This is a genomic window from Nonomuraea sp. PA05 (genome assembly GCF_008086045.1).
Classification (GTDB): domain Bacteria; phylum Actinomycetota; class Actinomycetes; order Streptosporangiales; family Streptosporangiaceae; genus Nonomuraea; species Nonomuraea monospora.
In genome coordinates, this window is record NZ_VSEY01000048.1 from 1 (window position 1) to 57671 (window position 57671).

A 57671-nucleotide genomic window follows, 5' to 3' on the forward strand; every position below is an offset into this window, starting at 1 on the left:
CCTGCGGGTGTGATCGCCCGAACGACGCGGCTCAGACACTAACTCCAGATCGACACGTGCACAGGCGGCCTGAACCGGCTGCGCGGTATCCCCTCGTCCGGGGTCCGCATGATCTGGGTGGCCGATGGCGCCGTGAGAAAGTCCATGAAGGTGCCCGCGGCGGCCGACCGCGTGGCCGGCTCCAGGGTGGTGGCGTACCAGTAGGCGGGCAGCGGGGTGGCGGCCGTCTCGATGGGGACGAGCTCCCCCCGCCGTACCTGCGACGCCACCAGGTGCGCGGTGGCGGGCGCGACGCCGGCGCCTTCGGCCGCGGCCTTCCAGGCGGCCGTCTGGTTGGCGAAGACGCGGACCTGGGCTTCGGGGACGCGCAGCAGGCGCAGGAGGCGGCTGGTGTCGCTGGCCGGGTCGGTGCCGGACGGGCCGACCAGCCAGTGGTCGCGGCGGCCCCGGGGGGAGCCGACGACGATGAGGCGGCAGCGCAGCACCGGGCGGCTCACCAGGCCCTCACCCTGGGGCTGGGCGCCGAGCGCGACGTCGGCCAGGCGGCTGGAGAGCAGCAGCGGGATCTCGGCGGTAGCGGCCACGCCGGTGGTGGCGTCCACGGGCTTGCGCTGGGTGAACAGGCAGAGCAGGGGGCCGGCGACGTACTCGGCCAGGCCCGCGTCCATGACCACGTGCAGCCGCGCGGGGCGGCCCGGCTGGACGGCGGCGACGGCCTCCGCGCCGAGCGCGACCATCTGGGACGCGATGCCCAGCAGGCGCCGGCCGCCCTCGGTGAGGACCATGCGGTCGCCCGAGCGGGTGACCAGGGGGTCGCCGAGGTGCCGGCGGAGCTGGGCCAGCGACTGGGAGACGGCGGGCTCGCTGACGCCGAGCGCCCGCGCGGCGGCCTTGACGGAGCCGAGGCGGGCGACGAAGACGAACGCGCCGAGCTGGCTGAGTGTCACTCCCCCTTCTTAGTTCTCGGGGCCGCATTAAGGAAAGCCTTATTTGCGGATTGTCGCGACAAATCGGGAACAGCACTGTGCTCTCATGCAGGTTCCCGCGACGTTCGAATACGAGAGAGCGGACAGTGTTCCGCACGCGCTCGAACTTCTGGAGCGCTACGGGCCCGAGGCGAGGGTCGTCGCAGGTGGGCACAGTCTCATCCCGATGATGAAGCTCCGCCTGGCCCAGCCGGAGGCGCTGATCGACATCAACGGCCTGGCCGACGAGCTGGGCGGCATCGCCGTGGAGGGTGACGAGCTGGCGATCGGGGCGATGGTGCGGCACACGGAGTTGCTGGAGAGCGCCACCGCCACCGACCTTTTCCCGATATTTCGGGATGCGGAGCGTGTTATTGCTGACCCAATAGTGCGAAATCGGGGGACCGTTGGTGGTTCCCTCTGCCAAGGGGATCCTTCGGAGGATTTATCGGCCGTGTTCGCGGCCCTGCGGGCGACCGCGGTCATCCAGGGGCCGGGCGGAATTCGCACGGTGGCTGTCAGGGAATTCCACGAGGGTCCTTACGAGACGGCCGTCCAGCCGAACGAGCTGCTGATCCAGCTCCGCGTGCCCGTCGCGCCCGGCACCGGCAGCGCGTACGAGAAGGTCGAGCGGCGGGTCGGCGACTGGCCCGTGGCGGCGGCCGGAGCGGTGCTGCGGATCGAGGGCGGCGTGATCGCGCAGGCCGGAATCGGCCTGACGGCGGTCGGCGCCGGGCACTTCTGCGCCCCGGAGGCCGAGGCCCACCTGGAGGGCCGGGCGCCGGACGAGGAGGCGTTCGCGCAGGCGGGCCGGATCGCCGCCGAGCACTGCGAGCCGCACGCCGACCAGCGCGGCCCCGCCGACTACAAGCGGCACCTGGCCGCCGAGCTGACCAGGCGCGCGCTCGCCAGGGCCGCAGGGAGGATCTGAAGATGCGGATCACGGTCTCCGTGAACGGGCAGTCGTACACCAGGGACGTCGAGCCGCGGCTGCTGCTCGTGCACTTCCTGCGCGACGAGCTGGACCTGACCGGCACCCACTGGGGCTGCGACACCTCCAACTGCGGGGTGTGCACGGTGCAGCTCGACGGCGTGCCCGTGAAGTCGTGCACGGTGCTGGCCGTCATGGCCGACGGGCGCGAGGTCACCACCGTGGAGGGGCTGGAGCGCGACGGCGAGCTGGACGCGGTGCAGAAGGGGTTCGTGGAGTGCCACGGGCTGCAGTGCGGGTTCTGCACGCCGGGCATGCTGCTGACCGCGCGGGCCCTGCTCGACCGCAACCCCGACCCGGACGAGGCGCAGATCCGCGAGGCGATCTCGGGGCAACTGTGCCGCTGCACGGGTTACGAGAACATCGTCCGTTCGATCCGATGGGCGGCGGAAGCCAAATGACCTTTGGACGCATGCACCGCAAAGAGGACGCCCGTTTCATCCGCGGGCGCGGCAACTACACCGACGACGTACGCCTGCCCGGCATGCTGTACGGCGCCATCCTGCGCAGCCCCCACGCCCACGCGCGCATCGTCTCCATCGACACCAGCGCGGCCGAGGCGCATCCGAAGGTCAAGGCGGTCATCACCGGCCAGACCCTCGCCGGGCTGAACCTGGCCTGGATGCCGACGCTGTCGAACGACATCCAGGCGGTGCTGGCCACCGACAAGGTGCGCTTCCAGGGCCAGGAGGTCGCGTTCGTGGTGGCCGAGGACGCGTACTCGGCGCGCGACGCGCTGGAGCTGATCGACGTCGAGTACGACCCCCTCGACGCGGTCATCGACGCCAGGAAGGCCCTCGACCCCGGCGCCCCGGTGATCCGCGACGATCTCGAAGGGCGTACCGGCAACCACATCTTCGACTGGGAGGCCGGCGACAAGGCGCGCACGGACGCCGTGTTCGAGCAGGCCGAGGTGACGGTCGCGCAGGACATGATCTACCCGCGGGTGCATCCGGCGCCGCTGGAGACGTGCGGCGCGCTGGCCGACTTCGACAAGGTCACGGGCAAGCTGACCGTCTGGTGCCCGACGCAGGCGCCGCACGCCCACCGCACGCTGTACGCGATGGTGGCCGGGCTGCCCGAGCACAAGATCCGGGTGATCTCGCCCGACATCGGCGGCGGCTTCGGCGGCAAGGTCGGGATTTATCCAGGATATGTGTGTGCGATCGTCGGCTCGATCGTCACCGGCAAGCCGGTCAAGTGGATGGAGGACCGCTCCGAGAACCTCATGAGCACGGCCTTCGCCCGCGACTACCACATGCACGGTGAGATCGCCGCGACCCGCGACGGCAAGATCCAGGGCATCCGGGTCAAGGTGCTGGCCGACCACGGGGCCTTCAACGGCACCGCGCAGCCGACCAAGTTCCCCGCCGGGTTCTTCCACGTCTTCTCCGGTTCGTACGACGTCGGGACCGCCCACTGCGAGGTCACCGGCGTCTACACGAACAAGGCCCCCGGCGGCGTCGCCTACGCCTGCTCCTTCCGCGTCACCGAGGCCGTCTACCTGGTCGAGCGCATGGTGGACGTGCTGGCCGCCGAGCTCGGCCTGGACCCGGCCGAGCTGCGCATGCGCAACCTGCTCAAGCCGGAGCAGTTCCCGTACACCTCCCCCACGGGCTGGGAGTACGACTCGGGCGACTACCCGAAGGCGCTGCGCCTGGCCATGGACATGGCCGGCTACGACAAGCTCCGCGCCGAGCAGGCCGACAAGCGCTCCAGGGGCGAGCTGATGGGCATCGGCGTCAGCTTCTTCACCGAGGCGGTCGGCGCGGGCCCGCGCAAGCACATGGACATCCTCGGCCTCGGCATGGCCGACGGCGCCGAGCTGCGCGTGCACCCGACGGGCAAGGCGGTGCTGCGGGTGTCGTGCCAGTCGCAGGGCCAGGGGCACGAGACGACGTTCGCCCAGATCGTCGGGCAGGAGCTGGGCATCCCGGCCGACGACGTGGAGGTGGTGCACGGCGACACGGACCAGACGCCGTTCGGGCTCGGCACGTACGGCTCGCGCTCCACGCCCGTCTCAGGGGCCGCCACGGCCATCGTGTCCAGGAAGGTGCGGGACCGGGCCAAGATCGTCGCAGCGGCCATGCTGGAGGCCTCCCCGGACGACCTGGAGTGGACCGACGGCAAGTGGTCGGTGGTGGGCGACCCGTCCACCGGCAAGTCGATGGCCGAGATCGCGCTGGCCGCGCACTCGAACCTGGAGCTGCCCGACGGCGTCGAGGGCCACCTGGACGCGGTCACCGTCTACAACCCGCCGAACCTCACCTACCCGTTCGGCGCCTACATCTGCGTCGTGGACGTGGACCCCGGCACCGGGCAGGTCAAGGTGCGCAGGTTCGTGGCGGTGGACGACTGCGGGGTGCGGATCAACCCGATGATCGTCGAGGGGCAGATCCACGGCGGGCTGGCCGACGGGGTCGGCATGGCGCTCATGCAGGTGATGGCGTTCGACGAGGACGGCAACCACCTCGGCGCCTCGTTCATGGACTACCTGCTGCCGACCTCGATGGAGTGCCCGTCGTGGGAGCTGGGCGAGACCGTCACGCCGTCGCCGACGCACCCGATCGGGGCCAAGGGCGTCGGCGAGTCGGCCACCGTCGGCTCCCCCGCCGCCGTGGTCAACGCCGTGGTGGACGCGCTCGCGCCGTACGGGGTGCGGCACGCGGACATGCCGCTCACGCCGGCGAACGTGTGGCGCGTCGTCAACGGCGACCCGTTCCGTACGGACCTGGCGATCCCGTGAACGAGTTCCTCGGCATGCCGGCGTCCCGGCCGCGGCCCGTCACCGATCTGGACTCCAGGGCGGCGGGGCTGCGGTCGGGGCGGGAGCCGTACGTGGTGGCGACCGTCGTGCGGGCGCAGCGGCCGACCAGCGCGAAGGCGGGCGACCGCGCGCTGGTGCTGGCCGACGGGACCATCGAGGGGTTCGTGGGCGGCGTGTGCGCGACGGACACCGTACGCGCGCAGGGTCTGCGGCTGATGGGCACCGGCGACGCCACACTGCTGCGGATCACCCCGCAGGAGGACGCGCCGCGCGAGGAGGAGGGCCTGGTCGCCGTGGGCCAGCCGTGCCTGTCGGGCGGCACGCTGGAGATCTTCCTGGAGTCCGTGGCGCCGCCCCGGCTGGTGCGCGTGCACGGCGACAGCCCCATCGCGCGCGCGTTCACCGCGGTGGGGCAGGCGATGGGCTGCACGGTCGAGCCGGGGCCCGGCCCCATCGCGGCCGACACCGCCGCCGTGCTGGTGGCCTCGCACGGTGTGGGCGAGGAGCCCGTGCTGCGCGAGGCGCTGGCGGCGGGCGTGCCGTACGTCGGGCTGATCGCCAGCCGCAAACGGGGCGCGGCCGTGCTGGCCAGGATGGAAGGCGGCGAACGCGTGCACGTTCCCGCAGGTCTGGACATCGGGGCCAGAACACCTGGTGAGGTGGCGGTCTCGGTGTACGCCGAGATCATCCGGCTCCGCTGAACAGGGGGTATCGACGCGCGGCCACCCGGGTACGCCAGAAAAGGTAAAGCCAATCCCCGGGAAGCCCCTTCCGCTATCCGGAGAGCGAAGGGATGTCGATGCCGACGGAAACGGTCAGTCAAGCGCAGGCGATGACGGGCGAGCGGCCCACGTCCCAGCGGGCCAGCCAGGCGGAGGCGGTGACGGGCGAGCGCCCGGCGCCCCAGCGGGCCGGCCGGGCGGAGGCGGTGACGGACGAGCGCCCCGCGTCCCAGCCGGGCAGTCTGGAGCGCGGGATCGACATCCTGCTCGCGCTCAGCGCCGCCTCCCGCCCGGTCACGCTGTCGCAGCTCTGCCGCAGCACGGGCCTGCCCAAGTCGACGGCGCACCGGATCCTGGGCGTGCTGTGCTCGCGCGAGCTGGCCCGCCGGGTGGGCAACGCGTACCTGCCCGGCGAGCTGCTGGAGTCGATGGCGGGCATCACCCGCGCGCGCGTGCCCGGCACGCGCGGGGTGGTGCTGCCGTACCTGCTGTACCTGTTCGAGACCACCAGGCACACGGTGAACCTGGCCGTGCCGTCCGGTCTGGAGGCCCGCTACGTCGAGCGCCTGTACGGCCACAACCGGGTCGGCTCGCGCTCCGACGGCCTGGACCGGGCGCCGCTGCACTGCACGGCGACCGGCAAGGCGCTGCTGGCCTTCGATCCGAAGCTGCGCCAGGAGCTGCTGGCGCGCGGCGCGTTCGAGCGGCTGACGCGCCGCACGATCACCAACCTGGCCGGTCTCGAACGGGAGCTGGCGCAGGTCCGCCGGCACGGCGTCGCCTACTCGCAGGAGGAGTTCACCGAAGGGGTGGCGTGCGTGGCGGCGCCGGTGTTCGGGCCGGGCGGGCGGGTCTGCATGTCGGTGGGCGTGGCCGCCCCCGCGCACCTGGCGCCGCTCGCGAAGCTGGGCATTTCGGTACGTGGTGCCGCCCAGGCGATCTCCGCCGCCCTCCTTCCCCTATGACCGTTCCGGTCACCGGAACACTCACGGATCTTGAGACCGAAAGTGTTCCACTGACCGAAACTCCTCATTGCGAACGCGTGCCCCCGAACGATCACATCGACGCATGGAAGCGCCGAAGGTCACACGTGCCTAGGGGACTGCCCAGGGCCACCCTGCTGGAGAGCCTGCGCCTGGCGGCCACGCTCGTCCCCCCGGGCACGCCGCACCTGACGCGCGGCCGCGACCCGCTGCGGGCGCGCACGCTGCTGGCCGCCCTGGAGACCCGGTACGGCGGCCGGCCTGTGCTCGTCCGCGGCCTGCGCGGCCGGGCCCTGCTGGTCATGTCCAAGCGCGACGCCCTGCGGGTGCTGGCCGAGGACGACGACGCCTACGCCCCCACCCTCGACCACCGCCCGTTCGGCCTGCCCACGGACGTGCTGCGCCCGCGCTTCATCGAGATCGCCAAGCAGGAGGCCGCCACGCTGACCGAAGGGGTGGTGGACCACGCGCGGCTCGACGCCTGCTGGCAGCGGGTGGCCAGGCGCTGCGTCTACGGCGACGGCGCGGCCCGCGACGAGGAGCTGACCCGGCTGCTGGAGGGCGTCACGCGGGCCGGGCGGTGGCGGGCCAGGCGGCGCCAGGAGATCCTCTCCGGCCGCTACGACACCCGCATCATCGACCACCTGCGCCGCGCCGAGCCCGGCAGCCTGGCCGGGCTGATCGCCGAGACACCCGAGGGCGAGTCGCCCGCGCTGATGCACGCCGCGTTCTGGCTGATGGGGCTGGGCTCGACCGCCGCGGGCCTGACACAGACGCTCGCGCTGCTCGCCGCGCACCCCGCCCACCGCAAGGCCGCCCGCAAGAACCCCGAACACCTGCGGGCCTGCCTGCGCGAAGGGCTGCGCCTGTGGCCGCCCGTGCCCGCCCTGTCGCGCGTCACGACCGCCGAGACCGACTGGTACGGCAGCGTCCTGCCCGCCGGCACCACCGTGCTCGTCCCGATGGCGGCCCACCAGCGCAGCCCGCGCCTGCCGTACGCGAACACGTTCACGCCCGAGATCTGGCTGGACGGCACCGCCGCGCGGGAGTGGTGGGCGCGGCCCGGCTGCGGCGGCGTGCACCTGACGCTCGCCGTCGGCACGGCCTTCCTCGGCGCCGTGCTCAGCGTGGCCCGCCCCAAGCCCGTCGGACGGCTCATCTCCCAGCACCGGCCGCTCCCCCACGCCATCGACCTGTCGCGGCTGCGGGTGTCCATGCGGCCACTCCGGCGGGACCCTCCTGGAGGCTAGTGTCCAACGGACAGGCCCTTCCTCCGTTAGAGTCTGGGGTACAAACGGGATGCCGGGCGGCGGAACGGTTCGGGTTGCCATTCGGGTTGCCAGCGGACGAACCGGCGGGAGGAACGGTTCGGGTTGAGACGGGATGACGACGGCGAGAGGACGGCGACGTTGGGGCGCTCCGCAGGCACTCCTCTTCAGCCGGAAGATCCGCCGGCGATCGGCCCCTACGAGCTGGTCAGCCGTCTCGGCTCCGGCGGCATGGGCGTGGTCTACCTCGCCAAGACCGCCGACGGCTCGCGGGTCGCGCTCAAGGCCATCCGGCGCGACTACACCGCCGACCCCGTCTACCGCGCACGCTTCAACGAAGAGGTGTCCAACGCCCGCAAGGTGGCCTCGTTCTGCACCGCGCGCGTGCTCGACCACGGCGAGGACCGTGGCGTGCTCTACCTCGTCACCGAGTACATCGACGGCATCTCGCTGGAGGACCACCTCATCGAGCACGGCGCGCTGTCGCCGTCCGTGCTGCACGCCGCCGCCGTGGGCGTGGCCGCCGCGCTGACCGCCATCCACGCCGCCGGGCTCGTGCACCGCGACCTCAAGCCCGCCAACGTGATGCTGACGCTCGCCGGGCCGCGCGTGATCGACTTCGGCCTGGCGCGCTCGACGCACGTGCACTCCCGGCACACCAACGCCGGCATGGTGATGGGCACACCCGGATGGATCGCTCCCGAGCAGGTCTTCGAAGGGGTCTCCAGCCCGGCGGGCGACGTGTTCGCGTGGGGGTCGCTGATCGCGTACGCGGGGCTGGGCGGGCATCCGTTCGGCGAGGGCGACGCGTACGTCATGGCGGCCAGGGCCCGCCAGGCCCCGCCCGACCTGCGGGGGCTGCCCGCGCCGCTCGACCGGCTGGTCGCGGCGGCCATCCACCCCGACCCGGCGCGGCGGCCGGCCGCCCGGCAACTGCTGCTGGAGCTGGTGGAGGCCTCCGACGAGCCGGCCGCGCAGCTCGCCGCCACCAAGCACCTGAACAGCGCCTGGAACCCGTCGGAGTTCGGGCCGCTGATGCCGCCGCCCGACCGCACGGGGCACGGGCCGCTGCCGCCCCGCCACCCCGAGCAGCACCGCGCGCCGCAACCGCCGCCCGCCGAACGCACCGGCCCCACGCCGGGAGCCCCCCGCGCACCGCAGCCGCCACCTCCGGCCGAGCGCACGGGGCCCACGCCGGGCTCTTCGCGCGGCGCGCACCTTCCGCCGCCCGCCGAGCGAACCGGACCGACGCCGGGCTCTTCGCACGGCGCGCACCTCCCGCCGCCCGCCGAACGGACCGGACCGACGCCGGGCTCTTCGCACGGCGCGCACCTCCCGCCGCCCGCCGAACGGACCGGGCCGACGCCGACGGCGGGGCGTGCGCCGTCCCCTGCGGAGCGCACCGGCCCCACCCCCGGCTCGTCCCGTGGTCCTCGGCCCGTGCCGCCCGGTGCGCCGCACGCGGCGCCCGGCGCTTCACATGCGGTGCCGCAGCCGCCGCCCGCCGAACGCACCGGCCCCACGCCGACGGCGGCCCGTGGCCGGGTGCCCTTACCGCACCAGACCGGGCAGCTCCCACCACCGCCGCAGACGGCGGGCCAGGCGCCGATGCCGCACCACTCGACCACCGGTCAGGGCCCGCTGCCCGACCCTTCGGCCACCGGCCAGGGCAGGCTGCCCGGTTACCGCCCGGCCAAGCCGAAGCGCGGCGTGTTCGCCGGCTGCCTGACCGCCCTGGTGATCGCCGTCGTCCTCATGGTGGTGCTCCTGGCGGTGCTGGCGTGGCTGTTCCGGTCCCCCGCCGTCGGCGCGGACGGCCCGGTGCAGGACGGCAAGCTGCGTTTCGCGGTGACGAGCGCCAAGTGCCCCAAGCCGGACAAGGCCGCGGCCGAGCGCACGTGCCAGATCGGCGTGCAGGTGCGCAACGTCGGCGAGGAGGCCAGGGTGCTCTACCCGGGCCAGCAGAAGCTGATCGACGAGGACGACGAGCTGCACGGCGGCAGCAAGCTGCTCGACAAGGGCGGCAAGGAGATCACGCCGATCCGCATCGAGGCGGGCGCGTCGTTCACCGGCGCGCTGGTGTTCGAGCTGCCGGCGGAGCTCTCCCCGGTCGGGCTCGAGGTGCACGACTCGGGGCTGAGCACGGGAGCGCGGGTCAGCCTCCCGTAGCGGGCGGCTAGAAGCCGCGCGCCGGCGACACCACCCCTTCCAGCGGCTCCCCCTTGGCGAAGCGGCGCACGTTGGCGGTGACCCGCTCGGCCAGCCCTCGCCAGTAGGCCGGACGCGGGTTCGCCGAGTGCGGCGTGATCAGCACGTTCTCCAGCGTCCAGAGCGGATGCCCGTCAGGCAGCGGCTCCGGGTCGGTGACGTCGAGCGCCGCCCCGCCGATGCGGCCCACGCGCAGCGCCTCGACCAGGTCGCCCGTGCCGACGAGCCCGCCTCTGGCCACGTTCACCAGCCACGCGTCCGTCCGCATGAGCTCGAACTCGTACGCGCCGAACATGCCCCTGGTGCCGGGCGTGGCGGGCGCGGCGACGACCACGTAGTCGGCTTCCGGCAGCGCCTCCTGGTAGCGGGCGCGCGGCAGCACCTCGGCGGCTCCCGGCACCGCGCCGCTGTCGCTGACCGCGATGATCCGGCAGCCGAACGGCTCCAGCATCCTGATCAGCGCACGCCCGATGCCGCCGCAGCCCACGATGGCGACGGTCGAGCCGGCCAGTTCCCTGGACGTGTTGGGCCCCCAGGTGGTGGCCCTGGCCAGCCGGTGCAGCCCGCGCGCGGCGGCCAGCATCAGGGCCAGCGCGTGCTCGGCGACGGGCTGCCCGTACGAGCCGGTGGCGGCGGTGAAGACGGGGTGCTCGGTGATGACGCCCGCGTCGGCCCACCGTTCGACGCCCGCGTGCGGGAGCTGCACCCAGCGGATGCCCTCGTGCAGCATGGATCGGATCTCGCCGGGGTCGTCGTTGCCGTAGTAGACGATCGCCTCGGCCTCGGCCAGGGGTACGACGCGGGCGCCCGCGTCGCGTACGGCGTCGATGAGGACGGGCACGGGCTCGGGTCCGACGTGGACGGCGACGGTCATCGGAGCAGCCTCCCGGTCACAGCACGGTGATCACGAGTGAGCATATATCGCCCCTGATGTCCGGATGACATCAGTCCGGCTGCAGGGGCAGGCGCAGCACCAGGCACGTCCCGCGGCCCGGGTCCTCGACGGCCAGCGAGCCCCTGTGCGTCTGCGCGATCTCGCGGCAGATGGCCAGGCCTAGGCCGGTGCCCTTGGGGTCGCGGGCACGCGATTCCGGCAGCCGGGCGAACCGCTCGAAGACGATCTCCCGGTGCTTGGGCGCGATGCCGCCGCCGTCGTCGCCGACCGCGAGGACGGCGGTGTCGTCCTCGGCCCTGACCACGACGGTGACGACGGTGGCGGCGTGCCGCTGGGCGTTGTCGAGCAGGTTGGTCAGCAGCCTGCCCATGAGCAGCCGGTCGCAGGCGACGAACACGCCGGGCTCCAGGTCGGTGCGGACGGGCACCCGGCCGGGCAGGCGGCGCCGCAGCTCGGCGCGGGTCAGCTCGGTCAGGTCGGTGCGCTCGTGCTGCGGCGAACGGTCGGCGTTGAGCCTGGCCAGGGTGAGGATGTCCTCGGCGATGGCCTGCTGGCGTTCCACGTCGCACAGCAGTTCCTTGGCCATGCACGGCCAGTCGACCCCGCCCGGGTCCATCAGCGCCTCCTCCAGGCGCAGGCGCGCGCCGGTGAGGGGGGCGCGCAGGTCGTGGGAGGCGTCGGAGGTGAAGCGCCGCTCCCGCCGCAGGGCCGCCTCCAGCAGCTCCAGGGTGTCGTTGACGACGGTGGCCAGGTAGCGGATCTCGTCGTGGTGCCCGGGGACGGGCACGCGGTGCCCGAGGTCGGTGGCGGTGATCTCGGCGAGCTCGGCGGTCATCGCCTCGACGGGCCGCAGGGTGCGGCCGACGAGCTGGTACGTCCCCAGCGCCACGAGGCCTAGCAGGATCAGCGAGCCGGTGACGAGTTGTGCCAGCAGCACCTCGCTCAGGTACCACGGCGGCTTCGGCAGGGCGCTGTAGGCGACCAGGTCCCCGTCTGGGGCGGGCACCCACATCGCCGCGACGATCATGCACTGGCGGGGGAAGGCGGGCACGTCGCACAGCGTCCTGTCCAGGCTGGCGGAGCGTGGCGCGGGCACGAACGCGGCCATCCTGGGCTGGCCGAGCATCCGGGCGGTCGCCGACACCACCTGCCCGTCCGGCTTGACGAGTTGGGCCCCTGACACGTCCCTGACCTCGATGACGGGCGGCACGGCGCGGTGCGCGAACCGGTGCACCAGTTCGAGGTTCGCCCCGTAGACGTGCCTGAAGCGGTGTTCCAGCTCGTCGTCGTGCCGGTGGTGCAGCACCAGCCAGGCCGTGACCACGCACAGCACCACGGCCGCCAGAGTGGCCAGAACGGTCATCCGCGCCCGGATCGACCAGGTGGCCCGCCCCAAGAGGTGGCTCACGAGCGGCCCCCTCCCGATCTGGACCTGACCCTCAGAAGCTTCCCCTGACCAGGGGTTACAAGCCTCCATCCGGCTGGGTCACGGGCGGGCATGGGGGTCGCAAGCGCCTGCCCTGCAACCCGTCCGGAGAGGACAAATATGTACATTTGCCTCCGCCTCGGCTGCTTACCGTTGACGTATGTCGCAACGGCTGACAACTGAAGGCCCGACGCCGGACAGTTGCGATCACCTGGACGTGCCCCGCCCCAGAATTCCGGGCGGGGACGTGCGCGCGGCCGTGGACGAGGCGCTGGTCGAGGCGTCAGCCGAGACGGGGGCGCACATCGTCGTGCTGTACCTGCTGCACGAGACGCGCCGGGTGCTGCTGCTGGAGGCGGACCTCGGCCTGCCGGCCTGGGGCGCCAAGCCGTGGACGCGCCTCAGGGCGAAGGCCGCCGCCCCGGTGGCCGCGGCCGCCCGCCGCGACGAGCTGGTCTGGGTGTCGGGGCCGGACGACCTGGCCCACCGGTTCCCCGCCGCGGCGCTGTCCGTCCCCTACCCCTTCGCCATCGCCGCGGCCCCCGTCCACAGCGGGGCGCGCGTGGCGGGGTCGCTGGGCCTGGTCTGGCCCGCCTGCCACCCGGCCCTCCTGTCCCCGGGCGAGCTGTCCGCCATCGAGCGCGCCGCCCTGCGCATCGGGGAGCTGCTGACGAGCGCCGAGGAGAGCGGACGCCCGATGCGGGCCATCGGGCAGCCGCACACCGTGCTCGCGCCGCGTCCGGGGGCGATGGACGCGCAGCACGTCCCGGCCGCGCTGGACTGCCTGGGCCGGTTCACCGACGGCATCGCCGCCATCGACATCGAGGGGCACATCACCTTCTGCAACCCCGTCGCGGCGGCGCTGTTCGGCCTCGACGGCTCGCCCGTGCGGGGATGCCTGCTGTGGGACCGGGTGCCCTGACTGCGGGACTCGGCGTTCGAGGAGCGCTGCCGCGCCGCGGTGATCGGCCGGCAGGCGGTCACCTGCCTGGCGGGGCATCCCGACGGCCGCCTGCTGGAGATCCGGCTGCACCCGGCGCCGTCCGGGGTCAGCCTGCACATCGCCCCCGCCGGCGACGGGAACGGCCGCGAGCCCACGCCCCTCGACCCGGACGCCGCCGTCGCGCCGCCGTCGAACGACTCACTGAACTTCCTGCACATGGCGTCCACGCTCACCCACGCCCTGGACGTCCGCGAGGTCGTCGACCTGGTCGCCGACCACGTCGCCCCCGTGTACGGCGTGCACGCCATGGCCCTGCTGGTGGCCGAGGGCAGCAGGCTGCGCATCGTCGGCTCGCACGGCTACCCCCGTGACGTGCTCGACCGGATCGACGGCCTGCCCGTCACCTCGCCCACCCCCGCCGAGCGGGTCATGCAGACCGGGCGGCCCGCGTTCTTCGACACCTGGGAGGAGCTTCTCGGCGCCTACCCGGACGCCGTGCGCACGGACGACGCCGCCGCCTGGGCGTTCCTGCCGCTCTCGGTCTCCGATCAGCGGATCGGCACCTGCGTGCTGGCCTTCACCGACGCCCACCGGTTCACCCCTGAGGAGCGGGTCGCGCTCAACGCGCTGGCCGGGCTGATCGCCCAGGCGCTGGACCGGGCGATGCTGTACGAGATCAAGGACCGGCTGGCGCACAGCCTGCAGACCGCCCTGCTCCCCGGCGCGCTGCCGCACATCCCTGGACTGCAGACCGCCGCCAGGTACGTGCCCGCCACCCGAGGGGTGGGCATCGGCGGCGACTTCTACGACCTGCTCAGCCTGGAGGACGGCTCGGTCGCCGCCGTCGTCGGCGACGTGCAGGGGCACAACATGACCGCCGCGGCCCTCATGGGCCAGGTGCGCACCGCCATCCGCGCGTTCACCGTCACCGGGGCCAACCCGGGCAAGGTGCTGCAGCACACCAACCGGCTGCTGGTCGAGCTGGGCACCGACCTGTTCACGAGCTGCCTGCTGGTGCACGTCGATCTGCGGCTGCGCACCTTCTGCGCGGCCAGCGCCGGGCACCCGCCGCCCCTGCTGTGCCTGCCTCGGCGGCACGCCGACGTCATCGACGTGCCCGCGGGCCCGCTGCTGGGCATCGACCCGGACGCGGAGTACCCGACGCTGAACGTGCCGTTCCCGCCTGAGGCCGTGCTCGCCCTCTACACCGACGGCCTGGTGGAGCTGCCCGGCGTCGATCTGGACCGGTGCATCGACGATCTCGGCCGGCACCTCGCCCGGGGCTGCGGCGAGCCGCTGTGGCAGCTCACGGACGCGCTGCTCGACCACGCCATGTCGGCCCGCCGGCCCGCCGACGACATCGCCGTGCTGCTGCTGAAGCACGACCCGTCCGCGCTGTGAGAGGAGTCAGGTGGCGAGGGGGCAGCCGGTGCCGTCGAGCAGGTCCTCCACCTCGTCCCGCGCGGCGGCCACGATCGACCCGGCCGCCCGCGCCGCGTCCTCGCTCCGCCCCTCGGCGACGGCCGCGGCGACGTCGAGGTGGCGGCGCACGCCGGGGTTGTCGAGCTGCTCGGGCATGAGCAGCAGGTCGCGCCGGGCCAGCAGCAGCTCCTCTGTCACCTGGGCGAGCTGGGCGAACATGCCGTTGCCTGACGCGCCGAGCAGCACCCGGTGGAAGGCGGCGTCGGCGGTCACGAAGCCCTCCCGGTCGCCGGACCGGGCGGCGGCGGTGAGGGCGCGCGCGTGGTCCATGAGCTCCCGCCGCACCTCGGGCGTGGCGTGCCCGGCGGCCAGCGCTGCGGCGGCGGGCTCGACGGCGGCGCGCAGCTCGGCCAGCTCGCGCAGTTGCGCCTGGCGTCCGGGCGAGGTGAGGCGCCAGCGGATCACCTGGGGGTCGTAGAGGTTCCACGCGCTCATCGGCCGGACGGTGACGCCGACGCGCGGGCGGCTGCTGACCAGCCGCTTCGACTCCAGCACGCGTACGGCTTCGCGGGCGACCGTACGGGAGACGCCGAACCGCTTCTGGACGTCCTCCAGCCGCAGCACCTCGCCCGCGCGCAGCTCACCCGCGGCCAGCGACCGGCCGAGACCGTCGACCACCTGCCCGTGCAGGCCCTGGAGCTTCACGCCCCTCAGCCCGCCTGCGCGAGCCGCTTGAGCAGGACCGCGACGCGCTCACCGGCCGCCTGGGCGCCGCCCGAGGTCAGCGCGGAGCCCATGCCGCAGGCCACCGCGCCGGCGGCGATCCAGTCGGGCGCGTTCTCCAGGGTCACGCCGCCGGTCGGGATGGCGGGGGTCTGCGGCAGCGCGGCCCGCACGTCGCGCAGCCAGGACGGGGTGACCGCCGAGGCGGGGAAGAGCTTGACGGCGTCCGCGCCCTCCTCCAGGGCCCGGACGATCTCCGTCGGCGTGGCCACGCCGGGGAAGACCGGCACGCCGTAGCGGTGCCCGGTGCGGATCACCGCGGGGTTCAGGCCGGGCGCGACCAGGAAGCGCGCCCCGGCCTCGACGGCGGCGCGGGCGGCGGCCTCGTCGAGCACGGTGCCGGCGCCGACGAGCGCCCGCGGCCGCCACTCGGTGACCGCCCGGACGATCTCCCAGCGGAACATGGGACTCCTTTTCTCGGATGTCAACAGCATCTGACTCCGCGGCGTCATGCGCGAGCCCCAAGCGTCCTATCTTGCGAATAATACTATCAAAGCACCTTATATACGACAGGCCAGCAGAAACGTGCTCTCTTGACCACAACCCGCCCATGAGAAACGCTGGCAGTCCGGAATCGTCGCCCGGGGGCATACCGCGTGAGGCGTCCATTCATCACCTTGCTCGCCGCCAACGCCCTTTCCGTCACCGGCACCATGCTGTCCATCCTCGCCGTCCCCTGGTTCGTGCTGGAGACCACCGGCAGCGCCATGCTCACGGGGCTGGCCTCGTTCGCCACGACGCTCCCCATCGTCATCTCCGCCGCCCTCGGCGGCACGCTGGCCGACCGGCTCGGGTTCCGCGCGGTGAGCGTGCTGTCGGACCTGGTCAGCGGCCTGATCGTGCTGACCGTGCCGGCGCTGTTCCTCACCGGCGGGCTGAGCTACCCGCTGCTGCTGGCGCTGTTGTTCCTGCGCTGGCTGGCGGCCACCCCCGGCGAGACGGCGCGCAAGGCCATGCTGCCGGAGCTGTCCACGGCGGCGGGCGTGCGCATCGAGCGGGCCACGGCCGCCTACGACGGCGTCTACCGCGCGGCAGCCATGGTGGGCGCGCCGCTGGCCGGGGTGCTGATCCTGTGGCTCGGGCCGAGCGTGCTGCTGCTCGTGGACGGGGTGACGTTCCTGCTGTCCGCGACGCTGATCGCCGCCGGGGTGCCGCGCGGGACGCGGAGACGGCGCGAGCCCGGCGGGTACCTGAGCGGGCTGCGGACCGGGCTGGCGTTCCTGTGGCGCGACCGGCTGCAACTCAGCGCCACCGCGATGATCGTGGTGGTCAACCTGCTGGACACGGGCGTGACGCAGGTGCTGCTCGCGCTCTACGCGCGCGAGGTCGCCACCGACCCCAGGGCGTTCGGGCTGCTCACAGGCGCGCTGGGCGCGGGCGCGGTGGCCGGGACCATCGTGTACGGGGCCGCGGGCAAGCGATTACCGATGCGGCTCACGTACGGGTTCTGCTTCCTGCTGGCCGGGGTGCCGCGCGTGCTGGTGCTGGCCATGGGCGTGCCGTTGCCGGCGGCGCTCGCCGTCACGGCGATGTCCGGGTTCGCCGCCGGCGCGATCAACCCCATCCTCGGCGTCCTGCAGTACAGCCGGATCCCCGCCCGGATGCGGGCCCGGGTGATCGGCACCATGACGGCCGCCGCGTACGCGGGGATGCCGATCGGGGGGCTGCTGGCGGGCTCGCTCACCGCGGTCATCGGCCTCGGCGCCACCCTGTTCGCCTTCACCGGCGTCTACCTGCTGATCTCCGTGCCGCCCTTCGTCTGCCGGGCCTGGCGGGAGCTCGACCGTTCCCAGTCCAGCGTCTGAGCCCAGGTTCTCGGACGGCGCTCAGCCGACCAGGGCCTGGGCCCTGGCGAGCAGCAGCGGCTCGGTGATCGGGGACTCGTGGGTGCCCGCGACGGTGCAGGCGTGCGCCCCGGCGATCGCGCCGAGCCGTACGCACTCCTCCAGCGACCGGCCGCGCAGCCGTCCGTACAGGAAGCCGGAGACGAACGCGTCGCCCGCGCCGTTGCTGTCGGCCACCGGCCCGGGCAGCGGGACGGCGGGAAAGGCGCGCACGTCGGCGTCGGCGTCGGCGCGCGTCAGGACGAGGCAGCCGTCGGCGCCGCGCATGCACACGACCGTGTGGGCGCGCCCGCGCGCGAGGATGTGACGCATCGCCGCCGCCGGGTCGCGCAGCGCGGTGGACGACAGGAACACCAGGTCCGAGCGGTAGGCGAAGTCCTTGTGGTAGTCGTTGGCGCCGTCCCAGTCGTGCAGGTCGGTGGAGACGGACTCGCACTCCAGGCCGGCGTAGACGTCGCGGCACCGGTCGGTGATCGAGACGTGCGCGTGGCGGGCGGCGACGCCGGCGTAGAGCTGCCTGGGCAGGCGCTCGCCGGGTGTGGCCTTCGGGTCGTGCAGCGACAGGCGGCGCCCGTCGGGGCCGACCAGCAGGACGCTGCGCGTGGTGCCCGCCTCGGCCCGGCCCCAGCGGCAGTCGAGGCCGCGCAGCGCGTCGCGGATCAGCGCGCCCTGCGGGTCGTCGCCGATGAGGTCGGCGAAGACGACGCCGAGCCCGAGCGCGTGGCAGCCGAGCGCGACGCCGGAGCCGGTGTTGCCGATCCGGTCGACGACCGGCGGCACGTGGTAGGTGTCGCGGTAGGGCAGGGGCAGCTCGGGCACGTACACGGTGGTGTCGACCCCGGACCCGCCCAGGACGAGGACGTCGGCGCTCACGTGTTCGCGCTCCCCCGGGGCGGCCTCACCGGTTGACCAGCGGGCCCGAGCCCGTGGAGCCGCGGACGACCAGCTCCGGCTGGAAGATCAGCTCGACGTGCTTGGCGGGCGCGCCGTTCACCTCTTCGAGCAGGGTCTGCACGGCCGCCGAGGCCATCGCTCCTATCGGCTTGCGCACGGTCGTCAGCGGCGGGTCGGTGAACGCGATCAGCGGCGAGTCGTCGAAGCCGACCACGGACACCTCTCCCGGCACGGACAGCCCCTTCTCCCTGCACGCGCGGATCGCCCCCAGCGCCATCAGGTCGCTCGCGCAGACGATGCCGGTGCAGCCGCGGGTGAGCAACTGGGCGGCGGCGGCCTGCCCGCCCTCCACCGAGAACAGCGAGTGCGCGATCAGGTCGTCGACGTCGGCCGAGCCGAGCAACTGCGACATGGCCTGCCGGTAGCCCTCGATCTTCCTGATCACCGGCACGAACCTGCGCGGCCCCAGCGCGATGCCGATGCGCTCGTGGCCCAGATCGACCAGGTGCTGCACGGCGAGCCGGGCGGCCATGCGGTCGTCGGGCGAGATGAAGGGCGCGTCGATGTGCTCGCTGTAGCCGTCGACCAGCACGATGGGCAGCCCGCGGTCGGTCAGGCGGGTGTAGCGGTCCATCCGCGCGGTGGTGTCGGCGTGCAGCCCCGAGACGAACACGATGCCGCTGACGCCGCGATCGACGAGCAGCTCGGTGAACTCGTCCTCGGGCGCGCCGCCGGGGAGCTGGGTGCACAGCACGGGCGTGTAGCCGTGCTGCGTCAGCGCCTTCTCGATGGCCTGCGCGAACGCGGGGAAGATCGGGTTGTCCAGCTCCGGCGTCACCAGGCCGACCAGCCCGTTGCTGCGTTGCCGCAGGCGGGGCGGGCGTTCGTAGCCCATGAGGTCGAGCGCGGTCATGACCGCTTGGCGGGTGGCGGCCGAGACTCCGGGTTTCCCGTTGAGGACCCGGCTGACCGTGGCCTCGCTCACCCCGGCCTGGGCGGCGATGTCGGCTAGGCGAGCGTGACCGTTCATGGGGCTTACTTTACTTTCCACCAGGCCGCCGAATCCGCTGCTCCAGGGACATCGGAGGCGATCAGGAGCTCGCCTCCGACGCCGAAGTCCACGGCTGTCGCGGTCAGGTTGACGGCGCAGACGAGATCACCGCGGGAGAACACCAGTGTGCCGTCGGGCGAGTCGCGCCAGACCAGCTCGCCCTCGATCCCCTTACGCAGCCGCAGCGCCTGCCGGTAGAGCTCCAGCGTCGAGCCCCGCACACCGCGCTGAGCCTCCACGCTCAGCCCGGCCCACGAGCCGGGGATGGGCAGCCACGGGTCGCTCCAGCCGCCGTCGCGCGTCCACGGCATCGGCACGCGGCAGCCGTCGCGCCCGCTGTCGGGGTCGCGCAGCCGCTGCGGGTCCTGGCACAGCTCCGCGGGCAGGTCGAGCACCTCGGGCAGGCCCAGCTCCTCGCCGTTGTAGACGTAGGCGGAGCCGGGCAGGGCGAGCGTGAGCAGCGCGGCGGCGCGGGCGCGCGCCAGGCTGCCGTAGCGGGTGACGTGCCGCTTGACGTCGTGGTTCGACAGCACCCAGGTGGTCGGCGCGCCGACCGAGCCGGCCGTCGCGAGCGAGGAGTCGATCACGGTACGCAGCTCGGCGGCGTCCCAGGGGGCGAACAGGTAGTGGAAGTTGAACGCCTGGTGCAGCTCGTCGGGGCGGACGTACCTGGCCAGCCGCTCGGGTGTCGGCGCCCACGCCTCGGCCACGCCGATCCGCTCGCCGGGGTAGGAGTCGAGCACGGCCCGCCAGGCGCGGTGGATCTCGTGCACGCCGTCGTTGTCGAAGAACGGCACCGGCTCCCTGCCGACCATCCTGGCCTGGTTGCCGCGGCCGATGTCGGGCAGGCCGTCCGGCTTGACCATGCCGTGCGCGACGTCCACGCGGAAGCCGTCCACGCCCAGGTCGAGCCAGAAGCGCAGGATCGACAGGAACTCGCCGCGCACCTCCTCACTGTTCCAGTCGAGGTCCGGCTGGGACGGGTCGAACAGGTGCAGGTACCACTGCCCGTCCTCGACCTGCGTCCACGCGGGCCCGCCGAAGATGGACTCCCAGTCGTTGGGCCGGTCGCGGAAGACGTAGCGGTCGCGCCGCTCGCCGCGCAGCGCCTGCTGGAACCAGGGGTGGGCGGAGGAGGTGTGGTTCGGCACGACGTCCACGATGACCCGCAGGCCGTGGTCGTGGGCCTCGTCGATGAGCGACTTGGCGTCCGCGAGCGAGCCGAACAGCGGGTCCACGTCGCGGTAGTCGGCGACGTCGTAGCCGAAGTCGGCCATCGGCGAGGTGTAGAAGGGCGTCAGCCAGATGGCGTCCACGCCGAGGTCGGCGAGGTACGGCAGGCGATCGCGTACGCCGATCAGGTCACCGACCCCGTCGCCGTTGCCGTCGGCGAAACTGCGCACGTAGACCTGGTAGATCGCGGCGTCTCGCCACCAAGCGGTCATGGTCTCCCCCGAGTCGTCCCCCGAACGTCCCGACTATGAAAGCCCTTTCCGCAACTTTACGCAAGTCCTTCCACGCCACCCAGATCCGGAAATTTCGGTGTACGGATGCCCAAAACTCCCGTCCGAAACGCACACGAAAGAGATTCTTTATGTCAAGGGTGGACATGTAGCGTTAAGGCGCGATGTACTACCTCTTCAATCAGCCTCGTCACAGGTGACACGCGCGCAAGGTGTGAGCCCATGAGCTCGGTCGTTCTCGACAAAGTGACCAAGGTGTATCCGGGCGACTACCTCGCAGTCGACCGGCTGAGCCTGCGGGCCGAAGACGGCGAGTTCCTCGTCCTCCTCGGCCCCTCAGGATGCGGCAAGTCCACCCTGCTCCGCATGATCGCGGGCCTTGAGGAGATCACCGAGGGCGAGCTCTGGCTGGACGGCCAGATGGCCAACCACCTGGCCCCGCGCGACCGCGACGTGGCGATGGTCTTCCAGAACGGCGCCCTCTACCCCCACCGGACCGTACGCGGGAACATCGCCTTCCCCCTGGAGATCGCCAAGTCCGACCCCACGCTCGTCCGCGAGCGCGTCACCGAGCTGTCGAAGGCGCTGCACATCGACGAGACGCTGGACCGCCGCCCCGGCACGCTCTCCGGCGGCCAGCGGCAGCGGGTGGCGATGGGCCGGGCGATCGTCCGCCAGCCCAAGCTGTTCCTCATGGACGAGCCGCTGTCGAACCTCGACGCCGGCATGCGCACCGAGCTGCGCATGGAGATCTCGTCGCTGGTCAGGTCGCTCGGCGTCACCACGGTCTACGTCACGCACGACCAGGTCGAAGCCCTGACGCTGGCCGACAGGATCGCCATCCTGAATCGCGGCGTCCTCCAGGACGTCGGCACTCCGGCCCAGATTTACAACGATCCAGCGACGGCCTTCGTGGCGGCCTTTCTCAACTCTCAGCAGTTGAACCTGTTGGCGGCGGGTGTCAGGACGCCGCAGAACCAGTACGTCATGCTCGACTTCGGCCCGCACAGGCTGACGATGCCGTGGAGCGATCCCAGGGCGTACGCCATCTCCCAGCACACCGGCGGCCAGGTACTCGTGGGCCTGCGCCCGGACGGCCTCGCCCCGGTGCCGGAGTCGTACGAGGGGCCGTCGTTCTTCGGGCGGGTGCGGGCGCTGGAGTACCACGGACACGAGTGGCTGGCCTACCTGGAGTGCGGCATGCCCGCCGTCCCGGTGCCCGAGCCGCCGGACCCGCGCGGCCGGCGCGCCAACGGCGGCCAGAACGGCTCCGGCAAGCTGTCAGGCCTGGTGCGGCGGCTCTTCCCGCGCCAGCATGAGCAGGAGTGGCAGGACCAGGAGCAGGTCGGCGCACATCCCAACAGCGGCATCCACCGCCGCTCGGACCTGATCGTCCGGCTCGGCAACCGGCCCATCTGGCGCGCCGGCGACGCCGCCAAGGTCGGAGTGGACCTGTCCCGCATCATGATCTTCACCTCGGACGGCGCCCGCATCGACCCACCACGCCGCTAGCTCCTTTCCCCTCCTCCAGGCCGGGTGTGCAACGTGTGCACACACCCGGCCTTTCTTTTCGCTTGACCAACCGGACCGCAGTCCGTATCGTCCATGCTGTAACCGGACCACAGTCCACTCTCTCACGCGAAAGGACCCGGCCCCATGAGCCGTCTCCTGCACATCTCCGCCTCACCGCGCGGAGACCAGTCCACCTCCCTGGCCATCGCCCGCACCTTCACCGACGAGTACCTCGCCACCCACCCCGGCTCCACCGTCGACCACTTCGACCTCTGGGACGGAACGCTCCCCGAGTTCGGCCCGGCCGCCGCACACGCCAAGATGACCGTCTTCGCAGGCGGCACACCGGAGGGCGAGCAGGCGGACGCGTGGGCCGCGGCCGTGCGCACCTTCGAACGCTTCGACGCCTACGACCGGTACCTGTTCAGCGTGCCCATGTGGAACTCGGGGGTGCCGTACAAGCTGAAGCAGTTCATCGACGTCGTCAGCCAGCCCGCCCTGGTCTTCGACGTGCATCCGGAGACCGGCTACCGCGGGCTCGTCACGGGCAAGCGCGCCGCCGTCGTCTACACGAGCGCGGTGTGGGGGCCGGGGCTGGGGGCGGAGTTCGGGACCGACCACCAGTCGACGTTCTTCGAGGGGTGGCTGAGGTGGGCGGGGGTCGGGGATGTCACGGCGATCCGGCATCATCCGACGTTGACGGGGTCGCATGAGAATGAGCGGAAGCAGGCTGAGGAGCGGGCGAGGGAGGTCGCCAGGACGTTCTAGCGGCGGGCGCCGGTGAGTGCGGCGGGGTCGAAGGCGATCGGGAAGGGTACGTGCGCCGCCAACTTGTCGCCCGCCTTGGCCTCGGCGGTGAGTTCGTAGCCGTGGGCGCCGAGGCTGAACACCTCGGCCCGCGGCGCTCCGTCGCCATGCAACTCGACTCTGATGAAGTGCGGGATGCCGCCGGCGGCGTACTTGAGGGGCTTGATCTCATAGTCGCGCCGATGGTTGCCCTTGCCAGGACTGACGATCTCGACAACGCACACGACGTCATCGGCGGAAAGCGCGACAGGATCCGCGACGATGGCCTCGGTGAGGCCGACGACCACATCGGGCGCGAAGCCGTCCTCGCCGACGATGAGATTTCCCGTCTCGACCACCTCATACTCGGGCGGAGCGGCCTCGATCAGAATCTGCCGAAGCCTCCCGGCACACAGCGCATGGCCGTATCGGGGCATGGGACTCACCAGGAAACTCCCGTCGATCAACTCGATCCGCTCCCCGGTTTCGGGCAGCTTCAGCCAGTCCTCGACGGTGTAGTCATCCTCCGCGTGCGGCACGGAGAAAAGCCTGGCGCGCCTGGGCGGCGGATGGGCATCCAGCCAGCCCTCGTCTGGCAGAGCAGTCATCGCCTCATCGCCTTCCATGAATGAAAGTCTCGCACGCACGTTTCGCAAGGGCAAAGCGTCGCTGTGCGAGCACGTCGAGTGACGAGATCACCTTACCGTGTCTTTACCATTACCGTAGGTCATCGACAGGAGCGCTCACCGACCACCGCGGCCCCTCAGCCGTGTCCTCCACCACCACCCCACCCCGGGCCATGGCCCCCCGCAACGCATCCGCCACGTCATAACACCCCTTCCCCCGCAACTCCGCCCGCAGCCCCAGCAACGGCTCCACCAGCGCGGGCAGCTCCCGCGAGTGCCGGCTGGCCGTCGAGGCGAGCTCCCCCAGGCGGGCGATGAGCAGCCGCATCAGCTCCCTGGCCTCCTCCACCCCGCCCGCGTCCTCCTCCGTGTCGGCGGCCCATTTGACGATCTCCGCCTCCAGGTCGAGCACGGCCTGGGCGGCGGCCACCATGTCGGGCCGGTCGGCGGCGGCCTTGAAGAGCTCCTCGCACGAGCGGATGGACTCCTCCAGCGTCACCTCGGCGGGCGCGTCGGCCGTGACGTCCTGGGATGGGGGCGGGACGGGGGCGCCGGCGCGGCCCTCGGCCAGGCGGCGCAGCTCGCCGAGGTCGGTGCGGGTGCCCGTGGGCAGGACCGTGAGCGTGCCAGGCCGCCGCACGGTGAGGCCGCCGCGCCCGGCGACGCGCACCGACTCGCTCTCCAGGTCGATGATTAGGGCGGTGTGCTCGTCGAGGCCGAGGACGGCCGTGCCGGGCGGCAGCTCGCGTTCCATGCGCGACAGCCGGCTCTCGCCGAGATAGCAGTAGCGGGTGTCGTGGGTGCCGCCCTCGGCGTTGTCGAAGTGCGGGATGAGGACGGCGCGCAGGCCGAGCGGCTCCAGCAGGTCGATGCCTTCGCGCCAGTGCGGCTCGGCGCCCACCTTGTAGATCTCGTAGACCGGTACGGTCGCCAGCCCCGCGGTGCAGGCGGCGGCCGAGGCGAGCACGGTGACGCCTTGCCGGGCGCGGATCCTGGCGCGCAGGTCGCCGGCCACGCCGCTGCCGGCCCAGCGGTCGAGCGCGTACGTGGGGCTGCCCGGGCCGGAGAACACCCAGTCGGCGCCGGTGATCGCGGAGCCGACCTCGACATCCAGGCCGACGCTGCGGGCGAAGTATCCGCGGGCGCGGGCGGAGATGTCGGCCCGGTTCTCCTGGAAGGCGTACGGGGTGTCGAGCAGCACGGCCCGCGCCCCCGCGCGCAGCGTCCGCGCCGCGGCGCGGTGGATCTCGACCATGGTCGGGCTCGTCTCGCCCGACCCCATCAGCACCAGCAAACCGGGCATGTGTGTCGGCCTCTCTCTCGCACGCCCTCGACTACAACCCGGCCCGCCGGGATGTTTCAAGAGCGGGACACATATGCCTCACGAATGCAGTTGCATATGATTGGCAGTAAGTTGTTGTCGGTGACGGGGAGACACGTGGTCTCGGTTGAGACGCTCATGCTACGGGTGAGCACCGACAAGCGGTGGTCATACCGGCATGCCATTACCCAGCCACTACACGGGGAAAGCCCTGACGCTGCCGCCCGCGGGCTGGCCGGCGTCACAGCGGGCGACCCCGGCGTCGTGGTGCACTCCACGAGCTGGCGTCACGAACCGGACGGCCGGATCGTGCTCACGTACGCCGTCTGCCCCGATCCCGCGCCCTGGCTGCCCGCCGTCGAGGTGCCGGTGCTGGAGATCGCCCGCGGCGAGGCCCCCGCGACGCCGTCACCCGAGCGTGTCGCCCTGGCCAACGTGGTCGCGCACGCGGTCAGGCACCTGGCGTTCCTGATGGCCGAGGACCCCGTCGTGTCCGGCGTCCTGACGCGCCACCCGCTCGTCGCCGCCGCCCTGGAGCCCGTCGCGGCACCGGCGTGACACGCGGCGGCCCAGCGCCTGCATCGGGCGCTCGACGTACCGGTAGGTCAGCGCGCTGACGCCGACGACCACCGCCACCGCCAGCGCCGTCATGGCGAGCTGCACCGGCAGCGCCGCCCGCCGCAGGTCGCCGGAGATCTGCACGAAGTACTTCAGCAGCGGATGGTGCACCAGGTAGAGCGAGTAGCTGATCAGCCCGAACCACACCAGCACCCTGGGCAGCCGTCGCCCGCGCAACGCCATCCCGCCCGCGAACGTCGCCCCCGCCAGCGCGATCGTGGTGATCCACACATCGGCTCGCACCCACCACCAGCCGCTCTCGATCGCCCACAGCGGCGAGATCGCGACCAGCGCCGACGTGACCGCGACCGGCCACAACCCGCCCGTCCCGCGCTCCCACCGGTGAATCGCCGTCCCCGCGAACATCACCGCCAGCACCGCCGTGCCCAGCCACGGCACCCGGCTGCTCAGCACCAGCGCCGTCACCGCCATGAGCCCCAGCACACACGCGGCCGCCGTGCGGAACCTGCCCAGCAGCACCCCCGCAAGGCCGACGACGAACACCCCGCACGACACGTACGCCGGCCACCCGCCCTTCCACACCGCGCCCGACGCCACCAGCCCCACCACCACGGCCGCCGCCGCGAACACCATCGACAGCGCCCCGCTGCGGTCATGCCCGCGCGTCAGGAACAGCGCCGTGACCAGCAGGTAGAACACCATCTCGTACGACAGCGTCCACATGGTGTCGGCGACGCCGCCGACGCTGACGACGTCCAGCAGCATGGTCGCGTGCGCCGCCACCGCGCTGCCGTCGCGCGGCACCTCCCCGCGCACCGGCACCCACCAGGCCAGGGCCAGGACGAGGGCGATGACGGCGAGGTAGAGGGGGTAGAGGCGGAACAAGCGGCTGATCCAGAACGCTCTGACGTCGCCGTGCCGTTCCAGGGACGTGGGGATGATGTAGCCGCTGACCAGGAAGAAGACCAGGATGCCGTAGACGCCCAGGCTGAACCAGTACGGCCTGAGCGCGGGCAGGAACCACGGCAGGAGGTGCTCGGCCACGACGGCCAGCGCTCCGATGCCGCGCAGGGCGTCCAGCCAGGCCAGCCTGGTGGCGGGCGAGGTGGCGGAGGGGGCGGCTGCGGGAAGGGCGGCGGCGGACACCCGGCCCAACCTACCCTCTACCGGTGTCGTGATGCGGAGGGTCGGCGGGGGTTGGTGTCCTTTTGGGGGGTGGCCGGGGTGGGGTGGGTGGACAGCTTACGGGTCTGGTGTGGGACGTGGTGCGCGGCGGGTCAGGGGGTGCGGTGGGCGGTGAGGGAGGCGTGGTGGTCGGCGCCGGCCGGGCCGTCCGGGTCCGTGTGGACGGTGGCGGCGCGCAGGCGGGGTAGTTCGTGCATGAGGCGGTGCTCGGCTTCGACGGCTACCTTGTGGGCGGCTACGACGGACATGTCGTGACTGACGAGGATCTCGACCTCGGCGTGCAGGGCGTGCCCGATCCACCGCAACCGTACGGACCCCACCCGTCGCACCCCCCGCACCGTGGCCAGGATGCGTTCGGCGTCGTCCACGAGGGCGGGGTCGACGGCGTCCATCAGGCGGTGGTAGATCTCGCGGGCCGCGTCCCGCAGGACGAAGCAGATGGCGATCGTGATGAGCAGCCCGACGACGGGGTCGGCGATGGGGAAGCCGAGGGCGGCGCCGCCCGCGCCGAGGAGCACGGCCAGCGAGGTGAAGCCGTCGGTTCTGGCGTGCAGGCCGTCGGCCACCAGCGCGGCCGAGCCGATCTCCTTGCCGACCTTGATGCGGTAGCGGGCCACCCACTCGTTCCCGGCGAACCCGACGACCGCCGCTCCGGCCACCCATCCGACGGCCTGGATCTCCTGGGGGTCGAGCAGCCGCCGGACGGCCTCGTACCCGGCGAGGGCGGCGGAGGCGGCGATGAGCAGCACGATGACGATGCCCGCCAGGTCCTCGGCGCGGCCGTACCCGTAGGTGAAGCGGCGGGTGGCGGCGCGGCGGCCGAGTGAGAACGCGATGGCCAGCGGCACGGCGGTCAGGGCGTCGGCGAGGTTGTGCAGCGTGTCGCCGAGCAGCGCGACGGAGCCTGACGCGGCGACGATGACGGCTTGGACGGCGGCGGTGACCATGAGGACGGCGAACGAGATGGCCAGGACGCGCATGCCGCGGTCGCTGCCTTCCAGTGCGCTGTCGGTCTTGTCGGAGGTGTCGTGGCTGTGAGGGGCGACGGCGTGGGCGATCTTGCCCAGGACGGCCCTGATCCCGCGCCGCCCCTCCCCCGGATGCCCGTGCCCGTGCCCGTGATCGGGCCCGTGGCCGTCCCCATGGTCACCCGCGTGCCGGTGCTGGTCGGACATGGCATCCCTCGCTAGCGCCCTCAGTCCCTCCCATCAGGATAAGGAGTGGCGATTCACCACCCGACCTTGCCCTTCCCCGAGACGAGCGCTCGAGCGATCACCATCCGCTGCACGTCGTTGGTCCCCTCCCCGATCGCCATCAGCGGCGCGTCCCGGTAGAGCCGCTCCACCACGTACTCCTGCGAGTACCCGTAACCCCCATGAATCCGCATCGCCTCCAGCGACGCCTTGAGCGCCACCTCGGAGGCGAAGTACTTGGCCATGCCCGCCTCCATGTCCACCCGCCTGCCCCCGTCGGCCTGGGACGCGGCCCAGTAGGTGAGCAGCCGGGCGGCCTGGATCTCCGTGGCCATGTCGGCGAGTTTGAGCTGGATGGCCTGGAAGTCGGCGATCGGCTGGCCGAAGGCGGTGCGTTCGCGGGCGTAGGAGAGCGCGGCGTCGTAGGCGGCCTGGGCGACGCCGACGGCGCGCGCGGCAATGTTGACGCGGCCCATCTCCAGGCCGCCGAGCACCTGCTGCATGCCGCGTCCTTCGACGCCGCCGAGCAGGGCGGTGACCGGCACGCGGACCTCGTCGAGCACGACCTCGCAGGTCTCGGTGCCCTTGTAGCCGAGTTTGGGCAGGTCGCGGCTGACGCTGAAGCCGGGCGTGGCGGGGTCCACGAGCAGGACCGACATGCCCTTGTGGGCGGGCTCGGTGACGGAGGTCTTGACGAGGACGGGCAGCGGGTCGGCGTGGCGGGCGTTGGTGATCCACGTCTTGGTGCCGGTGACGACGTAGTGGTCGCCGTCGCGTACGGCGCGGGTCTGGATGCCTTGGAGGTCGGTGCCGGCGCCGGGCTCGGTCAGCGCGATGGCGGTGCGGCGCGTGCCGGAGGCCAGGTCGGGCAGGTGGGCGCGCTTCTGTTCCTCGGTGCCGTGCCGGGCGATCATCCAGCAGGCCAGCGAGTGGGAGCCGATCGTGCCGGCCACGCCCATCCAGCCGCGTGCGATCTCCTCGAAGACGAGCGCGAACGACACCATGTCGGCCGCCAGGCCGCCGTACTCCTCGGGCACGGACAGCCCGAACAGCCCCATCTGCTTCATCTTGTCGACGATCTCGGCGGGGTAGCGCCCGGAGTGCTCGTACTCGGTGGCGACCGGCACGATCTCCTTGTCCACGAACGCGCGCAGGGTCTCGCGGAACGCCCTCTGCTCGTCGGTCAGCTCGAAGTCCATGTGCCTCTCCTCAGAGCGGGCCGGTCTTGGCCTGGGGGAAGTAGCCCTTGTCGTGCGGGGCGTCGCGTTTGTAGACCATGACGGTCCGCGTCCAGGACATGACCTCGTCGCCGTCCTGGTTGAGCCCGCGGGTGTGGCAGGTGACGATCCCGGCGTACGGCCGGGAATTCGACTCGCGTTTGCCGGTCACCTTCGACTCCGCATAGAGGGTGTCGCCGACGAACACGGGGTGGGTGAGCTTGATGGCGTCCCAGCCCAGGTTCACGATCGCGGTCTGGCTGACGTCGATGACGGACAGCCCGAGCACGATGGCCACGCTCAGCCCCGAGTTGACGATGATCTTGCCGGTGGGCGACCGGGCGGCGAGGTGGGCGTTGAAGTGGTTCTGGTTCGTGTTCATCGTCAGGAGCGTGAACCAGGTGTTGTCCGTCTCGCTGATCGTGCGGCCCATGGGGTGCTGGTACACGTCCCCGATGGTGAAGTCCTCGTAGTAGCGGCCGATGGCGGGCTCGTGCACGGTCACGGACTGCTCCTGTTGCTCACACGATCAGGAGGCCCACGTTAGTGACCAGATGATTGTTCGGTCAATCATCTCCGCGGAGGCTCGCTCAGGAGGCGCGCGCCGCCAGCCTGGAGACCACGTCCACGATGCGCGCGGCCCGCTCCACCTCGGCCCGGTGGAACACGGGCCCGTCGGCGCGCGCCACGACCACGTGCAGCCCGGCGGTGACCACGGGCAGCAGCATCAGCCGCACCTCCTTGGCGTCCACGCAGATGGCCCGCGGCGGCGACTGCGGCAGGTCGAACTCGGCGGGCGCCGCCAGCGAGGCGTGCCGCACCGCGCCGTCGGCGACCGCGACCGACCACTCCGCGCCGCACAGGGCGGGCAGGGCGTCCACGAGGGTGGCGAAACCCCGGGCGGGCTCGGCCGCCACGTGCATGAGCAGGTCGTAGTCGGGCGCCGAGCCGGGCACCTCCTTGGTGACCCACACCCCTTCGACCCGTACGCCGGGCATGGCGGAAAGCCGCTCGCGCGCCTCGGCGGCGGTCACCGGGCCCGGCCAGGAGACGGTGAAGTCGTCCACGGCCCTTCCGGCCTCGCGTTCGAGCACGGTGACTTGCAGGATGTCCGCGCCCAGCGCGCCCAGCGCCTTGGCGACCTGGCCGAGACCACCCGGCTTGTCGGGCAACGACACCCTCAGTCGCAGCAGCATTTCCGCCCCCTTCCCAGAGGCTCTCACAGTGCCGTGGAAAGGTTTCGAGCATGTTCCACGGATATGTCGCGCATGCTGCGCTTATATCCCAAGATGCAGCGTTAAGTCCGGATTGTCGATAAAGGGTAGTTGACGTTTTCAGGCGAAAACGTCCTGCTGGTAGCGCCCGTCCGCCTCCAGCCCGGCCAGCCACGCCGCGCCGTCCTCCCCGCCGGTCCTGCTCCGGTGGAGGTCCAGCAGCGCCTGCCGTACGGCCGGCGCCATCCGCAGCCCGTCCCCGCAGACGTACACGTGGGCCCCCTGCTCCAGCAGCTCCCACACCTCATCGGCCCGGGCCGCGACCGCGTCCTGAACGAACCGGTACGGATGCCCCGCCACGGCCGAGTAGGCCCGATGCACGGTCACCCCATCGGCCTTCTCCCAGGCGGCCAGCTCACCGGCGTACAGCAGGTCGTGCTCGGGATGGCGGCACCCGGTGAACACCTCGGCGCGCCCGCTCGCCCCGCTCAGCGCCCGCTCCTCCAGGAAGCCGCGCAGCGGCGCGAACCCGGTGCCGGGGCCGACGAGGATCACCGGCGTGGCGGGGTCGTCCGGCAGCCGGAACGGCGGCGCGGGCACCCGGACGTAGCCGTAGAAGACCTCGCCCTCCTTCAGCCCCGCCAGGTAAGCCGAGCACATGCCCTGGTAGGTGCCGGCGCCGGACCAGGCGGGCCCCTCGACGAGGCCGACGGTGAGCCGGACGGCGCCGGGGTCGGCCAGCGGCGAGGAGGAGACGGAGTAGTAGCGCGGCTTGATCGGCCCGGCCAGCTCCAGGAACACCGGCAGCGGCAGCTCGATCGCGGGGAAGCGCTCCAGCAGCGCCAGCGGGGAGACCCGCTTGGCGAGGATCTCGTCGGCGTAGCTCGCGGTCAGCTCGGCGAGCTGGCCCTTGGTCCAGGGGCAGCCGGTGTGCGCGGCCAGCGCCTCCAGGTCGGCGCGGGTGGCCACCTCCTGCAGCTCGGCGAACTCGGTCAGCAGCAGCCCGGCGGTGACGGGCGTGTCCACGGGCAGGTGAGTGGCGCCGGCCGCGCGCAGCCGGACGACCTGCTCGCGGGGGACGCGCAGGCAGCGCAGCGCCCATTCCACCAGCTCGGGGTCGTTCTTGGCGAAGACGGCCACGTGGTCGCCCGCCGCGTACGTCACCCCTTCGGGCAGCCTGGCCACGATGGAGCGCACGCCGGGGCGGGGCGCCTCGGCCGAGAAGTCCCACAGCCCCTCGGCGTCGCCGGTCAGCTCCTCGTTGGAGATCACGGTGAGCGGGAAGGCCCGCTCGGACACCACCGACGGCCTGACCTCGGTCTCGGTGAGCACCTCCATCTCGTAGCGCGGCCCCGCGCCCAGCTCGGCGGCGGCGCTGTACTCCTCGGCCAGCGCCGCCCACAGGCGGGCCGTCCAGGCGGACACGTCGCCGTCGAAGTCGCCGTCCGTGTCGGCCTCGCCCCGCTCGATGAGCGGGACGGCCCCCGCCGCCGTCAGCTTCTCGTACGCGCGCCGCGGGAAGTCCTGGTACGTCGGCCACTGCGTGTTCCCGCAGCCCAGCACGGCCAGCCGCACGCCGGCCAGGTCGGGCAGCGTCTCCAGGGCGTCGAAGCGCTGGGCGTTGTCGGGCGCCCTGCCGTTGTAGGAGGAGGCCACCACGATGAGCAGCCCCTCGGCGGGCGGCGTCAGCTCGTCCAGTGTGGTCAGCGTGGTGGCGAACCCGGCGCGCCCGGCCCGCTCGGCGAGCCGTTCGGCGATGTCGGCGCTGGTGCCGAGGTTGGAGCCGTAGGCGACGGTGAGCGGCACGCCGGTCACCGCGATGTCCTGCTGCTCTCTGCGTTGCTCGGGCAGCGCGGCGACGACGGCCCGCTCGTGCGCGCGCCGCTCGCGCACCCGGAGGGTGAACCCGTCGGGCTTGAGGGTGAGCGTCTGCTTGATCTTCATGCGGTAGACGCTCGGGTCGGACAGGGCGAAGCGCCGCAGGATCAGTGCCAGCGCCAGCCTGGCCTCGGTCAGCGCGAACTGCCGCCCGATGCAGGCCCGCTCGCCGTTGCCGAACGGCTTGTACGCGCCCGGGTGGTGCCCCTTCTTGTTCTCCGGCAGCCAGCGGTCGATGTCGAACTCCTCCGGCCGCTCCCACGCCTTGGCACTGCGGTGCAGCGGCGGCAGCAGCACGCCGACGCCCTGGTTCCGCGGGATGAGGTAGCCGCCGATCATGGTGTCCTGGAGGGCGGACACCCCGAAGAGGGGGATCGGCGACCAGAACCGCAGCGTCTCCTCCAGAATGCGGGGGATGACGTCCAGCTTCATGATCGTCTCGTAGGCGGGCGGCTCGTCGCCCGGCAGCAGCCGGTCCACCTCCTCGTACGCGCGGGCCAGGACGTGCGGCTCGCGCAGCAGGTTGTACAGCGCGAAGGAGAGCAGGCCGCTGGTGGTCTCGTGGCCGGCGATGAGGAAGGTGAGCACCTGGTCGCGGATGTTCTCGTCGGACAGGCGGGCGCCGCTCTGCGGGTCGGACGCCTCCAGCATCAGCCCCAGCAGGTCCTTGGCGCCCCCGCCGCCGCTCCCGCCGCCGCTCCCGCCATCCGCGCGGCGCTGCTTGATCACCTCGTCCACGAGGGCCCGCATGGTGTCGATGTCGCGCCGGTAGCCCTCCTCGTTCTTCTTCTTGAGCTTGGTGACGAACGGGAGCTGCTGGTTACGGTGCATGGCCTCGGTGAGCGCACCGCCCATGGCCTGGAGGAACGGGTGCAGCTCGGGCGAGTCGAAGGAGTTGAACCGGTAGCCGAACCCGGTCAGGGAGATCGTGTCGAGCGTCAGCCTGGTCATGTCGTCGGCGACGGGCAGGTCCTCCCCCTGGCGGGCCGCCCAGGACGCGACGAGCTGCTCGGCGACCTCCAGGAACTGCGGGTAGTACGCCTTCATCGAGCGCTGGCTGAAGGCCGGCATCAGGATGCGGTGCGCGTGGCCCCACACCGGCTCGTCGTGGTCGGCCGTGAACAGGCCGTCGCCGCCGAAGTCGCGCACGATCGTCAGGGGCGGCCTGATCCGCTTGACGAAGCGGCTCTCGTCACAGACCTCGGCCACCAGGTCGGGGTCGTAGACCATGATCACTCGGCGGCCGGCGATCTCGAGCTGGAAGATGCCCTCGTCGTACCGGGAGGCGAGCTTGACGAAGTGCTCCACGGGCGCGTCCGAGGGGATCTGCAGTGTGTTGCCCACGATCGGCAGGCCCTGAGGGGCGGGGATCCGAGCCATGAGTGCTCCCTTCCATAGCCATACACCGTATGGCTGACGCTACCATACGGCGTATGGCCGTGAGCGCGCGCAGGGGCGCACCCCTGACTCTCGAAGAGATCAGCACCACCGCCCTGCGCCTGATGGACGAGGGCGGGGTGGAAGGCCTGTCGATGCGCAAGCTGGCAGCCGCGCTGGACGTCAATCCGATGTCCCTGTATCACCACGTGGACAACAAGGACGCGCTGATCAGGCTGCTGTGCTCGACGGCGGCGCAGCGCATGGAGCTGCCGCCGGACGACGGCTCACCCTGGCGCGACCAGCTCCGCGCCCTGGGCCTGGCCTACCACCGCAACGCGGTGCAGCACCCGGCGATGTGGCGTCACCTGCACGACCACCCGGAGATCATCGCGGACCGGAAGCTGGTGCTCTGGCAGACGCTCTACCGCATCCTGCGGCTGGCCGGGATCCCCGAGCCGGAGCTGCGGCGCACGAGCGACGTGCTGCACGCGTTCGTCACCGGCTTCGTGATCGCCGAGACCAAGGGGCACCTGCCGGCGGACGAGGCCGAGCGCGACTTCGACACGGCCATCCGGCTGATCATCGAAGGGCTGGCGGGACTGGCCGCGCACGCCGAATGATCAGCCCGCCGCCTCCCAGACCGCCTCGAACGCCTCGGGGGTGATCTCGGTCAGCTCCCAGACCTCCAGCGGCTGGTCGGTCAGGAAGCCGTACTCGTCCTGCAGATGCCGCCACCAGTAACGGCGGGCGTCGCGGTCGGCGCCCACCTCGACCTGCCGCACGGCCCACTGCTCGCGGTGGTCGCCCTCCACGCTCTCGAACAACCAGGCCCGCCCGTCCTCATCGCCCAGGTGCCAGTAGTGACGGGGCGCGTCGGACTCGGCGAGCTGCCGCACCAGCGGCTGGCGTACGTCTGGAACCACAGCGCAACTCTAGGGCGCGCTCAGTGCTGGTAGGCCCCGGAGTCCAGCGGACCGGCCAGCGACTTGCCCTTGACGTCCTTGCCGAACGCCTTGCCGCCGTACCACTTCGGCGTCAGCGCGACCGCGCGCCCGAGCGCCGGGGAGCCCGGCCGCAGCCGCAGGTCGGTCCTGGAGACGAACTTCGGGTCGGCCATCACGGACTTCGGCCCGAGCTTGAACCTGGCCGTGCGCCCCTGGTAGACGCTGCCGTCCTCGTCGGCGCCCGCGCCGTCCTCCCAGCCGGACTCGCCGCCGACCACGATGACGTTGTTGCGCAGCTTGAGGATGGACGGGGAGCAGCCGTCGTGGCAGGACCAGCCGATGGTGTCCCTGGCCGGCAGGTAGACGGAGTTGTGCACGGCGATCGTGCCCTTGACCGGGCCGACGATGTGCCGGGAGCCGCGGGTGATGAGGAAGGAGCCGCGGCTGCGGGAGGAGGTGACGACGTTGAAGGCGAACACGTTGCCGGTGGCGGTCTTGCCCTTCTGGGCGCCGAGCTCGGTGAACGTCTCGTTGTCCCTGGAGATGTTGTGGGTGACCCGGTTGCGGTCGCCGTTGAAGATCTCGACGGCGGCCCCGTCGGTGCCGTAGTCGGCGCTCTTGGCGAAGCTGCCGGAGATGGTGTTGCCGGTGACCACGTTGTCGTCGCCGTTGAGGAGCACGCCGAAGGCGCCGGAGTCGTTGTCGCCGCCGTCGTCGTTGACGCTCATCCGGTTGTTGCCGGTCAGGACGCTGTCGCGGATGGTGTTGCGCGAGCCGGAGGGAGTGACGAAGACGCCGGCGATGTTGCGGTCGGCCTTCACCCCGCTCAGCTCGTTGTTGTCGCCGTCGAGCTGGAAGCCGGCCCAGCGGCAGTTGGAGGCGTGCAGGCCGCTGATCGCCCAGTGGTTGCCCTTGACGACGACGCAGTCCTCCTCGGCGCCGCTGATCTTGGCGAGCGCGCCGCTGCCGTACGCCTTGACGGTGATGGGCTTGGCGGCGGTGCCGCTGGCCTCCAGCGTGAGCGGCCCGGCGAAGCTGCCGCCGCGCTTGACGGCGACGGTGTCGCCGGGCTTCAGCTCGGCGGCGGCCAGCTTCTCCAGGGACTTCCACGCGGTGCTCGCGCTGGTGCCCGCGGCGGCGTCGTCACCTGCTCGGGAGTCCACGTAGTAAGTGGTGCCCGCGGCGGCGAGGGCGGCGGACGGTACGGCAGGCAGGAGCGAGGCCAGGACGGCCACGGACAGCAACCTCATACGGGCACACCACTATCTAGTTGGGACGGGAGAGTCAGCAGAGGACACCGTAGCGTCATCAGCGTGACAGGCGCCACATCCTCAGCGCAGGTCCCTCCCCCGGGATGACGTCCCCGTCCTGCGCGTTGTGGAGGCCGGTGGCGTGCGCGCCGATGGCGAGCGGCTCGCCGGGCGCGCGGCGCGCGGACACCAGGATCGTCTCCTCGTAGGTCTCGCGCGCGAACACCAGGCAGTCGGCGTCGGCGTGCAGCCAGCGCAGGCCGCCGTGGCGCAGGGCGGGCTCGGCCCTGCGCAGCCCGAACAGGTCGCGGTAGCCGGCCAGCGTGCCGGGGTCCTGGTCGGCGGGCCGGTTCCAGGGCATCGGGGTGCGGGAGTGCTCGCCGTTGACGCCGGTCAGGCCGTACTCGCTGCCGGCGAACACCATGGGCGTGCCGGGCAGCGTGGCCTGGAGGCCGGCGGCGAGCAGGTGGCGCTCGCGGGAGCCGGTCACGGTGCGTACGCGGGGCGTGTCGTGCGAGTCGAGGAGCTGCCAGGAGTGCACGAGCGAGCGCCACGACATCTGCGAGGCGAACGAGCGGAACCCGGCCAGCGCGGCGGTGCCGTCACGCTCGGGCACGCCGCCCGGCACGCCGAGGAAGTGCTCCAGATCGCAGCCGGGGCCGCGCAGCCAGGCCCACACGGGGCGGGTGAAGCCGCCGTAGTTCATGGTGCCCTGCCAGCCGTCGCGGTCGAGGTCGCGGGTGGCGTCGTGGTTGTGCTCGGCGATGAAGGCGTACTCGGGGCCGACCTCGGCGCGCAGCAGGGCGGCGACCTCGGCGGCGTAGTCGTCGGCGGCGCGCCTGCCGGTCATGTTGGCCACGTCCACGCGCCAGCCGTCGAACGGGCCGAGCCACTTCTTCAGCACCGCCGTCATGGCGGCGCGCACCAGGTCGCTGCCCCAGTTGAGCTTGGGCAGCGTCTTGAAGCCCCACCAGGCCTCGTAGTCGCCGGTCACCGGGTCGAAGTAGAACATCTCGCGTTCGGGCGCGTGCACGTCGGAGACGGCCGCGGTGAACCATTCGTGCGTGTCGCCGGTGTGGTTGGTGGTGATGTCGCCGAGCAGCCGCATGCCGCGCGCGTGCAGCGCGCCCGACAGGCGGTGCAGCGCCTCGTCGCCGCCGAGCAGCGGGTCCACGTGCTCGAACGTGGAGGCGTTGTAGCGGTGGTTGGAGCGGGCCGGGAAGATCGGGGTGAGGTAGACGGTGTCGGCGCCGAGGCTCTGGATGTGGTCGATCCGCCCGGCGATGCCGTCGAGGTCGCCGCCGTAGAACTGCTCGGCGGTGCCGGGCCCGGCCGGGATCACCGGGTCGCGGTCCCAGTCGCGGGGCAACGCCCAGTCGGGCAGCTCGCCCATGGGCTGCGAGCGGTCGAAGCGGTCCGGGAAGATCTGGTAGACGATCGCGTCGGACATCCACTCCGGCGGGGCCTGGTGGCAGACGAGGCGGAAGTCGCCGGCGTCGGTGAGGTCGTGCGCGGCGAGCCCCGCCGCGGTCAGCCAGCGCTGACCGCCCGTGGTGTGCAGCAGGAAGCGGTACGGGGTGACGGGGTTGACCGCGGTGATCTCGGCCCGCCACCAGACGTCGCTCCGGCCGTACCCGCCGGCGTTCCCGCGGCCGTCCACCGCGGCCTCGAAGTAGCGCGGCTCGCCGTCGTGCACCGCGCGCACGTGCACGGCGGTGACGCCGGCGGCCAGCGGCGCGCGCAGCCACAGCGTGACGCGCGCGCCGAGCTCGGGCCGCTGGTCGGAGACATACAGAGCCGAGCCGTCATGGTGCGGCTCCCCCACGAATCGCAGCACTGCACCTATCCCTTGACTGCTCCGGCGGTCAGGCCGGAGACGATGTACTTCTGCAACCAGAGGAACACACCGACCGTGGGAACGGCGGTAATGAGCGTGCCGGCGGCGAACATGCCGAAGTTGGCGTTGCGGTGGTCGCCGGCGATCATGCCGAACATGCCGACGGCGAGTGTCTTGCTGCCGGGGTCGCGCAGGAACACGTTGGCCATCAGGAACTCGCTCATGATGCCGATGAACGCCAGCAGCGCCGTGACCGCGAGGATCGGCGTGACCAGCGGCATGATGACCCGCCAGAAGATCTGCGCGTGCGTGGCGCCGTCCACGGTGGCGGCCTCGTCCAGCTCCTTGGGCACCGTGTCGAGGAAGCCCTTCATCAGCCAGGTGTTCACGCCGAGCGCGCCGCCGAGGTAGAGCAGCAGCAGCCCCCACACGGTGTTGAAGCCGAAGGCGGGATACAGCTCGGTCACCTCGGTGAAGATCATGAAGATCGTCACGATGGCCAGGAACTGCGGGAACATCTGGATGAGCAGCAGCGCCAGCATGCCGACCCGGCGGCCGGCGAAGCGCATGCGGCTGAAGGCGTACGCGGCGAACATCGACAGCAGCAGGCTCGCGAACGACGACACCAGCGCGATGAACACCGAGTTGAAGAACCACTGGCCGAACGGGTAGGTGTCGGAGGTCAGCAGGTTGGCGAAGTTGTTCAGGCTCGCGCCGGTGGGCAGCAGCTCGGTGGAGGCCAGCGTGCCCATCGGGTTGATCGCGGCCGAGACCACGAACAGGATCGGGAACACCGCGAACGCGCACACGACGAGCACGAAGACGTGCCGGAGCGTCATCCTCACGCGTAGACCTCCTCCTGCTTGCGGGTGCGGCGGAACGCCACGGCCGAGATGACGGCCACGATGGCGAAGATGAACACGGAGATGGCCGCCGCGAAGCCGAACTGCGCGCCGCCCGCGCCGAACGCCAGCCTGAAGGTGTAGGTGATGAGCAGGTCGGTGCCGCCCACCTGCGGGCTGTCGGCGGGGAACGGGCCGCCGTCGGTGGTCAGCGCGATGGCGTTGTAGTTGTTGAAGTTGAACGCGAACGCCGAGATCAGCAGCGGCGTGAGCGCGACGAGCAGCAGCGGCAGCGTCACCCGGCGGAACGCCTTGAACGGCGTGGCCCCGTCGATGGAGGCGGCCTCGGTCAGCTCGCGCGGGATGGCCTGCAGCGCGCCGGTGGTGACGAGGAACATGTACGGGAAGCCGAGCCAGATGTTGACCAGGATGACGCCGAGCCTGGCGGTGCCCGTCTGGCCGAGCCAGTCGATCTCGGCGCCGAGGAGCTGGTTGATCAGGCCGAAGTCGCGGTTGAACATGTCGCGCCAGACCAGCAGCATGGCGAAGGCGGGCATCGCGTACGGCAGGATCAGCACGATCCGGTAGAACCTGGTGCCGCGCATGCGCGGGTGGTGCAGCGCGAGCGCGACGCCCATGCCGAGCGTGAAGCAGCCGATCACGGAGGCCAGGGCGAACAGCAGGTTCCAGCCCAGGACGCCCGCGAAGTGGCCGGAGATCGTGGGGTTGGTCAGCACCCGGGCGAAGTTGTCCAGGCCGACGTTGACCTGCCAGCCCTGCGCCAGGTGCTCGCCCCTGGCGTTGACGAAGTACCCCTGGCTCTCGTCGGCGGTCCAGGTGTCGCCGTTGCCGCGCACGCAGTCGCAGGCGGCGTCGTAGACCAGGGCGGCCTTGCCCTCGACGGCGCGGCTGAGCCCGTTGGCCTTGATCACGCCGCCTGCGGTCGGCACGGCCAGCGCGGTGACCTCCTGGCCGCGCGCGGCGGCCTCGGGCGCCTTGAGCACGGTCAGGCCGGGCGCGGTGAGCACCTTGCCGGTGACGCCGACCTGGGCGCCGGTGAGCGGGGCCAGCCCGTCGGCGGTGCCCAGCGAGACCTGCTTGGTCGCCGGGTCCACCAGCAGGAACACCAGTTCCTCGCCGCGCAGCGCGACGGACAGGGTGTACTCGGGCGAGCCGGGCTGCTGGCGGACGGAGCCGGTCTCGATGGCGGTGACGGCGGCGGCCTTGTCGCCGCGATGCCCGTCGCCGAAGTTCGTGAACGCGGTGGTCACCGTGTAGACCACGGGGAACACCTGGAAGGCGAGCAGGAAGACGGTGCCGGGCACGAGGTACTTGGCCGGGATGTGACGCCGGGTCAGGTAGAGCCAGGCGATGGCCGCGCTCACGCCGGCGAGCAGCCCGAGCGCGACCCACGACCCGGTGGCGACCAGCGGCGGCACGGCGTAGAGCAGGATCGCGGCCGCCACGGCGAGCACCGCGATCCTGCTCACCACGAACGCCGTGGTGATCTCCCGGCGGGGCCGCTCCCGCACCTCGGCGGGAGCGGCCTGACGCACGTCGAGAGCCATGTCGTCAGTTCTTGAGCGAGCCGTCGATGGCCTTCTGCGCCGCCGTGGCGGCCTTGGCCGCGTCGCCGCCCTTGACCACGGCGTTCTCGGCGATGCCGAACGGCTCCCAGATGGCGGCCATCTCGGGGATGGCGGGCATCGGCATGCCGTCCTTGCCTGCGTCGAGGAACTTGACGGCGTCGGGGTCGCTCGCCTTGACCTCCTCCAGCGCGGCGGTCAGCGCCGGGGGACGCGGGTCGGCGTCGTAGAGCGCCTTGGCGACGTCCTTGTTGGTCACGTAGTTGGCGACGAACTCCTGGGCCAGGGCCTTGTTCTTGCCCTTGGAGGCGACGAAGAAGCTCTGCACGCCGACGAACGGGGTGGCGGGCTTGCCGTCCTTGAACGCGGGGACGGCGCTGATGTCGTACTTGACGCCGGCCTTCTTGACCTCGCCGGTGGCCCACGGGCCGGAGACGAGGTAGGCGCACTTGCCGCCGGCGAAGTTGACGATGTAGTTCTCGTTGGTCAGCGAGGTGCGCAGCGCGCCGTCGCCCTTCTCGCCGAGCTCCTTGAGCTTGCCGAACGCCTTGATCGAGTCGTCGGAGCCGAGCAGCACCTGCTTGGGGTCGGGGTCGCCGGAGGCGGTGGCGCCGAACAGCGCGCCGCCGCCGGACGCGAAGATCGGGTAGATGTGGAAGGCGTCGCCCTTCTGGCCGACGGGGATGCAGAGCACCTCCTTGACCTTGCCGGCCTCCTTGAGCTCCTTGCCCTTGGCGATCATCTCCTCGATGGTGGCGGGCGCGTCGGGGGCGAGGTCGGTGTTGCGGATCAGGGCGATGTTCTCCAGCGCGTACGGGGCTCCGTAGATCTGCCCGTTGAACGTCACGGCCTGGATGGCCTTGGGGGAGAACGACGCCTTCTGCTCCTCGGTGAGGGTGACCGGGTCGATGGCGCCGTTCTGCACCAGGTTGCCGATCCAGTCGTGCGCGCCGATCACGATGTCCGGGCCGCTGCCCTGCTGGGAGGCGGTCAGGAAGGTCATCTGGTTGTCCTTGCTGATCTCCTTCACCTCGACGCTCACGCCGTTCTCGGTGCCGAACTGCTCGGCGAAGGGCTGCAGTGGCTTGACCCGCAGCGGGTCGGCCCAGATCACGAGCGTGCCGCCGCCGGCGGCCGCCGAGGCCGGGGCGGACGTGCCCGGCGCCGCCGCCGGCTCAGCCGACGGGGAACTTCCGCACGCTGTCGCGGCGAACGCCAGGGTCGCGAGTGCTGCCACTCCCAGAGCCCGCATGCGCATGGAGGACCTCCTGAGGTCACCGAGGAAAGGGCGGCGCCACGGGCGCCGCCGCCAGGGAAGAAAGCTTGAACGTTTCCGGGACGTTAGCGGCTCTTTGCAAGAATTGGAAGAACTTGCGAAAGAGCGTTACCTGATCCACATCCGGTGCACCCCGTCTGACCTCGTGACCGAGTGCCCATACCCTGAAGGACGCGGTCCGCAACTTTCCGAAACTTGCGCTTGACCGTTCACCGGTGATCGCGACATCGTTGACCGGAACATCATCGCCCGGGGGAAGGACAACCATGCTCGGCAACGACGACTGGTGGCGTGACGCCGTCGTTTACCAGGTGTATCCGCGCAGCTTCGCCGACGCGAACGGCGACGGCATGGGCGACCTGGAAGGCGTCCGTCAGCACCTGGGGTACCTCTCCCGGCTCGGCGTGGACGCCATCTGGCTGAGCCCCTTCTACACCTCCCCCATGGCCGACGGCGGCTACGACGTGGCCGACTACCGCGACGTGGACCCGATGTTCGGCACGCTCGCCGACTTCGACGCGCTCATCACCGAGGCGCACGACCTGGGCATCAGGGTCATCGTCGACCTGGTGCCGAACCACTCCTCCGACCAGCACCCCTGGTTCAAGGCCGGGCTGCGCGACCGGTACGTCTTCCGCGACAAGCCCAACGACTGGGAGTCCATCTTCGGCGGGCCCGCGTGGACCCAGGTCGAGGACGGGCAGTGGTACCTGCACCTGTTCGCCCCCGAGCAGCCGGACCTCAACTGGGACAACCCCGAGGTGCGCGCGGAGTTCCGTGACATCCTGCGCTTCTGGCTCGACCGGGGCGTGGACGGCTTCCGCGTGGACGTCGCACACGGCATGATCAAGGCCGACGGGCTGCCGGACGTGGGCCAGAAGGACGGCCCGCAGGCCGAGATGCTGGGCGACGAGCAGGTGCCGTACTTCGACCAGGACGGCGTGCACGACATCTACCGCGAGTGGCGGCCGATCCTCGACTCCTACCCCGGCGGGCGCATGGCGGTGGCCGAGGCGTGGGTGTCCTCGCCCGAGCGGCTGGCCCGGTACGTGGGGCCTGACGAGCTGCACCAGGCGTTCAACTTCGAGTTCATGATGGCGGACTTCCACGCCAAGTCGTTCCGTACCGTGATCGAGAAGTCGCTGCGGGAGGCCGACCTGGTCGGCGCGCCCACCACCTGGGTGCTGTCCAACCACGACAAGCCGCGCCACGTCACCCGGCACGGCAGCCTCGCGCGCGCCCGCGCGGCCACCCTGCTCATGCTGGCCCTGCCCGGCTCGGCCTACCTCTACAACGGCGAGGAGCTGGGCCTGCCCGAGGTGCTCGACCTGCCGGACGAACTGCGCCAGGACCCCGCGTTCCTGCGCAGGGGCGAGAGCCGCGACGGCTGCCGGGTGCCGCTGCCCTGGACGGCCGGCGGCGACCTCGGCTGGCGCGACCCGTGGCTGCCGATCCCGGCCGGGTGGGCGGAGCTGTCGGCCGAGGCCCAGGAGGACGACCCCGCCTCGACGCTGAACCTGTACCGGGCCGCGCTGAAGCTGCGCAGGCAGCACCCGGCGCTCGGCGGCGGCACGCTGGCGTGGCTCGACTCGCCCAAGGACGTGCTGATCATCGAGCGTGACCCGGGGCTGGTCGTGGTGCTCAACACCGGCGAGGAGCCGGTGCGCCTCGACCTCGCCGGCGAGGTGCTGCTGGCGAGCGGCCCGCTGCCCGCCGACGGCACGATCCCGCCGGACACCACGGTGTGGCTCCAGCGCTGACTCTCCATTGCTGGCGGATTGGCGAAACCTTTCCCCTTACGGGGCAATTGTCAATAGTCACGCTCGGTAGCCTCGTGGGATGGCACCCTGGTGGGCCAGGTCCCTGCGCGGACGCGTCACCCTCATCGCGACGGCCGTAGCCGCCCTCGTGCTCATCCCCGTGGGCATCGCCGGGGTGCTGGTGACCAGGTCGGTGATCACCGCCGGGGTGTTCAGCGAGACCAGGGACACCGCCGAGCGGATCGCCTACGAGATGCGCGGCGGCGCCCTGCCCATGGGCGCCGCCATCCCGGTGCCGCATCCCGCCGTGGACCTGATCCAGATCGTCGGCGCCAACGGGCACGTGCTGGCCACCAGCGATGCCGCCAGGAACCTGCCGCCGCTCAGCGACGTCCGCCCGACCGTCAAGAACCGGGTCGTCAGCACCACGAGCTGCCTGCCGACCGAGTGCGTGCACCTGACGGCGGTGCGGGTCAGCATGTTCGCCGACTCCCCCGTCGTCTACGCGGGCCGCAGCTCGCCCGAGGTGCTGTCCAGCAGGACCCTCGAGGTCATCGTCTTCGCGGAGGTCGCCCTGCTCATCGGGGTGACGGCGTGGGCGACGTGGCTGGTCACCGGCCGGGCGCTGCGGCCCGTCGCGACCATGCGGGCCGAGCTGGACGCCGTGCACGCCGGCGACCTCAGCAGCCGCGTCACCCAGCCGCCCGGCGACGACGAGGTGGCTCAGCTCGCCCACTCCGTCAACGGCACCCTGGCCCGCCTGGAGCGCTCCGCCGAGCAGCAGCGCCAGTTCGCCTCCGACGCCTCCCACGAGCTGCGCACCCCGATCGCCGGGCTGCGCGCCCAGCTGGAGAGCGCCCAGCTCTACCCGGAGGACACCGACGTGGAGGCGCTGGTGGGCAGCGCGCTGCGCGACACCGACCGGCTGGAGGCCATCATCACCGACCTGCTGCTGCTGGCCAGGATCGGCTCCCGGGTGGACGTCGTCAAGGAGCGCGTCGACCTGGCCGACCTGGTGCGCAAGGAGCTGGCCGTCCGCAGCGACAAGCTGCCCGTACGGGTGGACCTGGCCGACGGGGTCGTGGTCGAGGCCGTGCGGCTGCAACTGGCCAGGGTGCTGACGAACCTGCTGGACAACGCCCAGCGGCACGCCGAGCACGCCGTCAAGGTGACCGTCGGCAGGCAGGAGCCGGGCACGGCGGTGCTGGCCGTCGAGAACGACGGCGTGGAGATCGCCGAGTGCGACCGCGAGCGCATCTTCGAGCGCTTCACCCGCCTGGACGCCGCCCGCAGCCGCGACGCGGGCGGCACCGGCCTCGGCCTGGCCATCGCCCGCGACGTGGCCATGGCGCACCGGGGCGAGATCCGGGTGGAGGACTGCCCGGGCGGCGCCCGTTTCGTTCTGCGGCTTCCGATGGCGTTCGAGTAGATTTCCACCGCGCCGGTCGTGGATCATGGATTCATGACGGAACAGGCGCCGCAGGGCGTGAACCCCCACATCCCCAACGCGGCGCGGATGTATGACTACTTCCTCGGCGGCAAGGACAACTTCAAGGCCGACCGGGACCTCGGCGACATGGTGCTGAGCGTGATGCCCGAGGTGCGCGACGGCACCAGGGAGAACCGCGCGCTGATCGGCCGGATCGTGAAGTACCTGTGCGAGCAGGGCATCACGCAGTTCCTCGACCTGGGCTCGGGGCTGCCCGCCCAGGAGAACGTGCACGAGGTGGCGCTGCGCCACGCCCCCGAGGCCCGGGTGGTGTACGTGGACAACGACCCCGTCGTGGCCACGCACGGCAGGGCGCTGCTGGCCGACCCGAACCGGGTGGCGATGGTGCTGGGGGACTGCCGCAGGCCCGAGGAGATCCTGTCCGACCCCGAGGTGCGCGGGCTGATCGACTTCGACCGGCCGGTGGCCGTGCTGATGATGTTCGTCCTGCACTTCATCACCGAGCAGGACGAGCCGCAGCGGTTCATGGCCGCCTACCGCGACGCGCTCGCGCCCGGCAGCTTCCTGGCCGTCTCCCACGTCACCAACGATGTGGCCACGGAGCGGGCCGCGCAGGTCTCCGACTTCTACCGCAAGGCCAACGCCGACTTCACGCCGCGCTCCGGCAAGGAGATCGGGGCCTTCTTCGGCGACTTCGAGCTCATCCCGCCCGGCCTGGCCACGGGGCTGCCCGCGCACCAGGTCTGGCCGTTCCACGACCCGCTCAACCCGGTCTTCGTGGACGAGGACCTGGCGCGGATGGCGTACGCGGGGATCGGCCGCAAGCCGTAACGCACGGAACCAGGAAACGGCGGGCAGGCGCCTCAGCACCTGCCCGCCGTCAGCCGGACGCTAGGCCGGAGACATCTCCTTGGCCTGCTCGTCCTGCCCGTCCCGCGTGCCCTCGTCGGTGTCGTCGTCCAGCAGGGTGGCCTCGTCGAACGGCGCCTGCCCCGCCAGCACCCGCTCCGCCCGGTCCCGGTCGAACTCCCCGGTCCACGTGCCGACGAGCACGGTCGCCACGGCGTTGCCCGCGAAGTTGGTCAGCGCGCGGGCCTCGGACATGAAGCGGTCGATGCCCACGATGAGGCCCACCCCGTCCACCAGCTCGGGCCGGTGCGCCTGCAGCCCGCCGGCCAGCGTGGCCAGGCCCGCCCCAGTGACGCCCGCCGCGCCCTTGGACGCGATCATCATGAACAGCAGCAGCGCGATCTGCTCCCCGAACTCCAGCGGCGACCCGGTGGCCGTGGCGATGAACAGCGTGGCCATGGTCAGGTAGATCGCGGTGCCGTCGAGGTTGAAGGAGTAGCCGGTCGGCACGGTGATGCCGGCCACGGTCTTGCTGACGCCCAGGTGCTCCATCTTGGCGATGAGCCGCGGCAGGGCGGTCTCCGACGACGACGTGGACAGGATCAGCAGGAACTCGCGGCCCAGGTAGCGCAGCAGCGACCACAGGTTGATCCGTGCCACCAGCCACAGGATCGCGCCCAGCACCACGCCGACGAACAGCACGCACGTCACGTAGAAGGCGATCATGATGATGGCCAGGCTCTTGAGCGCCTCGATGCCGGTCGCGCCCACGACGGCCGCGATCGCGCCGAACGCGCCCACCGGCGCCGCCCACATGATCATGGCGAGGATGCGGAACACCAGCCGCTGGAAGTGCTCGACGCCGCGCAGGATCGGCGCGCCCTTGGGGCCCATGGCCTGCAGCGCGAAGCCGGTGAGCAGCGCCACCAGCAGCGCCTGCAGCACCGAGCCGTCGGTGAGGGCCGATACGACCGTCTCGGGGATGATGCCGAGCAGGAAGTCCACGGTGCTGGCGTCCGCGCCCTTGGCCGCCTCCGCCTCGGCGGCCTGCCTGGCGGTGTCGGTGAGCTGCAGGCCGGAGCCCGGGTCGATGACGTTGCCCACGACCAGGCCGATGACCAGGGCGACCGTGGACATGACGATGAAGTAGCCGAGGGCGAGCCCGCCGACCTTGCCGACCTGGGCGGCCTGGCGTACCGAGCCGATGCCGAGCACGATCGTGCAGAAGATGATGGGGCCGATCACCATCTGGATCAGCGCCACGAAGCCGGTGCCGAGGGGTTTGAGCTCCTTGCCCACGTCCGGCCAGATGAAGCCGACCAGGATCCCGAGCAGGACCGCCACGATGACGGCCAGGTACAGGTAACGGGTGCGATCGCGCATAGGGGGGTTCTCCGGCGGTTTTTGAGGGACCTTCTCGATGTGCGACTATGCGCCTCACGAGTGACGCAGGTCACCATTGCGTAAGTTTCGTACATGGAGGGGAATCCGATGCGGCGCTGGAGCCTGGCAGGGCAGATGCTGGTCCTGCAGCTGCTCGTGGTCGCCGTCACGGCGGCGGGCGGCGCGGTGCTGGCCCTGCTGCAGGCCCACGAGCTGCTCCAGGAGGAGGCGGGCGCCACGGCCACGGCCGTGGCGGTCAGCGTGGCGGCCTCGCCCGACGTGCTGGAGGCGCTCGGCGAGCCGGATCCGAGCGTGCGGCTGCAGCCGTACGCGCAGCGGGCGCGGGCGGCGACGGGGGTCGATTTCATCACCATCATGAAGACGGACGGCACCCGCTACACCCACCCGAACGAGGCCGAGATCGGCAGGCGCTTCCTCGGCCACATCGAGCCCGCGCTGCGCGGCCGGACGTTCACCGAGACCTACACCGGCACGCTGGGCGCCTCCAAGCGGGCGGTGACGCCGGTCATGGCGGGCGGGCAGGTCCGGGCGCTGGTCAGCGCCGGGATCACGATCGACAGGATCAGCGCCAGGCTGCGCGACCAGCTCGCCTGGGGCGGGCTCATCGTGGCGCTGGCGCTCGGCCTGGGCGCGGCGGGCACCTGGCTGGTCACCGCGCGGCTGCGCCGCCAGACGCACGGCCTGGGGCCCGTCGAGCTGGGCCGCATCCACGAGCACCACGACGCGGTGCTGCACACCGTCAGGGAGGGCCTGCTGCTGGTCGGCAGGGACGGCACGCTGACGCTCTGCAACGACGCGGCCCGGCTGCTGCTCGGCCTGCCCTCCGACGCCGAGGGCCGCCACGTGCGGGAGCTGGGCCTGAACCTGGGGCTGGGCATGGAGGCGGGCCTGGAGGCGGGCATGGACGCCGTTCCGGCGGGCGACGAGGAGCGCGTCCACCTGGTCGGGGACCGGGTCCTGGCCGTCAACAGCGCCGCCAGCAGGCTCGGCACGGTGGTCACCGTCCGCGATCACACGGAGTTGCAGGCGCTGACCGGCCAGCTCGACGCCGAGCGCGGCTTCGCCGAGTCGCTGCGCTCGGCCGCGCACGAGGCGGCCAACCGGCTGCACACGGTCATCACGCTGGTGGAGCTGGGCCGCACCGAGCAGGCGGTGGCGCTGGGCACGGCGGAGCTGCGCGCGGCGCAGGAGCTGACCGACCGGGTGGTGGGCGCGGTGCGCGAGCCGGTGCTGGCGGCGCTGCTGCTGGGCAAGAGCGCCGAGGCGGCCGAGCGCGGCGCCGAGCTGGTGATCACGCGGGACAGCGAGCTGGACGACCCCGGCCTGGACGCCCGCGAGCTGGTCACGATCGTGGGCAACCTGATCGACAACGCCATCGACGCGGCCGGCCGGGTGGAGGTGCACCTGAGCGCCGGGGAGCGGGAGGTGCTGATCAGGGTGTCCGACGACGGGCCGGGGCTGACCGGCACGGACGCGTTCGAGAAGGGCTGGACCACCAAGGGCGACGGGCGCGGGCTGGGCCTGGCGCTGGTGGGGCAGGCGGTGCGGCGGCTGGGCGGCACGATCGGGGTCGAGGGCTCGACGTTCACGGTGAGGCTGCCGAAACCATGATCTCCGTGCTGGTGGTCGAGGACGAGGAGATCACCGCCGAGGCCAACCGCATCTACGTCGAGCGGGTGCCTGGCTTCCAGGTGGCGGGGGTGGCCAGGTCGGGCGCGGAGGCGCTGCGCTTCCTGCGCGGCCGTCCCGTGGACCTCATCCTGCTCGACCTCTACCTGCCCGACATGCACGGCCTGGACGTGTGCCGCGCCGTGCGGGCGGGCGGCCTGATGTGCGACGTGATCGCGGTCACCTCCGCTCGCGATCTGGCCATGGTCCGTTCAGCGGTGTCGCTGGGAGTCTCGCAGTACCTGCTCAAACCGTTCACGTTCGCGACACTGGCGGAGAAGCTGTCGCGTTACGCCCGGTTCAAGGAGGAGGCGGGCCTGGCCGTGGGGCAGGGCGACGTGGACCGGGTGCTCGCCACCCTGCGCGGTCCCTCGGAGCTGCCGAAAGGCATGGCGCGCGACACTCTGGACACCGTGGCGGCGCAGTTGCGCGCGCATCCGGAGGGGATGGGCGCGCAGGCCGTGGCGGACGCGATCGGAGTGTCCCGTGTGACGGCCCGCAGATACCTGGAATACCTGGTCGAACGCGGTGTGGCGGCCCGCATCCCGCAGTACGGCGGAGTGGGCCGGCCAGAGTTGCTCTACCGGATCCCCATGGAAAGTTAATGGTGGTGACGCTGGCCGTTCAATCCAGCCCTCTAGCTTCTGGGTGCAATCCGATGCACTGAGGAGACACACCTTGCGAGTCCTGGCCGTTGTTCCCGCCCGCGGAGGTTCGGCGGGCGTACCCCTGAAGAACCTCGCCCTGGTCGGGGGCGTCCCGTTGGTCACCCGGGCGGTGCGGGCCTGCCTGCGCGCCGAGCTGGTGGACCAGGTCGTGGTCAGCACCGACCACGACGGGATCGCCGAGACCGCCAGGGAGGCGGGCGCGACCGTCGTCGAGCGCCCGGCCGAGCTGAGCGGCGCGACCGCCTCCAGCGAGTCCGCGGTGCTGCACGCGCTCGACGCCCTGGGCGAGGATCCGGAGGTCGTCGTGCTCGTCCAGGCGACCAGCGCGTTCATCGACCCCGACGACCTGTCGGCGGCGGTGCGCAAGGTGCTCGACGGCGAGGCCGACTCCGTCGTGTCCGGGCTGCCCACCCACGAGTTCCTGTGGACGGCCACGGGCGGCGGCGTCAACCACGACCCGGCCGTCAGGCAGCGCCGGCAGGACCGCGCGCCGGAGTTCCGTGAGAACGGCGCCTTCTACGTCATGCGCACCGCCGGCCTGCGCGAGCACGGCCACCGCTTCTTCGGCGAGATCGCCGTCCAGCCGGTGCCCACCCAGCACGCCATCGAGATCGACAACCCGGAGGACCTGGAGCTCGTGCGAGCGCTCGCCCCGTTCATCGACCAGCCCGAGCCGATCGACGTGGACGCCGTCATCACCGACTTCGACGGCGTGCACACCGACGACCGCGCCTACGTCGACTCCGACGGCCGCGAGATGGTGCTGGTCAGCCGCTCCGACGGGATGGGCGTCTCGCTGCTGAAGCGCTCCGGCGTGAAGGTCCTGATCATGTCCACCGAGCAGAACCCGGTGGTGGCCGCCCGCGCCCGCAAGCTCGGCGTGCCCGTGCTGCAGGGCCTGGCCGACAAGCGCACCGTGCTGGCCGACTGGCTGCGCATCGAGGGCCTCGACCCGGCCCGCGTCGCCTACGTCGGCAACGACGTCAACGACCTCGGCCCGATGTCCGAGGTCGGCTGGCCCGTCGCCACCCCGGACGCGCACCCGCGGGTGCGCGCCGCCGCCCGCGTGGTGCTGACCAGCGCCGGCGGCACGGGCGCGGTGCGCGAGCTGTGCGATCGCGTCGTGGCCGCCCGTCCTGAGCCCGAGCCGGCTCCCGCGGTGGTGCGGACCCGGCCGCACTTCGCCCCGGTGGCCATCGGCGACGTGCTGGTCGGCGACGGCGAGCCGGTGTACGTCATCGGCGAGATCGGCATCAACCACAACGGCGACATCGACCTGGCCAGGCAGCTCATCGACGTGGCCGCCGAGGCCGGCTGCCAGGCGGTCAAGTTCCAGAAGCGCACCCCCGCGATCTGCGTGCCCGAGGAGCAGAAGGGCCAGATCCGGCAGACGCCGTGGGGCGAGATGACGTACCTGGAGTACAAGGAGCGCACCGAGTTCGGCCGCGACGAGTACACCCAGATCGCCAAGTACTGCGACGAGCGCGGGCTGCACTGGTTCGCCTCGCCGTGGGACGTGCCGTCGGTGGAGTTCCTGGAGGACATGAACGTCCTCGTGCACAAGATCGCCTCGGCCAGCGTGGCCGACCACGAGCTGCTGCGCGCCCTGGCCGCCACCGGCAAACCGCTCATCCTGTCGACCGGCATGTCGACGCTGTCGGAGATCGACGCCGCCGTGGAGATCCTCGGCACCGACAAGCTGATCATGATGCACGCCACGTCCACGTACCCGCTGCCGCCCGAGGAGGCGAACCTGCGGACGATCACCACGCTCAAGGAGCGGTACGGCGTGCCCGTCGGCTACTCCGGCCACGAGCGCGGCCTGCAGATCTCGCTGGCCGCGGTCACGCTCGGCGCGGTGACCGTGGAGCGGCACATCACCCTCGACCGCACCATGTGGGGCTCCGACCACGCAGCCTCGCTGGAGCCGTCCGGGCTGGAGCACCTCGTGCGCGACATCCGCATCATCGAGCAGGCCATGGGCGACGGCGTCAAGCGCGTCTTCCCCGGTGAGGAGGCTCCGAAGGCCCGCCTTCGCCGCGTGACCGTCTGACCGGAACCATCAGGAAGAAACGACAACATTGATCACGCTCTCGGTCGTCGTGCCCATCAGGGACGGCGAGCGCTTCATCGCCGACGCGCTCACCTCGCTGTCCCGCAACGCGCGCGGCGACTTCGAGTTCATCGTCGTGAACGACGGGTCCGTGGACGCCACGGGCGACATCATCGATGACTTCATCGGTGAGCTGCCCGGCCTGGTAGTGATCCGCAATCCCGCCCCGGTGGGGCTGGCGGACGCGCGCAACACGGGCCTGTCGGCCGCGACCGGCCGGTACGTCACCTACATGGACGGCGACGACTGGCTGGCCCCCGGCTACCTGGCACGGCTCGTCGAGGCGATCGACGGGCTCGGCTGCGACTTCGTGCGCGTCGACCACGTGCAGGTGGAGGGCCGCAAACGGGTCGTGCACCGGGCTCCGCTGGCGCGGCGGGGCTCGGTGCTCAACCCCCGTGACGCCATCCTGCCGGCGAACGTGCGCACCATGGTCGACTACCCGTACGCGTGGGCGGGCGTCTACAAGCGCTCCCTGGGCGACCTGCTGCACTTCCCCGGCTCCCTGCACACCGCCGAGGACCGGCCGTGGATCTGGCGGCTGCACAGGGAGGCCGCCACGTTCGCGGTGGCGTCGCTGGCCGGGGTGTTCTACCGGCGCATGGTGTCGGGGTCGCTGACCCAGGTGGGCGACGAGCGCCAGCTCCACTTCTTCGACGCGTTCGAGCTGGTCTTCAAGGATCTGGAGCCGGAGTTCCTGCCGAAGGCCGCGCGGAACTTCTGCGCGCTGCTCGCCCACCACCTGGAGATCGGCGAACGGCTCACGCCCGCGCTGCGTGCCCGCTTCGAGGAGCGCGGCGCGCAGATGGTGCGGGCGCTGCCGCCCGAGCTGGTGGCCGAGTCGGTGTCACGGATGTCCGTCGAACGCGAGGCCACCCTGCGGGCCCTGGTGCCCGACCTGCCCCCCAGCCCGCACGTCCGGGTCCGCCGCGACCGGGAGGAGTCCTAAAGGTGAAGGTCTTCTACGCCTCGACGCTGTTCGGGGCGATGTCGCTGGCGGCAGCCATCGACGAGGGCCGCTTCGGCGACGGCCGGCGCGTCCTGGTCGTGTCGAACAACGCGGCCATCCCCGAGGTGTCGACGCCGCTGGACAGGACGCCCGGCTTCGCGGCCCTGCGCTCCCGCTTCGACGAGGTGCGCTCGTGGAACGAGCTGATCGCGCCGCTGCACCCGTCCGACTGGCGGGCCCGCGTCATCGAGGTGCCGATGACGGAGCGGCTCATCCGCTCCCACTGGGGCCTGGACGGCGTCGAGGAACTGGTGCTGGAGTCGATCGCGGTGCCGCCCGCCCGCACGATCGCGGGCCTGGTGCGCGACTGCCCGATCTCGGTCTACTCCGACGGGCTGATGAGCTACGGCCCCACCCGCGACCCGCTGCCGGCGGAGATCTTCCGCCGCATCGGCCGGCTGATCCACCTCGACCTGGTGCCGGGGCTCAAGCCGCTGCTGCTCAGCGAGTACGGCGTCGCCCCCGAGATCCTGCCCGACGAGCGGTTCCTGTCGATCGTGCACGAGGTCACCGCCACCGCCCCCGACATGATGGCCGGGCAGGCGATGATCCTCGGCCAGTACCTGTCGGCGCTGGAGCTGCTGACGCCGGAGGAGGAGGCGGGGCTGCACGAGACCATGCTGAAGGCGCTGGTCGCGCGCGGCTTCACCGACGTCGTGTTCAAGCCGCACCCGGCCGCCGGCCGCCGGCACGCGCAACTGCTGCGCTCCGCCGCCGAGCCCTTAGGGGTGCGGCTGACGGTGGCGGGCGAGAGCGTGCCCGCCGAGGTGTGCTTCGCGGCGCTGCGGCCCGAGCTGGTGGTGGGCTGCTTCTCCACGGGGCTGGTGACGGCGCAGCGGTACTTCGGGCTGCAGGTGGCCTCGTACGGCACGGATCTGGTGCTGGAGCGGCTGGCCCCGTACGAGAACAGCAACCGGATCCCGGTCACCATCGTGGACGCCCTGCTGCCCAGGCTGTCGGCCGAGGGCCACATCGAGCGCCCGCCGGTCACCGACCTTCAGGCGCTGGTGCGTTCCGTCGGCTACTGCATGCAGGCCGACACCTATCCCGACCTGCGGCCGGACAGCATCGACTTCGACCGGCGCTACTTCAAGCGCAAGCGCCTGGAGACGCTGGGCTTCGTCACCGACAAGCCCAGCGCCCTCACCAGGATCCGCAGGAAGATCAGGTCAGCGATTTGAGGTAGCGGCGCATGCGGCGCTTGGCCCGGTAGCCCACCCGCAGCATCTTGGGCGGCACCTCCACCCGGAGGCGGGCCCTGCGCCGCCCCGCCGCGTGCTCCGGCCCGTCGAGGAGCGACGTGGCGGGCCGGCGCGGCCGGGAGATCGCCAGCCCGGCCAGCAGCCCCGCCCAGTCGTTGTCCTCGGCGGGCTGGAAGTAGTTGGCCGCGCACCAGGACTCTGAGGCGGCGCGGAACTCGCCCGCGGCCAGCTCGTCCATGGTGCCCAGCAGGTCGCTGCCCTCGAACACCAGGTTGATCATCTCGGCGCTCACGCCGAAGTCGCTCAGCACCAGCGAAGGCACGCCCATCGCGATGGCCTCCAGCGCCGCCGTCGAGCTGACCGTCACGAACCCGGCCGCCTGCTGGAGCTGCTCCTGCATCGGCCCGGCGGCGAACACCAGCCGCCCCGGCTCACCCAGCTCCCGCCACAGCCGCTGGTAGTGGAAGCGCTCGTTGTGCGTCTGCCGCTCGTCCTCCAGCGCGCGCAGCTTGACCACCACGTCGAGGTCGGGCCGCCGGCGCGCCAGCTCGGCCAGCGACAGCAGGATGCGCTCGCGCTGCTCCCGCTCGCGCGGCACCTTGGCCTGCGTGGCGAACACCACCCGGTTGCCGGCCGCGCCGGTCAGCTCGGGCCGCAGGAACGGCAGCCGGGCCAGGCCCACTGCCCCTCCCCCGCCGAGCCTGGCCGCGATCTGCGAGAACTCGGCCACCTCCCGCTCGCTGTGCACCACGAACAGGTCGCAGCCGCTGCGGAAGATCCACGCCTTCTCCGTGGCCGGCACCGAGATGCCCGGCAGCCCGCTGACGAACACCGGCCGGGGCCGCAGCCCGTCGAGCACCTCGGCCACCAGCACGTCCACCACGGGGCCCGTGCAGGCCACCAGGATCACGTCGGGCTGGGTCCGCTCGGCCAGCCGCCGCACGGATCGCGCTGAGAGGACCGGCGGCGGATCTCCCGCCCTGCCGTTCACCGCCGCGACGATCTGCTCCGGCGAGGGAGCGATCGGCGTGCGCACCACGACCAGCTCGGTCACGCAGCCCGCGGGCAGGTCACCGAGCAGACAGGCCGCCCATTTCAGATACGAGTCGGAGTCGGCGACGGCCAACACTTTCAACTGGACACTCCGGTCAAATGCGATCGCAGGGCGGGGGCCGCCCTGCTGGTCCACCAGTCATCGGGAACGTCCACGGGCTCCACGGCGACACCGCGCGGGCTGAGCAGCACCCGCAGCGAGGTGATCGCCGTCGAGGGGAGACTGAGCACGCGCTGGCCGGCGTCCAGGCCGCGCAGCGTCAGCTCGGCGGGCACGCCGGCGTCGTGGACGGTGATGCCGGGACGCTCCCGGATCAGCGCGACGTCCACGGGGTCCTCGCGGCGGTGCGGGTAGTAGGCCAGCGGCTCGCGCGCGGCCAGGTCGGTCAGCCAGCGCAGGTAGTGGTCGCGGTGCACGAGGCCGTTGCGGACCAGGGAGGTGCCCAGCACGACCGTGCGCTCGGCGGGGCCCTCGCTGCTCGGCGGCTGGGCCCGCAACCAGGCGAAGTCGTGGCGGACGAGGTCGACGCCGGCCCGGCGGACGGCCTCCGCCAGCTTGTCGTCCACGCTCAGCGCGGTGAAGACCGACACCTTGCTCAGCCGCAGCCGCAGCGCGGCGGCCAGGCCGAGGGTGGAGCGCAGCCTGGTCGGATCGGCGCGGGCGCGCAGCAGCGGCCGGTACGGGCCGGCGGCGAGCAGTTCGAGCAGCCGCAGCGTGGCCAGCCCGTCGTCCACGATGACGATGCGGCCCGGCCGGGAGGTGAGCCAGCGCAGCTGCACCTTGCCGGAGAAGGCGTCCCCCACGGCCTGCACGCGCCTGGGCATGCGCTCGCGCGGCTCGGCCAGCACCAGGCCGTCGGGCAGCCCCAGGGAGCGCAGCTCGCGCCGCGTGGCCTTCAGCGGCCGCAGGCCCGCCCGCGGCACGACAGCCGTCTGGGGGCCGAGAAGCCCGGCGTGGTGGGCCTCGACGGCGCACAGCATCTGGAGCGGGGACTCCACCCAGGCCGACGCCTGTTCGACCACTCGTTGCCCTCCCAGCGGGGTGATGGCGCGTTAACGACCGCTTCAAGCTAGCCCCACCGCCTTAAGCCCTCAGAAACGCGGCGTGAACAATGGAGGGTATGAATTCGCTCATGCTCAACACTGACGGCGTGCAGATCCCTCAGCTCGGCTACGGGGTCTGGCAGGTCCCGGCCGACGAGGCCGAGCAGGCCGTCTCCACCGCGCTCGAGGCCGGCTACCGGCACGTCGACACCGCCGCCGCCTACGGCAACGAGGAGGGCGTCGGGCGGGCCGTGCGCGGGAGCGGGCTGCCGCGCGAGAAGGTGTTCGTGACCACCAAGCTGTGGAACGGCGACCACGGCCGCGCCGAGGCCGCCTTCGACGAGAGCCTCACCAGGCTGGGCCTGGACCACGTCGACCTGTTCCTGATCCACTGGCCGGTGCCGCAGCAGGACAAGTACGTGCAGGCGTGGAAGGCGATGGAGAAGATCTACCGTGACGGCCGGGCCAGGGCCATCGGGGTCTCCAACTTCACGGTGCCGACGCTCACCCGGCTCATGGAGGAGACCGGCATCACGCCCGCGCTCAACCAGATCGAGCTCCACCCGTACCTGCAGCAGCGCGAGATGCGCGCCTTCCACGAGGCCAACGGCATCCTCACCGAGGCCTGGAGCCCGCTCGGGCAGGGTCAGGGGCTGCTCGCGGACCCCGCGCTGGCGGTGCTGTCGGGCAAGTACGGCAGGACGCCCGCGCAGATCGTGCTGCGCTGGCACCTGCAGCTCGGCAACGTGGTGATCCCGAAATCCGTCACGCCCGCGCGGATCAAGGAGAACATCGACGTGTTCGGCTTCATCCTCGACACCGAGGACATGTCGGCCATCGGCGCCCTGAACAAAGGACAGCGACTGGGGCCGGATCCCGACACGTTCAACATGACCTGAGTGACGGGCGTGGCATTTGTGACGCCGCACTCTTAATTACATATCCCCCCATAACCCTCCCTTTACCCGCCCTATAACATCGCCGGCGTGCGAGATTTCACTTGGGGAATTGCGGCCACCGGCGGTATCGCCCGTACCGTGGGGGCCGCCATCGCGGCGGAGCCCGGCATGCGGGTGGCCGCCGTCGGCTCACGGAGCCTGGCCAGGGCGCAGGCCCTGGCCGCCACGCTGGAGGCGGAGTCGGCGTACGGCTCCTACGAGCAGCTGTGCGCCGACCCGGGGGTGGACGCGATCTACGTGGCCACCCCGCACGCGCAGCACCTACAGGTCGCCGAGCTGGCCATCGCCGCAGGTAAAGCCGTGCTCTGCGAGAAGCCGCTGGCCGCCACCCCGGACGACGCGGAGAAGATGGTGCGCCTGGCGCGCGAGGCGGGCGTGTTCCTGATGGAGGCCATGTGGATGCGGTTCAACCCGCTCATCCGGCTCATCAAGGGCGATCCGCGCTTCGGGGAGATCCGCTCGGTGCAGGCCACGTTCGGCTTCGCCGCGCCCTACGACCCCGCCCACCGGCTGTGGGCGCCAGAGCTGGGCGGCGGCGCCCTGCTCGATCTGGGGATCTACCCGTTCGGCCTCGCCCAGCTCATCCTGGGCATGCCCGCTGACCTGCGGATAACGGGCTCCCTGGCCCCCACCGGGGTGGACGCGGAGGCGGCCGGGGCCTTGCTCTACCCCGGCGGCGAACACGCTCTCGTGGCCGCCTCATTGCTCGGGAATTACCCGAACACCGCCTGTGTTGTAGGTACTCAGATGCGGGCGGACATCCCGGCGCCGTTCTGGGCTCCGCAGCGGATCGTTCTCACCGGGCCCTCCATGGAGCCGGAAGAGCATGTGCTCGATCCGGCGGACAACGGATATGCCGGAGAGCTACGTGAAGTCCGCGCCGCGACGGCCGAAGGCAGGACCGAATCCTCGATCATGCCTCTTGACGAATCCCTTGCCATGATGGGGCTTCTGGCCGACGCTCGCAGGCAGATTGCCTAGCTGAGCTTTTATGGATTTGTAATCCTCTTGCCTCATGTATTACCTTATGGGGCATCTCGGGACATAAGTCCGGTTTGTCCGGCTATGTCTGACCATCGCACGAAACATCGCAGGATCGTCCTGCGACCGCTGAATCCGCCTCAGCGCGGAACCGGGGACCCATGTCCTTGGGGCGAATCGGCACTCCGGTGCCGTAGGGCAGCTTCCACGCCCGAGCCCGTCAGCTAACCCGGTAAGCGGCATGGAAGCAAGGAGCACCT

Annotated in this window: 48 protein-coding genes and 1 riboswitch; of the genes, 23 read left to right on the forward strand and 25 right to left on the reverse strand. The window is 71.7% G+C overall.

What is annotated here, in order from left to right; all coding sequences use genetic code 11:
• Positions 1-38 precede the first annotated feature (38 nt).
• A complete protein-coding gene (locus FXF51_RS49660; RefSeq protein ID WP_148441829.1) occupies positions 39-947 on the reverse strand; it encodes a LysR family transcriptional regulator in 909 nt (302 codons plus the stop codon).
• Positions 948-1032: 85 nt separating this feature from the next.
• Here FXF51_RS49660 and FXF51_RS49665 point away from each other — a divergent pair, with 85 nt between their 5' ends.
• From FXF51_RS49665 to FXF51_RS49695, 7 genes are all read left to right on the forward strand, one after another.
• Entirely contained in the window at positions 1033-1896 is an 864-nt protein-coding gene (locus tag FXF51_RS49665) for an FAD binding domain-containing protein (RefSeq protein ID WP_148441830.1), read from the forward strand.
• A gap of 2 nt (positions 1897-1898) precedes the next feature.
• Positions 1899-2357, forward strand: coding sequence for a (2Fe-2S)-binding protein (locus tag FXF51_RS49670; RefSeq protein WP_148441831.1), 459 nt, complete (start codon positions 1899-1901; stop codon positions 2355-2357).
• An 11-nt stretch (positions 2358-2368) separates the two neighbouring features.
• The gene (locus tag FXF51_RS49675) at positions 2369-4702 is read left to right on the forward strand and encodes an aerobic carbon-monoxide dehydrogenase large subunit (RefSeq protein ID WP_262380399.1); all 2334 of its coding nucleotides are present in this window, start codon (positions 2369-2371) and stop codon (positions 4700-4702) included.
• Complete coding sequence (locus FXF51_RS49680; protein WP_222871818.1) at positions 4699-5424, forward strand: XdhC family protein; 726 nt, start codon at positions 4699-4701, stop codon at positions 5422-5424. The genes FXF51_RS49675 and FXF51_RS49680 overlap by 4 nt, the downstream gene beginning before the upstream one ends.
• A 98-nt stretch (positions 5425-5522) precedes the next feature.
• Complete coding sequence (locus FXF51_RS49685) at positions 5523-6410, forward strand: IclR family transcriptional regulator (protein ID WP_148441833.1); 888 nt, start codon at positions 5523-5525, stop codon at positions 6408-6410.
• A 125-nt stretch (positions 6411-6535) separates the two neighbouring features.
• Positions 6536-7678, forward strand: a complete 1143-nt coding sequence (locus FXF51_RS49690; protein WP_148441834.1) for a cytochrome P450 — start codon at positions 6536-6538, stop codon at positions 7676-7678.
• 159 nt (positions 7679-7837) lie between these two features.
• On the forward strand, positions 7838-9865 hold the full coding sequence (locus tag FXF51_RS49695) for a serine/threonine-protein kinase (protein ID WP_148441835.1): 2028 nt from the start codon (positions 7838-7840) through the stop codon (positions 9863-9865).
• A gap of 7 nt (positions 9866-9872) precedes the next feature.
• Here FXF51_RS49695 and FXF51_RS49700 read toward each other — a convergent pair whose 3' ends face one another.
• The gene (locus FXF51_RS49700) at positions 9873-10778 is read right to left on the reverse strand and encodes a D-isomer specific 2-hydroxyacid dehydrogenase family protein (RefSeq protein WP_148441836.1); all 906 of its coding nucleotides are present in this window, start codon (positions 10776-10778) and stop codon (positions 9873-9875) included.
• 70 nt (positions 10779-10848) lie between these two features.
• Entirely contained in the window at positions 10849-12207 is a 1359-nt protein-coding gene (locus FXF51_RS49705; protein ID WP_187415007.1) for a sensor histidine kinase, read from the reverse strand.
• A 178-nt stretch (positions 12208-12385) separates the two neighbouring features.
• Here FXF51_RS49705 and FXF51_RS49710 point away from each other — a divergent pair, with 178 nt between their 5' ends.
• Both FXF51_RS49710 and FXF51_RS49715 read left to right on the forward strand, forming a co-directional pair.
• Entirely contained in the window at positions 12386-13147 is a 762-nt protein-coding gene (locus FXF51_RS49710; RefSeq protein ID WP_148441838.1) for a GAF domain-containing protein, read from the forward strand.
• 39 nt (positions 13148-13186) lie between these two features.
• Positions 13187-14569: a PP2C family protein-serine/threonine phosphatase gene (locus FXF51_RS49715; RefSeq protein WP_148441839.1), complete on the forward strand. Its 1383-nt coding sequence runs from the start codon at positions 13187-13189 to the stop codon at positions 14567-14569.
• 6 nt (positions 14570-14575) lie between these two features.
• Here the strand turns inward: FXF51_RS49715 and FXF51_RS49720 are convergent, their stop codons facing one another.
• Positions 14576-15295 (reverse strand): FadR/GntR family transcriptional regulator, encoded by a 720-nt coding sequence (locus FXF51_RS49720; RefSeq protein ID WP_262380400.1) that lies wholly within the window; start codon positions 15293-15295, stop codon positions 14576-14578.
• A 5-nt stretch (positions 15296-15300) separates the two neighbouring features.
• Positions 15301-15777: a bifunctional 4-hydroxy-2-oxoglutarate aldolase/2-dehydro-3-deoxy-phosphogluconate aldolase gene (locus tag FXF51_RS49725; RefSeq protein ID WP_148441840.1), complete on the reverse strand. Its 477-nt coding sequence runs from the start codon at positions 15775-15777 to the stop codon at positions 15301-15303.
• Between the two features lie 192 nt (positions 15778-15969).
• On the opposite strand from FXF51_RS49725, the gene FXF51_RS49730 reads away from it, so the two are divergent.
• Complete coding sequence (locus FXF51_RS49730) at positions 15970-17178, forward strand: MFS transporter (RefSeq protein ID WP_148441841.1); 1209 nt, start codon at positions 15970-15972, stop codon at positions 17176-17178.
• Positions 17179-17199: 21 nt separating this feature from the next.
• Here FXF51_RS49730 and FXF51_RS49735 read toward each other — a convergent pair whose 3' ends face one another.
• Genes FXF51_RS49735 through FXF51_RS49745 form a run of 3 tightly spaced genes read right to left on the reverse strand, consistent with a single transcriptional unit; the run spans position 17200 to position 20607 of the window.
• Complete coding sequence (locus FXF51_RS49735; protein WP_148441842.1) at positions 17200-18090, reverse strand: carbohydrate kinase family protein; 891 nt, start codon at positions 18088-18090, stop codon at positions 17200-17202.
• A 25-nt stretch (positions 18091-18115) separates the two neighbouring features.
• Positions 18116-19141 carry a LacI family DNA-binding transcriptional regulator gene (locus FXF51_RS49740; protein ID WP_148441843.1) on the reverse strand — a complete coding sequence of 342 codons (1026 nt, stop codon included), beginning with the start codon at positions 19139-19141 and terminating at the stop codon, positions 18116-18118.
• 5 nt (positions 19142-19146) lie between these two features.
• Complete coding sequence (locus tag FXF51_RS49745; protein ID WP_148441844.1) at positions 19147-20607, reverse strand: glycoside hydrolase family 13 protein; 1461 nt, start codon at positions 20605-20607, stop codon at positions 19147-19149.
• A gap of 240 nt (positions 20608-20847) precedes the next feature.
• Between FXF51_RS49745 and FXF51_RS49750 the strand changes: the two genes are divergently transcribed.
• Positions 20848-22137, forward strand: a complete 1290-nt coding sequence (locus FXF51_RS49750) for an ABC transporter ATP-binding protein (protein ID WP_148441845.1) — start codon at positions 20848-20850, stop codon at positions 22135-22137.
• Between the two features lie 144 nt (positions 22138-22281).
• Positions 22282-22905 (forward strand): FMN-dependent NADH-azoreductase, encoded by a 624-nt coding sequence (locus FXF51_RS49755; protein WP_148441846.1) that lies wholly within the window; start codon positions 22282-22284, stop codon positions 22903-22905.
• Here FXF51_RS49755 and FXF51_RS49760 read toward each other — a convergent pair.
• The 8 genes from FXF51_RS49760 to FXF51_RS49795 form a co-directional block, all read right to left on the reverse strand.
• Positions 22902-23549 (reverse strand): Uma2 family endonuclease, encoded by a 648-nt coding sequence (locus tag FXF51_RS49760; protein ID WP_148441847.1) that lies wholly within the window; start codon positions 23547-23549, stop codon positions 22902-22904. The genes FXF51_RS49755 and FXF51_RS49760 overlap by 4 nt on opposite strands.
• 91 nt (positions 23550-23640) lie before the next feature.
• Complete coding sequence (locus FXF51_RS49765; RefSeq protein ID WP_148441848.1) at positions 23641-24852, reverse strand: hypothetical protein; 1212 nt, start codon at positions 24850-24852, stop codon at positions 23641-23643.
• Positions 24853-25278: 426 nt separating this feature from the next.
• Complete coding sequence (locus tag FXF51_RS49770) at positions 25279-26595, reverse strand: acyltransferase family protein (RefSeq protein WP_187415008.1); 1317 nt, start codon at positions 26593-26595, stop codon at positions 25279-25281.
• Between the two features lie 131 nt (positions 26596-26726).
• Positions 26727-27809, reverse strand: a complete 1083-nt coding sequence (locus FXF51_RS49775) for a cation diffusion facilitator family transporter (RefSeq protein WP_148441850.1) — start codon at positions 27807-27809, stop codon at positions 26727-26729.
• A 53-nt stretch (positions 27810-27862) separates the two neighbouring features.
• A complete protein-coding gene (locus tag FXF51_RS49780) occupies positions 27863-29026 on the reverse strand; it encodes an acyl-CoA dehydrogenase family protein (protein WP_148441851.1) in 1164 nt (387 codons plus the stop codon).
• Positions 29027-29036: 10 nt separating this feature from the next.
• Positions 29037-29549 (reverse strand): MaoC family dehydratase, encoded by a 513-nt coding sequence (locus tag FXF51_RS49785; protein WP_148441852.1) that lies wholly within the window; start codon positions 29547-29549, stop codon positions 29037-29039.
• Between the two features lie 85 nt (positions 29550-29634).
• Positions 29635-30240 (reverse strand): amino acid-binding protein, encoded by a 606-nt coding sequence (locus tag FXF51_RS49790; RefSeq protein WP_148441853.1) that lies wholly within the window; start codon positions 30238-30240, stop codon positions 29635-29637.
• Positions 30241-30378: 138 nt separating this feature from the next.
• On the reverse strand, positions 30379-33516 hold the full coding sequence (locus FXF51_RS49795; protein ID WP_148441854.1) for a bifunctional cytochrome P450/NADPH--P450 reductase: 3138 nt from the start codon (positions 33514-33516) through the stop codon (positions 30379-30381).
• 53 nt (positions 33517-33569) lie between these two features.
• Here FXF51_RS49795 and FXF51_RS61395 point away from each other — a divergent pair, with 53 nt between their 5' ends.
• A complete protein-coding gene (locus FXF51_RS61395) occupies positions 33570-34136 on the forward strand; it encodes a TetR/AcrR family transcriptional regulator (protein WP_187415009.1) in 567 nt (188 codons plus the stop codon).
• On the opposite strand, the gene FXF51_RS49805 is transcribed toward FXF51_RS61395, so the two are convergent.
• The 6 genes from FXF51_RS49805 to FXF51_RS49830 are packed head-to-tail and all read right to left on the reverse strand — an operon-like array spanning position 34137 to position 41233.
• Positions 34137-34439, reverse strand: coding sequence for a hypothetical protein (locus FXF51_RS49805; protein WP_148441855.1), 303 nt, complete (start codon positions 34437-34439; stop codon positions 34137-34139).
• A gap of 20 nt (positions 34440-34459) precedes the next feature.
• Positions 34460-35710, reverse strand: coding sequence for a NosD domain-containing protein (locus FXF51_RS49810; protein ID WP_262380401.1), 1251 nt, complete (start codon positions 35708-35710; stop codon positions 34460-34462).
• 58 nt (positions 35711-35768) lie between these two features.
• Complete coding sequence (locus tag FXF51_RS49815) at positions 35769-37547, reverse strand: glycoside hydrolase family 13 protein (RefSeq protein WP_262380402.1); 1779 nt, start codon at positions 37545-37547, stop codon at positions 35769-35771.
• 5 nt (positions 37548-37552) lie between these two features.
• Positions 37553-38386: a sugar ABC transporter permease gene (locus tag FXF51_RS49820; protein ID WP_148441908.1), complete on the reverse strand. Its 834-nt coding sequence runs from the start codon at positions 38384-38386 to the stop codon at positions 37553-37555.
• A gap of 2 nt (positions 38387-38388) precedes the next feature.
• Positions 38389-39957: an ABC transporter permease subunit gene (locus FXF51_RS49825; protein ID WP_148441856.1), complete on the reverse strand. Its 1569-nt coding sequence runs from the start codon at positions 39955-39957 to the stop codon at positions 38389-38391.
• 4 nt (positions 39958-39961) lie between these two features.
• Positions 39962-41233 carry a maltose ABC transporter substrate-binding protein gene (locus FXF51_RS49830; protein ID WP_148441857.1) on the reverse strand — a complete coding sequence of 424 codons (1272 nt, stop codon included), beginning with the start codon at positions 41231-41233 and terminating at the stop codon, positions 39962-39964.
• Positions 41234-41517: 284 nt separating this feature from the next.
• Between FXF51_RS49830 and FXF51_RS49835 the strand changes: the two genes are divergently transcribed.
• From FXF51_RS49835 to FXF51_RS49845, 3 genes are all read left to right on the forward strand, one after another.
• Positions 41518-43011 (forward strand): glycoside hydrolase family 13 protein, encoded by a 1494-nt coding sequence (locus FXF51_RS49835; RefSeq protein WP_148441858.1) that lies wholly within the window; start codon positions 41518-41520, stop codon positions 43009-43011.
• A 79-nt stretch (positions 43012-43090) separates the two neighbouring features.
• Positions 43091-44440 carry a sensor histidine kinase gene (locus FXF51_RS49840; RefSeq protein WP_148441859.1) on the forward strand — a complete coding sequence of 450 codons (1350 nt, stop codon included), beginning with the start codon at positions 43091-43093 and terminating at the stop codon, positions 44438-44440.
• A 33-nt stretch (positions 44441-44473) separates the two neighbouring features.
• On the forward strand, positions 44474-45292 hold the full coding sequence (locus FXF51_RS49845) for an SAM-dependent methyltransferase (protein WP_148441860.1): 819 nt from the start codon (positions 44474-44476) through the stop codon (positions 45290-45292).
• A 60-nt stretch (positions 45293-45352) separates the two neighbouring features.
• On the opposite strand, the gene FXF51_RS49850 is transcribed toward FXF51_RS49845, so the two are convergent.
• Positions 45353-46693: a cation:dicarboxylate symporter family transporter gene (locus tag FXF51_RS49850; RefSeq protein WP_148441861.1), complete on the reverse strand. Its 1341-nt coding sequence runs from the start codon at positions 46691-46693 to the stop codon at positions 45353-45355.
• A 93-nt stretch (positions 46694-46786) separates the two neighbouring features.
• Here FXF51_RS49850 and FXF51_RS49855 point away from each other — a divergent pair, with 93 nt between their 5' ends.
• The 5 genes from FXF51_RS49855 to FXF51_RS49875 all read left to right on the forward strand — a co-directional run bounded on the left by FXF51_RS49855 (position 46787) and on the right by FXF51_RS49875 (position 53353).
• Positions 46787-48325: a sensor histidine kinase gene (locus FXF51_RS49855; RefSeq protein ID WP_262380403.1), complete on the forward strand. Its 1539-nt coding sequence runs from the start codon at positions 46787-46789 to the stop codon at positions 48323-48325.
• Positions 48322-48987, forward strand: coding sequence for a response regulator (locus FXF51_RS49860; RefSeq protein ID WP_148441862.1), 666 nt, complete (start codon positions 48322-48324; stop codon positions 48985-48987). The genes FXF51_RS49855 and FXF51_RS49860 overlap by 4 nt, the downstream gene beginning before the upstream one ends.
• A 73-nt stretch (positions 48988-49060) precedes the next feature.
• Positions 49061-51103, forward strand: a complete 2043-nt coding sequence (locus FXF51_RS49865) for an N-acetylneuraminate synthase family protein (protein ID WP_148441863.1) — start codon at positions 49061-49063, stop codon at positions 51101-51103.
• A gap of 28 nt (positions 51104-51131) precedes the next feature.
• Positions 51132-52112, forward strand: a complete 981-nt coding sequence (locus FXF51_RS49870; RefSeq protein WP_148441864.1) for a glycosyltransferase family 2 protein — start codon at positions 51132-51134, stop codon at positions 52110-52112.
• Between the two features lie 2 nt (positions 52113-52114).
• The gene (locus FXF51_RS49875; RefSeq protein WP_148441865.1) at positions 52115-53353 is read left to right on the forward strand and encodes a polysialyltransferase family glycosyltransferase; all 1239 of its coding nucleotides are present in this window, start codon (positions 52115-52117) and stop codon (positions 53351-53353) included.
• On the opposite strand, the gene FXF51_RS49880 is transcribed toward FXF51_RS49875, so the two are convergent.
• Both FXF51_RS49880 and FXF51_RS49885 read right to left on the reverse strand, forming a co-directional pair.
• Complete coding sequence (locus FXF51_RS49880; protein ID WP_262380408.1) at positions 53337-54503, reverse strand: DUF6716 putative glycosyltransferase; 1167 nt, start codon at positions 54501-54503, stop codon at positions 53337-53339. The two genes, FXF51_RS49875 and FXF51_RS49880, sit on opposite strands and share 17 nt — an antisense overlap.
• Before the next feature lie 2 nt (positions 54504-54505).
• A complete protein-coding gene (locus FXF51_RS49885) occupies positions 54506-55450 on the reverse strand; it encodes a hypothetical protein (protein WP_148441867.1) in 945 nt (314 codons plus the stop codon).
• Positions 55451-55548: 98 nt separating this feature from the next.
• On the opposite strand from FXF51_RS49885, the gene FXF51_RS49890 reads away from it, so the two are divergent.
• Both FXF51_RS49890 and FXF51_RS49895 read left to right on the forward strand, forming a co-directional pair.
• Positions 55549-56370, forward strand: coding sequence for an aldo/keto reductase (locus FXF51_RS49890; protein WP_187415010.1), 822 nt, complete (start codon positions 55549-55551; stop codon positions 56368-56370).
• A gap of 87 nt (positions 56371-56457) precedes the next feature.
• Positions 56458-57411 (forward strand): Gfo/Idh/MocA family protein, encoded by a 954-nt coding sequence (locus tag FXF51_RS49895; RefSeq protein WP_222871819.1) that lies wholly within the window; start codon positions 56458-56460, stop codon positions 57409-57411.
• Between the two features lie 117 nt (positions 57412-57528).
• A riboswitch (cyclic di-AMP (ydaO/yuaA leader) is annotated at positions 57529-57665 on the forward strand.
• The last annotated feature ends 6 nt before the right edge of the window (positions 57666-57671 follow it).

Coding starts and splice junctions, on each gene's coding strand:
- FXF51_RS49780 (WP_148441851.1), bottom strand. CDS start 29,026: ATGGACTTCGAGCTGACCGACGAGCAGAGGGCGTTCCGCGAGACCCTG.
- FXF51_RS49840 (WP_148441859.1), top strand. CDS start 43,091: ATGGCACCCTGGTGGGCCAGGTCCCTGCGCGGACGCGTCACCCTCATC.
- FXF51_RS49745 (WP_148441844.1), bottom strand. CDS start 20,607: ATGACCGCTTGGTGGCGAGACGCCGCGATCTACCAGGTCTACGTGCGC.
- FXF51_RS49845 (WP_148441860.1), top strand. CDS start 44,474: ATGACGGAACAGGCGCCGCAGGGCGTGAACCCCCACATCCCCAACGCG.
- FXF51_RS49710 (WP_148441838.1), top strand. CDS start 12,386: ATGTCGCAACGGCTGACAACTGAAGGCCCGACGCCGGACAGTTGCGAT.
- FXF51_RS49700 (WP_148441836.1), bottom strand. CDS start 10,778: ATGACCGTCGCCGTCCACGTCGGACCCGAGCCCGTGCCCGTCCTCATC.
- FXF51_RS61395 (WP_187415009.1), top strand. CDS start 33,570: ATGGCCGTGAGCGCGCGCAGGGGCGCACCCCTGACTCTCGAAGAGATC.
- FXF51_RS49825 (WP_148441856.1), bottom strand. CDS start 39,957: ATGGCTCTCGACGTGCGTCAGGCCGCTCCCGCCGAGGTGCGGGAGCGG.
- FXF51_RS49790 (WP_148441853.1), bottom strand. CDS start 30,240: ATGCTGCTGCGACTGAGGGTGTCGTTGCCCGACAAGCCGGGTGGTCTC.
- FXF51_RS49765 (WP_148441848.1), bottom strand. CDS start 24,852: ATGCCCGGTTTGCTGGTGCTGATGGGGTCGGGCGAGACGAGCCCGACC.
- FXF51_RS49830 (WP_148441857.1), bottom strand. CDS start 41,233: ATGCGCATGCGGGCTCTGGGAGTGGCAGCACTCGCGACCCTGGCGTTC.
- FXF51_RS49750 (WP_148441845.1), top strand. CDS start 20,848: ATGAGCTCGGTCGTTCTCGACAAAGTGACCAAGGTGTATCCGGGCGAC.
- FXF51_RS49755 (WP_148441846.1), top strand. CDS start 22,282: ATGAGCCGTCTCCTGCACATCTCCGCCTCACCGCGCGGAGACCAGTCC.
- FXF51_RS49850 (WP_148441861.1), bottom strand. CDS start 46,693: ATGCGCGATCGCACCCGTTACCTGTACCTGGCCGTCATCGTGGCGGTC.
- FXF51_RS49860 (WP_148441862.1), top strand. CDS start 48,322: ATGATCTCCGTGCTGGTGGTCGAGGACGAGGAGATCACCGCCGAGGCC.
- FXF51_RS49665 (WP_148441830.1), top strand. CDS start 1,033: ATGCAGGTTCCCGCGACGTTCGAATACGAGAGAGCGGACAGTGTTCCG.
- FXF51_RS49725 (WP_148441840.1), bottom strand. CDS start 15,777: ATGTTCCGCTGGGAGATCGTCCGGGCGGTCACCGAGTGGCGGCCGCGG.
- FXF51_RS49760 (WP_148441847.1), bottom strand. CDS start 23,549: ATGGAAGGCGATGAGGCGATGACTGCTCTGCCAGACGAGGGCTGGCTG.
- FXF51_RS49820 (WP_148441908.1), bottom strand. CDS start 38,386: ATGACGCTCCGGCACGTCTTCGTGCTCGTCGTGTGCGCGTTCGCGGTG.
- FXF51_RS49835 (WP_148441858.1), top strand. CDS start 41,518: ATGCTCGGCAACGACGACTGGTGGCGTGACGCCGTCGTTTACCAGGTG.
- FXF51_RS49740 (WP_148441843.1), bottom strand. CDS start 19,141: ATGAACGGTCACGCTCGCCTAGCCGACATCGCCGCCCAGGCCGGGGTG.
- FXF51_RS49670 (WP_148441831.1), top strand. CDS start 1,899: ATGCGGATCACGGTCTCCGTGAACGGGCAGTCGTACACCAGGGACGTC.
- FXF51_RS49810 (WP_262380401.1), bottom strand. CDS start 35,710: ATGAGGTTGCTGTCCGTGGCCGTCCTGGCCTCGCTCCTGCCTGCCGTA.
- FXF51_RS49855 (WP_262380403.1), top strand. CDS start 46,787: ATGGAGGGGAATCCGATGCGGCGCTGGAGCCTGGCAGGGCAGATGCTG.
- FXF51_RS49685 (WP_148441833.1), top strand. CDS start 5,523: ATGCCGACGGAAACGGTCAGTCAAGCGCAGGCGATGACGGGCGAGCGG.
- FXF51_RS49775 (WP_148441850.1), bottom strand. CDS start 27,809: ATGTCCGACCAGCACCGGCACGCGGGTGACCATGGGGACGGCCACGGG.
- FXF51_RS49675 (WP_262380399.1), top strand. CDS start 2,369: ATGCACCGCAAAGAGGACGCCCGTTTCATCCGCGGGCGCGGCAACTAC.
- FXF51_RS49795 (WP_148441854.1), bottom strand. CDS start 33,516: ATGGCTCGGATCCCCGCCCCTCAGGGCCTGCCGATCGTGGGCAACACA.
- FXF51_RS49890 (WP_187415010.1), top strand. CDS start 55,549: ATGAATTCGCTCATGCTCAACACTGACGGCGTGCAGATCCCTCAGCTC.